Here is a 56923-nt window from a genome sequence, read left to right on the forward strand (position 1 = left end):
GCCTTCTGAACGCAGTTTGTATTGGCGGCTAGGAAGTTCTTGGTCGCTTTCTTCCTTTTCCACCCGGTAGACATAGTTGTCGTCATCGTAGGTGATCTCCAAGGCACCGGTATTGGTGCGCTCGTAGTTGACATTATCGTACTTGTCCTTCTGCAGCTCCCACCAAGCCTTGATGCCCTCGATGGCTTCTTCTTCACTCTTGTAAGAGCCGTGTTGCTTACGGACGCCGTGGCGTTTATTTTCCCAGTAAACGGTGTAGATGGTCTGTGTCATTTTTGGTCTTCCTTTCTTTGCGAGGCCCTGGCCTCAGTTTCATCTAAGTGGAGTAAAGCGAGAAGGCTGGCCTTGTCTACTTCCTGGTAGTCTCCCCGGTCCAGGTCAGGGTCTAAGCGCAAGCCGCCCATGCGGAGGCGCTTGAGATAGGTCACTTCCTTACCGACCGCTTGGAACATCCGCTTGACCTGGTGGAACTTCCCTTCGTGGAGGATGAGACGAATCTGGCTCCTCCCAGAACCCAGGTCGACCTGGTCAATAAAAAGTTCCGCAGGCAGGCAAGTTTCTCCTTGGTCAATGGCCAGGCCGGAAGCGAAAGCCGCCTGGTCTTCAGCAGTCACTATGCCTGCAATTTCCGCATAGTATTCCTTGTCCACCTTCTTGCGTGGGGACAGGAGGTCATGACTGAGCTGGCCATCATTCGTGATCAAAAGCAGGCCTTCTGTGTCCTTATCCAAGCGCCCCACAGGGAAGGGATCGTAGATTTGGACCAGGTCTTGGGGCAGAAGATCAGTAACAATGGCTGTCTGCCCGTCCTTAGTCGTAGACAAATAACCTGCTGGCTTGTGCAAGATAAAATAAATGAAGGGTTGGTAGCGGACGCTCTCCCCATCCAAGCTGACCTGGTCCTGGTCTGGATCCAAATGGTGGTCAACTTTTTTAAGCGTCTGACCGTTCACTTGGACGCGCCCTTTTTTGATGGCTTGCTTGGCCTCCTTGCGGCTTAAGAGCGTGTAATTGGCAATTAATTTATCTAAGCGCATAACTAGCCTCCTCCACTTTTTTGATCTTATTCTATTTTAACATATGTCTAAATAAAAAGCCTGACCTAGCCCAGTAAAAAAGGAGACAGGACAAAACTGTCTCCCAATTTTTTATCAAATGAGTAAAGACTTAGAAAAGCCCTTCAATGGTACCGTCTTCTTTAATATCCATCTTCATAGCAGCTGGTTCTTTTGGCAGACCGGGCATGGTCATCACGTCTCCTGTCAGAGCAACAATAAAGCCAGCCCCAATCTTAGGCACAAATTCACGGATATGGATATCGAAGTCGCTTGGACGGGCTACCTTACTTGGGTCATCAGTCAGCGAATACTGGGTTTTAGCCATACAGATTGGCAAGTGACCCCAACCATTCTTCTCGAAATCAGCAATTTGTTTTTCGGCTTTGGATTCATAAACGACGCCGCGGCCCCCATATACCTTCGTTACAATGGCATCGAGTTTTTCTTTGATGCTGGTATTTTCAGCGTCATATAAAGGTTTAAATTCAGGATTTCCGGCTTGGTCGATGAGTTCAACGACTTCCTTGGCTAGGTCAACACCACCTTCACCACCATTTTCCCAGACGGATGCTTTGACGAATGGAACATTGAGCTGGTCACAAGCTTCTTGGACAGCAGCAATTTCTGCTTCCGTATCGGTAACGAATTCATTTAAAGCGACAACAACTGGTACATTGTAGCCTTGCATGGTTTCGATGTGTTTTTCTAAGTTCACCACACCGGCTTTAACAGCTTCCACATCTTCACCGGCATCCTTCAATTCTTTCTTCGGAATGCCCCCGTGCATCTTCATCGAACGGATCGTGGTTACAATAACCACAGCATCCGGCGTCTTACCGAGGTTAGGAGTCACGATGTCCATGAATTTTTCCCCACCTAGGTCAGCACCGAAACCAGCCTCAGTTACCGCATAGTCAGCCAGTTTCAAGGCTGCCTTGGTGGCGATAATGGAGTTACAGCCATGGGCGATATTGGCAAAGGGCCCCCCGTGGACTAAAGCTGGCGTATGTTCTAAGGTTTGTACCAAGTTAGGTTCGATCGCGTCTTTCATAATTAGGGTCATGGCACCAGCGCAGCCCAATTGTTCAACCGTCACAGGTTCCTTGTCCCGGGTTTCCCCGATAACGATCCGGTTGAAGCGGTCTCTCAGGTCACTTAAGTCAGTAGCCAAGCAGAGGGCTGCCATTACTTCGGAAGCCACTGTAATATCAAAACCATCCTCGCGTGGATAACCGTTGCCTGGTCCACCCAGACCAACGACCACATGTCGCAAGTTCCGGTCGTTCATGTCAACGACACGCTTCCAAGTAATCCGGCGGTTGTCAATATTCAATTTATTGCCTTGGTGGATGTGGTTATCAATCACAGCTGATAGTAAGTTGTTGGCGGTTGTGATGGCATGCATGTCCCCCGTAAAGTGCATATTGATATCTTCCATCGGCACAACTTGGGCATAGCCCCCACCAGCAGCGCCGCCCTTCAAGCCGAAAGTCGGGCCAAATGAAGGTTCACGAAGAGCCACCATGGATTTCTTTCCAATTTTTTGCAGGGCATCCCCTAGACCGACTGTAATTGTGGTTTTCCCCTCACCAGCTGCCGTTGGGTTAATAGCGGTGACCAGGATTAACTTACCATCTTCTCGATCTTGGATTTGATCCAGAGTTCTTTGAGGGATTTTGGCCTTATAGAGTCCGTATTGGTCTAAATCGCTTTCCTTAAAGCCGAGGCCTTCAGCAATCTCAGTGATTCGCTTCGGTTCATTTTGCTGGGCAATTTGAATATCCGTTAACATATAATGACTCCTCCTTTAAAATTAACTAAATCAATTATAACATGTTTAAGCGCTTACACAAATAGTCTGCTCATCTCGATTGAAAGTTAAGAAAAAAGTTTCACTGAAAAAACCAGATTCTGCCAAATAAAAGTAAATTTCCAGTGTATAGTCTGCTTAGCTTTGCTTTATTTTAGTGATTAAAGCAGTTAAAATGAATACAATTATTGTATATTTCTTTCAACTGGACTCTCAGGCTTTTCTAGGGAGTTTTTGCTATAATAAGTTTATTAGAATTAAAGGAGGACTGATCGAACCAATGACCTTGCATTTAATTAAAGCCCTCAAGTACGGGGTCGCGACCTTCTTTGCCATCTTCCTGGCCCAGTGGCTCCATTTAGATTATGCGGTTTCCGCTGGCATTATCGCTATCCTGACCTTAGCTGACACTAACCAACAAACCGTCCATTATATCGGAAATATTAGCCTGGCCATGGTCTTAAGCTTGACTGTTGCTAGCCTGCTTTTTTATTACCTAGGATTTACCGTTTGGGTCTTTGCCCTCTATCTTTTGATCACCTATCCACTGGCCGCCTGGATGAAGTCGGGGAATGCCATTGCTCCTTGTGCGGTATCGGTCTCCCACTTGCTTTTGGACCAGACCATAGCTTTTCCCGACTTGATGAACGAGTTTCTACTTCTCATCATCGGGACCGGGATCGCCCTCTTGGTTAACTTCCTCCAACCTTCCCACCAAAAGGAAATGGCCCAGTTAAAAGAGGCGATCGAAGACCGGATGCGGACGGTCCTTTGCTCCTATGCCGATCAATTAGACCAAGGCACTTTCTTTGAGCAAGATCATTTTGTTTTGGCCCTCCACGAACTCAGCCAGCTCATCCAAGATGGGCAAGGTCTGGCTGCCAGGGAGAATGCCAACCGAATGAACCAGGATACCCTATACTATAAGCAGTATTTTGCCATGCGCCAGGCCCAAAGCAATGTTCTCTACCAGATAGCGGAGAGCTTGCAGCGGCTCGACCAGAAGACCTCCCAGCACCAGGATTTAGCCCAGTTTCTCATCCACGTGTCCGAACAGCTGAACGAGCGCAATCCAGCTTTGGGACTAAGCGCAGAATTGGACCAGCTCATTAAGACTTACAGGGAGAGCGACCTGCCTCAGACCCGCAAAGAATTTGAGCTCCGGGCTACCCTTTTCGCGATCTTGACAGATTGCAAAAAATTCTTAAAATTAAAGAAAAACTTCTACTATGAAAGCAATTTTATCTATTCACATTAAAAGGAGAATCTCACCATGAAAGAAGCCTTAATTAACATTGACTACACCAACGATTTTGTCGCAGACGATGGCAGTTTAACCTGTGGCCAACCCGGTCAGGCTATCGAAGACAAGATCTGCGACTTGACGGAGCGCTTTATCCAAGACCAAGAATTTGTGGTCTTTGCTATCGATAGCCACCAAAAAGATGACCCCTACCATCCCGAGAGCCGGCTCTTCCCAAGCCATAATATCCAAGGCAGCCAGGGTCAAGAGCTCTACGGACGTCTCGCTGACATCTACCAAGGGGCCAAGGACCAAACCCATGTCTACTATATGGAAAAGACTCGCTACTCCGCCTTTGCGGGGACCAATCTCGATATGAAACTGCGGGAGCGCCATATCCAAACCCTCCACTTAGTTGGGGTCTGCACCGATATCTGTATCCTCCATACTGCTGTGGACGCCTATAATCTGGGCTATCAATTAGTAATCCACCCCACAGCCGTGGCAAGTTTCAACCAAGCAGGCCACGACTGGGCCCTAACCCACTTCGAGACCTGCCTAGACGCCAAAATTGTCGATTAGGCAAGGCAGTTAAATCATTTACAACAAAGGAGGCTTATTATGAATTCACAGCAAAAAGTCCTCGATCATCTCTTAAAAGCGGATGGTGCTTACCTGTCTGGACAGAAGCTGGCTGAAATATTAGGGGTTTCTCGCAATGCCATCTGGAAAGCCATCCAAGCTCTCAAAGACCAGGGCTATCAAATTTCTTCGACCCCCAATAAGGGCTACCAGCTAGAAAGTCTGAGCGATGACTTGGCCCCCCAACAAATCGACCACTTTCTCAAGCAAGCAGTCGGTTCGTTTGACATAGCTTATGAGGTCCGCCCCAGCATGAGCTCGACTAATGACTTGATGAAAGAGGCCCTAGCCCATAGCCAGGCGGATTATCTCTTGTACGCCACCCAACAGCAGACCAAGGGCCGAGGACGGCGAGGCAAGGCCTATTATTGCGACCTGGCAGAAGGTCTCTATTTCACCCTAGCCCTCCGCCCCCATCAGGTGAAACTCCAGGACGTGCCTATGTACACCATCCTGGCAGCGACTGCTGTTGTCGAGACCATTGAAAGCTATGTCGACGACCAGTGCGAGATCAAATGGGTTAATGACATCTTCTACCACAAGCGCAAGATCACTGGCATCTTGAGCGAAATGATTAGCTCCATTGAAGCGGCTGATACCTCCGCTGTCATGATTGGAATTGGAATCAACCTAGCGGGTTCCTTTGAAGACTCAGACCCCGCTGTTCGAGAAGTCGCAGGCACCATTTTTGGTCAAGAAACTCCAGAAGACTTCAATATCAACCAATTCTTAGCACAAATTGTGAGCCGAATCTTGACCTACCATGCCAACTTCGATGACAAAGCCTTCTTCCCCTTATACAAGGACCGGCTCATGGGCGTAGGCAAGGAGGTTTCCTACCAGTACAATGGCGACTGGCAGTCTGGAATCATCGTTGGCGTCAATCCCGAAGGCCAGCTGATCATTGCCAAAGCCAATGGCAAAAAAGAAATCCTCTATGGCCAGGATATTCATTTCTCTAGTCAGCAATTTAGAAATTTATAAACAGGGTGTGAGCAAGAGCGTTCAGCTTTGGATGCTTGGAGTAAGTTGGGATAAGGGCAAGCCACGCTTGCACGTTCCCAACTTGCGAAAGCACTCCCAAGCTGCTCTTGCGAACCCGACTACAGGGTGTGAGCAAGAGCGGTTAGCTTGGGATGCTTGGAGTAAGTCAATCGGACAGCTGGACTAGAGCCCTCACTTCACTCCCCAATCCTTAATAAAAGCAGCTGGACGCTAATATGGTCCAGCTGCTTTTTTATGGCTTGCAATGGCCGAGCGATCCAATGATCCGGCTTAAAGGACCTTTATCCAATTGATCAAGGCCAAATCCCCCTAGTTAAGCCTGGTATTTTCGGCAAAAATCTTGCCAGGCTTGGTAAAGGGCGGCTTGGTCGTCATCAAGATAGGACAGGGCCTGGTCTGCAATAGCCTGAGGAATGGGATAGAGGTAGGCAGCCATGGCACCGGCCATGGAAGCGATGGTGTCGGAGTCCCCGCCTAGGGAAACAGCCAGGCGCAAGCAGTCTTCGAAATCCTCGCCATCCCTTACGGCCACTAGGGCTTGGGGGATAGAGTCCGCACAATTGGCATGGAAGCTGTAATGCGGGCGTAAGTTGTCAATGGTGAAGTTTAAATCATATACTTCTGTAGCAATTTGTTTGAAAATATCCTCTGGGTCTACTCCCGTCTTCGCCTGGTAAATCGCTAAAGCAAGGGTCCAGGCCCCAAGGAAGGCTTCCTCACTGTCATGACTAATCCCAGTCACTACTGATCCCCAAGCGAGAACTTCTTCTTCGCTTCGCGCTAGGTCAGCGACAGGACTAATCCGCATACCGGCTCCATTACCGATACTCTGGTAGGGCTGGGGCTTCCGGCTATAGATCCAGCGGAAGAAGTTCTTACCATAACCCGCTGTAGGATACTTCCGCCCCCAGGTCTGCATGGAGCGAACCGCTTCCTCTTCAAGTAGGCCTAAGAATTCAGCGTCTTTTGCCAAGCCCCCTGACCGTCCAACAGCCTTCATCAAGGCCTCGCCCACCGCCAGAGTCATAATTGAATCATCTGTGAGATGACAGTCAGGATGGAAGAGTTCAAAGTCCTTCCCTCGGTAATTATTTAGTTCAAAGCGTGAGCCTACAATGTCTCCAATGATTGCGCCTAGCATATCTTTCCCCTCTCTAAAACTTTTCAATTTGTAACTTACTAATTTTAAGTGCATAATAAGGTGGAGGTGATCATAATGAATAATGAACAAGCACTCCAATTGCTTCAAGATGTTTTAAAAGTAAACTCAACCAATGGCAATGAAACTGCCGTGGCCGACCTTATAGAACCTATTTTACAGGAGGCAGGCCTAGAAACCAAACGCTATTCCTATAAGGGTGACCGGACCCAGCTTATAGCAACATTAGATAGTGGCGTAGAAGGACCTACGCTCGGCTTAACCGGCCATATGGATGTCGTCCCAATCGGCGATAACCCTTGGGAGCACGAGCCCTTCGCCGCAGAAATTGAAGACGGGGTCATCTATGGTCGGGGCGCCTGCGATATGAAGGGGGGCCTAATTGCCCTCGTCGCTGCCGCACTTCGACTTAAAGCCGAAAAGCTTCCTAAAAAAGGAAAAATTATCCTAGTCTTTACGGCGGATGAAGAGATGGGTGGTAAGGGCGCCAAGGATTTAGTCGACCAAGACCTCCTCCCCTATGTCGATGCCCTGATCTGTGCCGAACCAACTAACCTCCAAGTGGCGCGGGCCCACAAAGGAGTCTTCTGGCTATCACTGGAAACTCAAGGCCGGACTGCCCACGGATCGACCCCTAAAAAAGGCGTCAATGCCGTAGAAAAAATGATCAAGTGGCTGGACCGGATCGCTCAGACCTACCATGCCGACGACCACGAAGATGACCTCCTTGGCCAATCGACCATGTCTTTTAACCAAATTTCTGGCGGCAGTGTGGTCAATGTGGTCCCAGACCGTGCCCAAGCTCAAGTAGATATCCGGACCGTGCCTGGCCAAGACCATCCCGAGCTTTACGCTAGTTTTGAACAAATCATCAAAGACTTAGAAGCTGAAGATCCTGACTTTAAGGGACAGATGGACCTCTTCACCAACCTCTATCCCTTGCGGACCGACGACCAAGACCCCCTCGTCCAAATCGCTCTCGAAAAGTCAAAAGATATCCTCGATCAAGCAGCGGGACTAGCAGCCTTCAGCGGAGGAACCGATTGCGCGGAATTTATCCGCCACCAAGCTGATATACCAACCATTATTATTGGCCCTGGCCAAAGCTTACATGAACCCGATGAACACATCACCGTCAGTGAATTCTACCAAAGCATCGCCTGGTACCAAGCCATTATCCGCCAGTGGTTTGAACAAAAAGATTAACCATATAAGTAAAGAAAGAGAGTATGACTTTTGCCTTACTCTCTTTTTTATATTAGCTTGACTTTAAGAAAGGCTTTCTTTAAACTTATAAGCTAGTCAATTTTAAAAGAAAAGAGGTTCTTATGTTAAAGAAAATCAACCAATTACCTGCTGGCATGTTCCTAGTTCCCATGGTCGTCAGCATGGTCTTAATTTCCATTTTTCCCAATATGTACGACCGTTTTGGCGGCACCAGTCAGGCTAGCTTCCAGATGGGGACGCCGGTTGTCATTGGCCTTTTGGTCTTTGCAGCAGGGACGAGTCTTGACCTCAAGCAGATTGTTCCCTTATTAAAGCGCCACCTGCCCATGATCTTATTTAAATTATTTTGGTCAAGCCTCCTGATCTATTTCTACTATCTAGCTTTTGGTAGCCAGGGGATCTTTGGAATTTCACTCTTGAGCTTTGCTTGTGTGATTTATTCCCTGAACCCAGCTGTAGCCCTAGCCATCCATTCCTCATATGGTGACCAGCGTTTTGGGGCGGTCTACGGAATCTTCGGTATCCTGGGTATGTCCTTTACCCCGCTTATCCTCCTGAGTCTGCTTACCGCTGATGGAGGGGCAGGCGGCATTGACTGGAACCCCATTATTTCGATCTTTATTCCCCTTCTTGTAGGGATGGCCCTGGGCAACTTGGATCCTGACTTCGCGGACTTCTTTACGCCAATGATCGGCCGCCTCCTGCCCTTCCTCGGTTGGAACTTGGGAGCCGGTATGCGGATCCAAGACGCCCTGGCATCTGGTGGCTCAGGCCTCTTGATGACACTTGCCTTCTTTATTCTGATGCTTCCACTCATCTTCTTTGACCGCTACGTCACCAAGCAGAATGCAGGCATTGATGGAGCAGCGATTTGGAATGTGGCTGGCATGTCTGTCGCCAACCCAGCGCTCATTGGCCTGACCTTACCCGAAACTTTCGGCGATGATGTGGTAGCCGCGACCGCCATCGTGATGATGGTCTGCATCGCCAGCTCCCTCCTCTCCCCTCTTGTCGCCCAAAAGCTCTACCAAAGAAAAGAGACTGTGACTAAAGGCGGTTAGTCCTGACTCTAGGAGCAAGTTTTAAAAAAATCATTAATAAAAAAAGACCGGACAACATTAGGCCGGTCCACTGATCAAAGGCTAGGATAAGATTCCTGGCCTTTTTTGAAGGGGAATTTTTTGGTTGAGCGCTCTTGCTCTCACCTTTCAGTCGGGTTCGCAAAGGCAGAAAGGGAGCGACTTCATCAAAGTGGAGCGACCGGCTAAAGCCGCTCTTATCCTCTTTGCCTCCAGTCATCCCTATCTAGCCGCCTTTGCTTACACCCTCCAGTTGCGTTCGGTTGCGCAGAAGTGGCTCCCTCACACCCTAGTTGGGCTCAGGCTAGCAGAAATAGCTCCTCTTCACCAAAACCCGTCGAAGGCTTTCATCCTTCTCTGGCTTTTGGCTCCAGAGGTCTATTTCTCCCGCTAGCCTTCACACCCTATCTAGTCGGGTTCGACTTGGCAGGCTTGGAGTGATTTCACAAGTAAGGAACGAACGAATGCTTCGCTCTTATCCTTAATTGCTCCAATCATCCAAGCCAAAACCTCAAGTCTCTCACCCTTATTTAGTCAGGTTCGACTTGGCAGGCTTGGAGTGATTTCACAAGTAAGGAACGAGCGAATGCTTCGCTCTTATCCTTAATTGCTCCAATCATCCAAGCCTAACCCCCAAGTCTCTCACCCTTATTCTTCAGAGTCTAAGATAATAGTTACTGGGCCATCGTTGGTTAGGCTAACTTGCATGTCAGCACCGAACTGGCCTTCTTCGACGTCAAGATCATAGGCTTCGCGTAGTTTTTGATTGAGCGCCAGGTAGATTTTTTCACCGTGGTCGGGATGGGCGGCGTCTACAAAGGAAGGTCGGTTGCCCTTGCGTGTCCGGGCATAGAGGGTGAACTGGGAGATGGAAAGGATCTTGCCGCCTACCTGGTTAATGTCCAGGTTGAGTTTGCCCTCTTCATCAGCAAAAATTCGCATTTTGGCAATTTTTCTTGCCATATAGTCCACCGTTTCCTCGTTGTCGTCATCATGGACACCTACTAGGAGCATGAAACCTTCTTGAATAGCGCCCAAAGTCTGGTCGTCAACACTTACAGATGCTTGGCTAACACGTTGAATAATTACTCGCACAGTCACTCTTCCTTTCTTTTTACTGGGTGGAGGCCCGCTCCACCACATAGACGTCAGGGATATCCTTCACCTTATCAATGATCTTATCCAACTGGTCAATGTTTTGGATAGCCAGGCGGAGGCGTATCTTGGCCATGTTGGTCTTGTGGTCAACATTCCCGTTAATGTTAGAGATCGACTTGGTCAAGGGACTGACCACCTGGATGATTTCATTCAAGAGCCCACTCCGTTCAAAGGCTTCGATCACCAGTTCCACCTCAAAGCTGATATCCGCATCATCCTGGGTATTCTCCCACTCAACTTCAATCAGGCGATCAGAAAGTTCATCATCCAAATCGACATTCTTACAATCGCGGCGGTGGACAGAAATCCCCCGTCCCTTGGTAATATAACCGACAATATCATCCCCAGGCACCGGTGTACAGCAGTGGGCCAGGCGGAAGAGCAGGTTGTCAGCCCCCTCCACGAAGACGCCATCATTATGGCGGACAGTCATGGCGGGCTTGCGGTCCTTCTCCTCTTCATCGTGGATAACTTCTTCCAGATCCTTCTTATGCAATTCCTCCCGGCGTTTAGCCCGAGCCTTTTCTGTCAGGCGGTTGGCCACGGCCGAAGCCGACAGTTCACCAAAACCAACTGCTGCAAAGAGGTCATCTAAGGAAGAGAAGTTAAAGCGTTCCAAAAGATCAGCCTGCCTGGTCTTGGTATAGAGGTCCTTGAAGGCAAAGCCGCTCTCATTGACCGCATCTTCGACTGCTTGTCGTCCCTTTTCCAGGTTCTCTTCCCGGTCTAAGAGCTTGAAGAAACGCTTAATCTTGTTCTTGGCCCGGTTGGTTGCCACTAGGTTGACCCAGTCTCGACTAGGGCCGGCGGAATTCTTCGAGGTTAGGATTTCCACAATATCGCCATTCTCTAACTTATAGTTAAGCGGGACAATTTTAGAATTGACCTTAGCTCCGATCGTTTTATTCCCTACCTCTGTGTGGATCTGGTAGGCAAAGTCCAGCGGTCCTGCCCCTGATGGTAACTCCTGGACGTCGCCTTGGGGGGTGAAGACGTAAACCTTGTCCTTGAAAATGTCTTCCTTGACGCTTTCTACAAAGTTTTCTGCGTCAACCGAATCATCTTGGAGGTCTTGGATTTGTTGGAACCAGGCGATCTGGTCATCTAAGTCATCCTTTTCTACTTCACCGGTAACGCCCTTCTTATAGGCCCAGTGCGCAGCAACCCCGTATTCGGCAACTTCATGCATCTGGTAGGTGCGGATCTGAATTTCAACCGGGACTCCCTTATCCCCTAATACCGTGGTATGGAGGGACTGGTACATGTTGGCCTTGGGCATGGCGATATAGTCCTTGAAGCGGTTAGGAAGGGGCTTCCAGTTAGTGTGGACAACTCCCAGGACGGCATAACAATCCTTGACCGTGTCGACCAGAACCCGGATAGCTAGGAGGTCGTAAATTTCCGAGAACTCCTTCTTCTGCTTCTTCATCTTCCGGTAGATGGAATAGATGTGCTTGGGCCTCCCATAGATTTCGAAGGGCTCTGCAATGACGCCCTCCATCTGAGCTTGGAGTTTTTCAATGGTTTCATTGATGTAGTTCTCCCGCTCATCCCGCTTGGCATTCATCAGATGAACAATTTGATAGTAGGCTTCGGGATTAATATAACGCAGGCAGGTATCTTCTAATTCCCACTTGATCTGGCTCATCCCCAAGCGGTCAGCCAGCGGGGCATAGATCTCCAGCGTTTCTCTAGAGATACTGACCTGCTTTTCGGGTTTATGCCACTTAAGGGTCCGCATATTGTGGAGGCGGTCAGCTAATTTTACCATAATTACGCGGAGGTCATTGGCCATGGCGAGGAGCATTTTTTGGTGGTTTTCCGCCTGCTGCTGCTCCTGGGACCGGTATTTCAGCTTCCCTAATTTGGTTACCCCGTCCACCAGAGTCGCCACTGTATCGGAGAAGAAATAAGCAATATCATCCAAGGAAATGCCCGTGTCTTCCACCACATCGTGGAGAAAACCGGTCGCCACCGTGTCAGGATCCATGTGAAGCTCCGCTAGAATCGAAGCCACCTGGATAGGATGGGTAAAGTAAGGCTCTCCCGATTTGCGAACTTGGTCACGATGGGCCCGCTCAGCAAAATCAGCCGCCTTAGAGACAAAGGCCAGCTTATCTTCTGGCATATAGGACTTGCAGAGGTCCAATACTTCTTCTTTAGTATAATTTTGTTTTTCAGACATCAAACCTACCCCTTTCTAATTACATCTCAATACCGCGGACAGTCTTAGGTAAGCTATGGCAGTTTAGATGTCTTTTGATGAATGGTTTAACTCATATTTTACCATATCTGAGAGGATAATGAGAAGTATTCCTTTAAATGGAATCCTTAGTCGCTTCCGCTCGGCCCTTAACGGCATAGATACCAAACCAGTCGCCCCGGCGGACGATCTCTTCGATACGGAAATCTGCTTGGATCAAGGCCGCCTTGATTGCTTCAAATTCCTTATAGTAGATGCCCGAGAGGATGAACTTCCCTTGAGGCTCAAGGCAGTCATAGGCTTGGGGGATGAGCGGGATCAAAATATCAGCCAAGATATTAGCCGTAATCAGGTCGACGGGGTCAGAAATCCTGCTTAGCTTATCATTAGCCCGAGCCGAGCACCGGTCAGCCACCTGGTTGACTTCAAAATTTTTCTGGGCAATGGGAATGACTTGCTCATCATAGTCAAAAGCCTGGACGGACTGGGCCCCCAGCTTAGCTGCTGCAATAGCAAGGATCCCTGAACCGGTGCCCACATCATAGACCCGGTCCTCCGGTTCGAGATAGCTTTCCAGAAGTTGGAGGGAGAGCTGGGTAGTGGCATGGTCCCCGGTCCCAAAGGCCATTTCAGGGTCCATATAGATAGGAATCAGGACCTGGGTCTCTTCTTCTTGCCAAGAAGGAATAATATGAATAAAACGACTGATCACTATGGGCTGGTAGTAACGCTTCCACTCTTCCTCCCAGTTGGTCTCCGCCAATTGACCAATCGCGATTTCTTCTTCGCTATAGACTGGGTCTAAATCCCTCAAAGCTGCTAAAAGAGCCTGAGCCAGGTCTTCCTTGGACCAAGCCGTATCAGAAAAATAGCCCACCACCTGGGGAAAGCGCGGATAAGCCTGGCGCTTGGCCTCTAACTTAACCACTGATCCTTCCTCTTCCAGCGCATCAAAATCCTTGACATCTTGGATCACAGCCCCCTGTGACCCCAATGCCAACAAGCTGTCTGACACCTGGTCGGAATCTCCGTATTTGACGTCGATTGTCACCTCATAGAATCCCATTAATATACCTCCAATGAATAGCGTTCTTTGTTTCCATAACGGTTGACTGCCTGACGCTGGGCAACATCTTGACTCACTGCCTCATGAGGCCAAGTCAAATCGAGCGTCTCCCGCTTACCCCGGTCCAGTTCGCGCAACTGTTGGTCAGCTTGGCGGAGGGTGTAGCGCATCCATTTGAGAAGAACCTGGACATAGTCGCCCGTATAAGTCCCATTGCCTAGGTTAGGTGCCAGGATAAAAATCCCAGGCTGCAAGCTAATATCTTTGCTATAATAGCCGAAACGAAAGGTTAAACTCAAATAAGCAAATTGATTGCTTTGCTTATTTAAGGCGTCTCGCATCATATGATCGGAAGCCAGCTCCTGCCGACTGGGCAGGTGAACTTGGAGAATAATCCCTGTACTCCTCTCATCATAGGTTAATTGCCAGGGAAACTGGAAGCGTAAACCCTGCCACTCCTGGTATAGGTATTCAAATAAGCTCTTTTCGGTCATCTGTCCACACTCCTTTTGGTCATTGCTTGCCCTATCTTGGGGCCTTCACTTCTCTCTATTATAGCTTATCCATCCTTGTTCTCCTAATTTATTAAAAGTTCTCTAAAGCCCTCTTTTCACTGACCTTGACCAAAGAAGATATGCTATACTATTGGAAGACAGTGTTAAAAATGGGGTGTAAGGATGTCCGAACGTAATCTGACAACAAAAGATATTTTACAAAAAGAATTTAAACCAGCCATCCGCGGCTTTAACATGCAAGAAGTGGATGAATTTCTAGATATCATCATGCGGGACTATGAGTCCTATGAAAAAGAAATTGCCTACTTACAAGCCGAACTGGAGAAAGCCAAGCGGCAGACTGGCGAAGATAAGAGTCGGCAAAGCCGATCCAAAGCTAGCGGAACTAACAAAACCGGTGCAACCACCAATTATGATATTCTCCGCCGCCTATCCAAATTAGAGAAGGCGGTCTTTGGTTCCCAAAGCTATGACGAAGAAGACCATATGGACGATACCATTATTCGCCAAAATTATTAGCATTTTACGCCGACTTGCGTTATAATGAGTTATCATATGTAAATTTCGGGTAATCGCGGGTAGTCATACCTGAGGAAAGTCCATGCTCACACTGACTGAGAGGTCAGTAGTGTTCGTGCTTAGCGAAAACATAAGCTAAGGCATAGACGGCGGGAAAAACGGCTTCAGCCCTAGGGCTATGCCCCAGTATCCCTGAAAAGTGCCACAGTGACGAAGTTAGTTGGGAAACCAGCTAAGTGGAACGAGGTAAACCCCTCGAGTGAGCAACCCAAATTCGGTAGGGGCACTTGGCAAGCAGAAATGAATGTGAGCCGAGGCAGCAATGCAGATAGATGATTACCGAACTTGCAAACAACCTGGGATGCAAGGGAACAGAACATGGCTTATAGAAATTTACATCAGGTTTGTAAAGAATCCAAGCTTGTGTGGTCTATCCCCAGGCTTGGATTTTTTATATTTTTATCGATTATTTTTTTGTGTTGGTAACTAGACATTGATTACCAGCACAGTATGTTAAAAAATTATAAGGAGGATTCCATGAAGACGTATCAGTTAATGGCCAGCTGCGCGAGCGGGATCGAGGCCCTGGTGAAGAATGAATTAAAGGCCCTGGGCTATGACTGCCAGGTCGAGAACGGCCGGGTCCGCTTTGAAGGGGCTCCCCAGGACGTTGCCCGGACCAATATCCAATTGCGGACAGCTGACCGGGTTAAAATTATCGTCGGTGAATTTGAAGCCAAAACTTTCGAGGCTCTCTTCGACCAAGTCAAGGCCCTCAATTGGTCGGATCTCCTGCCCTTCGACGCCAATTTCCCTGTCTCAGGCAAGTCCGTCAAGTCCCAGCTCCATTCGGTTCCCACCTGCCAGAAGATGGTTAAAAAAGCTATTGTGGACCACTTAAAAGAGGCTTATTTCCGGCGCGGACAGCTGCCTGAAACCGGTGCCCGCTACCCCATTGAGATCAGCATCCACAAAGACCAGGCCCTCCTAACCCTGGATACGACGGGAGATAGCTTGTTTAAGCGGGGTTACCGCCAGGTTAAAGGGGGCGCACCACTCAAGGAAAACTTTGCAGCTTCCTTGGTTAAACTAACGACCTGGTTCCCCGACCGGCCCTTGGTAGACCCTACCTGTGGCTCAGGGACCATCGCCATTGAAGCCGCCCTGATTGGGATGAATATTGCTCCCGGTATGCACCGGCACTTTGTCTGCGAGGACTGGGATATCTTCCGAGACCAGGAATTCGACAAGGAGCGGGCTGCTGCTAAGGCGGCCATTGACCATAACATCCAATTGGACATCCAGGCTTCGGATATTGACCACCGCATGGTTGAAATTGCCAAGGCCAATGCCCAAGCGGCAGGAGTTGACCATCAAATTACCTTTAAGCAGATGCAAGTAGCTGACTTTACAACGAATAAAGACTTCGGCATTATGATCAGCAACCCGCCTTATGGGGAACGTCTCAACGACGAAGACAGTGTCCACCAACTCTACCAGGAGATGGGCGAGGTTTTCCGGCCCCTAGAGACCTGGAGCAAGTATATCCTGACTTCAGACTTGGCCTTTGAGGACTATTACGGTGACAAGGCCACCAAGAAGCGCAAACTCTACAACGGCGCTTTGCGGACCGACTTCTTCCAATTCTGGGGAAAGAAGAAGAAAGCGCATTAAGCTAAAGCGAGGCCTGGCGCATGGCCTGCTTGGCGAGCTGGTCAGCCCCCCGGTTGTCAGCTTCCGGTACCCAGTTCAAATGAAATTGAGGAAATTTAGCAAGAGCAAGTAAGATAGCCTGGATGGCCTGGCTATAGGGACTGTTCTTGCTTTTTTTCTTGCGTATGGCGTCATAAACGGCCCGACTATCCGTTTGACAAATGATCAGGTCATCTGTACGTCCTTGGTCTTCGAGTAGCTCTAAAGCGATTTTAAGGGCAGAGAATTCAGCTAAGTGGTTGTCCGTTTTTTGAGGCAGAGAGAATTTGAGGGGGTATTGCTTGCCCCCTTCCAGCCAGAGAATCCCGACCCCCGCCCGGCCGTCCTTAACATTGACCGAAGCATCGATGGCGAGACGTATCACCTAGATCACCCCTTTCATGATTTTTCTAAGTAAGCGGTAAGTGTCGTCTTCTGGATCAGCTGTCGCTAGAGCAGTCAATAAGTCAGCGGGTGACTGGTCGAGCTCTTCTTCGAAGGGATAGACTAAGCCCGTCAGAAGTACCCACTCCTCCTCCAGATAGGCCTTAACCAAGGGCTCCTTAAAGAAACAAGCCTCCAAGTAGTCTTGACCAGCCTGGAAGAAAGACCGGTCCTGGGGCTGGTCTAAAGTAGCTAAATGGAGCTCATGGCACTTCCCTAACGGTCCCTCTAGAACTAAGTGGCCTTGGTCTCCAGCCTCCAACAAGCGCGCCAGGAAATCCGTCCGTACCAGACTAGGTCCAGGATGTCTAGTCAGATAGGCTCGGATGAAAGTTTGAACCTGGTCAGCTGCTAAGCTGTCTAAGACCTGGTAGCAGGCCATAGCCTGGCTCGGATCCGAGGCCAAGTCGCTATCTAAGTAAGCGGTCAGAGCCATTTGACTAGCAGCCGCTTCTTTAGCAGCTATTTGATCGGGATAGAAGATAAAATCGATCCAATCCTGATCGACAGCTGGTCCCTGACGCACAAAAAGCCCCAACTCTGAAAACTCTTTCAAAGTACTTGGGGCTGTCTGAGCCAGTAGGGACATGGCACTTTCATATAAGAGGAGGGCTCGGTCTTGGTCAAGCTCCTCTAAAACTTGCTGGGTCAAGGCCAGAGCTAGGTCAGCCTGGTCCTGGTCCAGCAATACCTGGAGTAAGTCCAGGAAAAACTTGGAAAAATTTCCAGCCAGTTGCTGAGCTTGGCGGATAGCTGCCAGGCCCTGACTGAGACCCCCTGCTGTCTTAAGAGCTAGGGCTTCCTCGATCAGGGTCCGGCATTCAGCATTTCTTTCCATAGACATGGCACATGCCTCCCTTTGTTGTCACATTCTCCTTAAAATTGACGAAAACGCGCTTCGCGAGCTAGGCGGATGGCTTCAGCTGACTTGCCATCCCAGTCCTCTAATTCCTTGATGAGCATGGTTTTGATATTGTCAGCTAAGTGTTCCTTGATGATCGCCTCTCCCCGCTGGCGGACGGGAATAATTTCATCCACTACCCCCAATTCATAGAGGTCTTTAGCGGTGAACTTCATCAGTTCCGCTGCCTCATTGGCCCGGTTAACATCTTTCCACAGAATGGTCGCAAAGCCTTCTGGGGAAAGAATGGAATACATGGCGTCTTCTAGGATCCAAACCCGGTTGGTCACTGCCAGGGCTAGGGCCCCACCGCTCCCTCCTTCACCAATTAAGACGGAGATATTAGGAGCAGATAAACGACCGAAAGCCTGCATGGACCGGGCAATCGCTTCACCAACCCCCCGGTCTTCCGCTTCCATATCGCAAAAAGCACCAGAAGTATTGATAAAGCTAATGACCGGACGCTTAAATTTATCGGCTTGTTCCACTAGGCGGATGGCCTTGCGGTAACCCTCCGCATGGGGAGAACCAAAGTTCCGTTCCACATTTTCTTTAGTGGTGTGACCCTTTTCTGTCCCGATAATGGTCACTGGCCGGCCATCTAAACGACCCACCCCACCATAAATCGCGGCATCGTCCCCATAGGCCCGGTCGCCGTGGAATTCATAGAAATCGTCACAGATGTAATTGGCCAATTCCGAAGTGGTCAAGCGTTGGGTATCCCGAGCAGCTTTAACGACCTCACTCGGATGGAGAGAAGGTCGTTTTTTTGAATGACTTTCTAGCATAATACACTCCTTAAGCTTGGCAATGGATGGACAGCAAGGCAGATAGTTCTTCTCTTAATTGCTGGCGGGGGATGATTCGGTCAACGAAACCATGGGCCAGTTGGTGCTCAGCACTCTGGAAGCTGTCAGGCACGGCCTGGTGGATAGTTTGTTCGATCACCCGTTTGCCGGCAAAGCCAATTAAAGCACCAGGTTCAGCACAGATAATATCAGCCTGCATGGCAAAACTAGCTGTTACCCCGCCCGTTGTTGGATCAGTCAAAACGGCCAGGTAGAGGAGACCGGCCTCACTGTGTCGTTCCACAGCCAGCGAAATCTTGGCCATCTGCATGAGGGAAACAATCCCTTCTTGCATCCGAGCCCCCCCACTCGCTGTAAAGACCACAACTGGTAGGCTTTCTTTAAGGGCTAACTCGAAGAGGGAGGTTAACTTCTCCCCCACCCGGGCGCCCATGGACCCCATCATGAAGAAAGGATTCATACAGGCAAAGGCAAGTTCCTGTCCATTGAGCTTACCAAGGCCCGTGGTGATGGCTTCATCCGTCTGAGCCCGGTCTTGGGCCTTGGCGCGCTTCTCCTCATAACCTGGAAAGTCCAGGGGATTGGCATGACCCCCATCTTCAAAAAGAGGCTCAAAAGAATCTGGATCCAAGATCAAACGAATCCGTTCCTGGGCTGAAATCCGGAAATGATAGTCACAGTTGCTGCAGACATAGGCCGGTTTCATATCCTGGGTCAGGATAGTTTGCTGGCACTGGGGACACTTCTGCCACATGCCGTCAGGAATATAGGGCTTGTGGTTGGGATCAACAACGTCCACTTGACTAGACTGGGGCACATGAATATAAGATTTCTTTTTCCGCTTGAAAGCCATCAGCTCAGCTCCCTTCTCAGTTTGATTGTTCGGCTAGCCAGGCAGGTAAGAGGCTGGCTTCCAGGTGGTCATTACTATAGTCACCGGAAAGGAAACCGTCATCCTCTAGAATGGCCTGGAGAAGGGCCTGGTTGGAGGCAATGCCTTCAATCCGCAACTCTCCTAGGGCCCGCTTCATCCGTTGCACGGCTTCTTCTCGATCCGCTCCGTAAGCAATCAATTTAGCAAACATATTATCATAGTATGGCGGCATTTGATAGCCATTATAAACACTTGATTCTAGTCGCAAGCCCAAATTACCTGCCGGAAAATGAATAAAGTCAAAGGATCCGGTCGAAGGATAGAAGTGGTCTTCTGGCCGCTCCGCATTCAAGCGGACCTCAATGGCATGCCCTTCAAAGTGAATATCCTCCTGGTCCAAGCTTAGGGGTTGACCAGCCGCAATTTCAATTTGCTTTTTGACCAAGTCGACGCCGGTAATCATTTCCGTGATTGGATGTTCCACCTGGATCCGGGTATTCATCTCCATAAAATAAAAGTTCTGGTCATAGTCTACCAGGAATTCAATGGTGCCCGCCCCCGTGTAATTGACTTCTTCACCAGCTTTAACAGCTGCTGCACAGATCTTTTCGCGCGTTGTTTGGCTAATAAAGGGACTTGGACTCTCTTCGAGTACTTTTTGGTGGTTGCGCTGGAGGGAGCATTCCCGCTCCCCTAGATGGACCACCTTACCATAGTTATCACCGAGGATTTGAACTTCAATGTGGTGGGCAGGATGGATGACCTTCTCCATGTAGAGCTGGTCATTCTGGAAGTTCTGCTGGGCTTCCAAGCGGGCCTCATCGAAGGCCGCCTGCAAATGACTAGCCTGGTTAACCAGGCGCATGCCCTTGCCCCCGCCCCCAGCCGTTGCCTTGAAGAGAACAGGATAACCGACTTCTTCAGCAATGGCTTGGGCTTCCTCAGCACTACGAACAAAGTCTTCACTCCCCGGAATAACCGGCACCTTAGCGGCCTTCATGGTATCCCGGGCATGTTGCTTATCCCCCATCTGGTCAATCACATCCGCTTCCGGTCCGATAAAGACAATATTCATCTCCCGGCAGAGGCGGGCAAATTTACTGTTTTCTGATAAGAAGCCAAAACCGGGATGGATGGCCTGGGCCCCAGTAACGACAGCTGCGCTGAGGATAGAGGGCATGTTTAAATAGGAGTCCGCTGCGGACGCTTTCCCAATACAGACTGCCTCATCAGCTAAGGAGACATGCATTGCATCGGCATCCGCTTCGGAGTATACAGCCACTGTTTGGATGCCCATCTCCTTACAAGTTCGAATGATTCGAACGGCGATTTCGCCACGGTTGGCAATAAGTATTTTCTTAAACATTTGACCACTTTCTTTATTACTTAAATATCGCGTTCAACATCTGATACGGCGAAAGTCATTTGGCATTCACTGCATAGAACGCCATCTTCACGGTGAATGGTAGCCTTAGCCAAGCCAATATTCCGCTTAATCTTTAAGATATCAACGGTTACGGTAAGGACATCGCCTGGCACAACCTTCTGGCGGAATTTAACCTTATCCACTCCTGCTAAATATCCGGTCCGCTTGGTGAGGCCATCCGTCATCAAGAGTGGAATCGAACCAGCCTGGGCCATGGTTTCAATTTGAAGGACGCCTGGCATGACTGGTTCACCTGGGAAGTGGCCGACAAAATAAGGCTCGTTAATGGTCACGTTCTTGCGTGCCACCACGCGTTTGCCAACCTCTAATTCCGTTACCCGGTCAATAAAACAAATTGGATAGCGGTTAGGAATGATGTCCATAATCTCTTGGGCATCTAAGATAATTTCATTATTTTCCACACGATCTCTCCTTAACTAATCTCAAATAGAGGCTGGCCGTATTCAACGACTTCACCGTCCTTGACTAAAATCTGACTGATGGTCCCTGAGCATTCAGCTGGGATTTCATTCATAATCTTCATGGCTTCAACGATACATACCGTTTCCCCCGCCTGGATGGTCTGACCCAAGCTCACATAAGGGTCACGGTCAGGACCTGGCGCTAGGTAGACCACACCCACAATAGGACTGGTCACAACTTGGCCAGAGAAGCTTTCTTCTTCCTTGGTCGCTTCTTCTGCCGCTGGGTCAGGAGCAGACGTTGCCTCAGCTTGACCTGCCTTTTCAGCAGCCAAGACGTCGACAGAACTGGCCGCTTGGTCTATGCCCTTAGCATTGAGGGCATCGGTTTCCAACTTGGACATGACAATCTCTAAGTCTTCATTCTTGAAGACAAATTGCTGTAAACTGGATGCATCTACGGCTTGGATAAGCGCCTTAATTTCTTTTGTTTCCATTAGTCTTGAGTCACCTTCTTAAAGCAAATCACCGTATTGTGGCCACCGAAACCAAGGGCATTAGAAACTAAAGCATCAATTTGGCGGTCTTCCCCTTGGCCAGTTACCAGGTGGAGGTCACAGTCTTCATCTGGCACTTGGTAGCCTACCATGCCTGGGATAAAGCTTTCTTCCATAGCTTTAATACTAGCAATCGCTTCAACGGCACCCGCAGCGCCCAAGAGATGGCCGACTGCCGCCTTGGTTGAGCTCACTGCGACGTCTTGACTATAATCGCCAAAAGCCGTTTTGATGACATGGCTTTCTACTCGGTCATTAGTTGGGGTAGAGGTTCCGTGGGCGTTGACATATTGCACATCGTCTTGGCCGAGGCCAGCTTCATTTAGAGCAAGTTCAATAGCCTTGACAGCTTCTTGGCCTTCTGCATGAGGAGCTGTCAGGTGGTAGGCGTCGGAAGTTGCTCCGTAGCCAGCCACTTCAGCGTAAATCTTAGCACCCCGGGCTTGGGCAGATTCTAAGCTTTCAAGAAGCAAGATGCCAGCTCCTTCGCCCATAATGAAGCCTGCCCGTTCCTTATCGAAGGGAATGGAGGCACGGTCAGGGTCAGAAGTGGTGTTCATCGCGGTGAGGTTTTCAAAGCCGGACATAGCAATCTCACAGATGGATGATTCCCCCCCACCAGCTAACATATAGTCGGCATAACCGTGCTTGATATAGCGGAAGGCTTCACCAATGGCATTATTAGCTGAAGCACAGGCTGTTGAGACGGTTTGGGCTGGGCCATGGATTCCAAAATGCATGGAGATATTGGCCCCACCCATGTTGGAGATGGCTATCGGAACGAATAAAGGATTCACCCGTTTTGGGCCCTTAGCAATCATCTTGCGGATCCCTGATTCCATTTCTTGAACCCCACCAATACCGGTCCCAAAATAAATACCCACCCGGTCGCGGTCCACTTGGTCAAGGTCTAAGCCTGCGTCTTTGAGAGCTTCGCTTGATGCTGCAATGGCGTATTGGGCGTATGGCTCCATCCGTTTGGCTGACTTGCGATCCATATAATTCTTAGGGTCGAAGTCTTTGACTTCAGCTACTAACTGGGTATCCAGGCCGCTAGCATCGAACTTGGTAATCGGTCCAATACCGTGCTTGCCTGCTTTTAAATTGGTCCAAAATTCATCGACTGAATTTCCTAAGGGGGTCACAGCCCCTAGACCTGTCACTACAACTCTTCTCGTCATAAGAACCTCCTAGTTCATATTGAGACCACCGTTGATTTCAAGGGTGGTACCAGTAATATACTTGTTATTTGCTAGGAATAAGATCGCTTCTGCTACTTCCTCTTGTTCGCCGAAGCGCTTGAGCGGGATTTCATCTAGCATGGCTTCTTTTGTTTTGTCTGATAATTTATCGGTCATGTCGCTGGAAATGAAGCCAGGTGCCACGGCATTGACGGTGATGTGACGACTGGCTAGCTCGCGGGCTGCCGACCGGGTCAAACCGATCAAAGCAGCCTTGGAAGCCGAGTAATTAGCCTGGCCGACATTTCCAATAATGCCGGATAAACTCGATACATTTATGATAGCACCTCTACGTTGTTTTAGCATTATTTTTGACACATGACGGATCAAATTAAAGCTTCCCTTAAGGTTCACGTCAATGACTTGGTCGAAGTCTTCTTCAGACATCCGAATCAAGAGGCTATCCTTGGTAATCCCGGCATTGTTGACTAGGACATCCACTCGACCGAAGTCCTTGTGAATGGCTTTCACCACCTGGCTGGTCAAGTCAAAGTCTGAAACATCAGCCAGGTACTCTCTTACTTCTACCCCATAGTCCCGGATGGCTTCCAAGACCGATTCATCCGCTTGGGACCGGTTGACCATGGCAATGTGGTAGCCGGCCTTGGCAAAGGCGAGCGCCGTCGCGGTGCCGATGCCGCGGTTAGCACCTGTAATAATAAGTGTTTCTTCTTTAGACATATGCTTATTCTCCTGCTAATTCATTAATGGTTTTCTGTAAGTTATCGAGGTCGCCTATCCGGTAGCAAGCTACTGACCGGTCGATCTGCTTCATAAAGGAAGACAGGGTCTTGCCTGGACCGATTTCAATAAAACAATCCACGCCTTGGTCTAAGAGATAACGGATCGAATCCTCCCAGCGAACGGGACAGTACATCTGCTTGGCCAAGTTTTCTTTTAAATGCGCCATATCATGGGGTTGAGCTGTGGTATTAGAAATGACGGGATACTGCATGTGGTCAAAATCAACCGCCTCCAAAGCCTGCTTAAAATCCTCACTAGCAGGCTCCATCAAGGCCGTATGGAAGGGCCCAGAGACCTTGAGAGGGATTAGCTTCTTGCTCCCAGCAGCCTTGAGTTTCTCACAGGCTAGGTCAACTGGCTCTTCATACCCCCCAATGACCACTTGCTTAGAGGTATTGTAGTTAGCGGGGGCCACATAGGCGTCATTTTCTTCGCGGGCTTCTTGGCAGGCCGCTTCAATGGTCTCGCGGGGAGTGTTCATCACAGCCACCATTTTCCCTAAGCCGGAAGGTACAGCTTCGGCCATAATCTTGCCTCGCTGGCGGATTAAGTCCAAGCAAGAGGCATAAGACAAGGCGCCTGCATCCATCAGAGCCGCATATTCACCAAGGCTAAGCCCCAGACTATAGTCCGCCTGAATCCCCGCTTCATGGAGGACCCGGGTCAGCATAGCCTCAATCGTAATCAAGGCAGGCTGCGTATATTCGGTCTCATGGATCTTCTCATCGTCCTCAAAGCAGATTGCTTTCATATCATAGGATGTGACTGCGCTCGCTTCCTCAAAAAACGTCTCCAAGTGAGGATAGTGGGCTAAGATATCCTGCCCCATCCCCTTAAACTGAGCACCCTGGCCACTGTACATGAAGGCAATTGACATGGAATCCCTCTTTCTTTCCTTATTGTTTATTATTTATAGTTAAAATAAAAACAGTGAAAGCAATAAAAAAGTTAGCCCTCACTGTCCGTCTTAATTCATACTGGCATGCTGCTGAATCAGCTCGCGACATTCTTGCATGTAGGACTGAATAATTTCTTCACAGGCCTCTTCTTGGTGAATGAGTCCGGCAATCTGACCGGCCATTAATGAACTATTATCCACATCCCCATCAACAACCGCTCGTTTTAAGGCCCCTTTGGCTAAAGCTTCTAGCTTGGTCCAATCAGGTTGGTCCTTGGCCGCTTCTTCATGTTCCAGCTTAAGATATTTCTTCGTCAGTTTATTACGTAAAACACGGACTGGATGGCCAGTCGATTCGCCTGTAATCACTGTATCAATATCCTTGGCATTGATAATTTTTTTCTTGAAATTAGGATGGGCATTCGATTCCTTGGCGACCACAAAACGGGTACCCACTTGAATCCCTGAAGCACCCAGCATCAATGCAGCTGCCATGCCCCGGCCGTCACCAATCCCACCGGCTGCAATGACCGGAATATCGACGGCATCAACTACTTGTGGAACCAAGGCCATGGTGGTTAATTTACCAATATGACCACCGGACTCCATACCTTCCACAATCAGAGCGTCAACCCCCTCACGGGCCATGCGCTTAGCAAGGGCAACGGAAGCAACAACGGGAATCACCTTAATACCGGCTGCCTTGAAACGTTTCATGTACTTGCCTGGTGAACCCGCACCGGTTGTGACAATCTTTACGCCAGATTGGCAAAGATAGTCAACCAAGTCATCCACATGGGCATTGAGTAACATGACATTAACCGCAAATGGCTTGTCCGTTAAGGCCTGCATCTTCTCGACTTTTTCTTGGACGAGTTCAACAGGATCATGTCCCGTCCCAATCACACCTAAAGCTCCGGCATTAGAGACAGCAGATGCAAGGTCTGCATCTGCCACCCATGCCATGGCGCCTTGGACGATTGGGTAAGTGACACCCATTTCTTTCCATAAATCAGTTTTCATTAAGCGCCTACTCTCTTAACTGTCGGCTTATTGGTTGTTGTCAACAAAGTCAACGAGGTCTTGAACAGTCGCAATGTTAGTTTCATCTTCATCGATAGTAACATCGAATTCGTCTTCGATTTCATTGATAATTTGGAAGATGTCTAAGCTATCTGCATCTAAACCGTCTTGGATATTAGTGTCAGCCTTTACTTCTTCTGCCTCAACGTCTAATTGGTCAACGATAATTTCTTGGATTTTTTCAAATGTTGTCATTATTCTGTCTCCTTTATTTTATAAGAAAATTTTTACCACTCATTGAATGGATCGATTAGAGCTATCTTAAACTAAGTCCATGGACTTGTCAATTTAAGTCAGCTAGACTTAAAGAATTTTTTAAAGCCGTCATAGCTCTTCAAATTCTCAACAAAAAGTATGATAACTTATTGTTTTTAATTTGTCAAATTATAATATACTTTATTTAGATAAATTAAAAGTGCAACAAAAGACTTCCCCCCAGCCTTCCCTGAAAAAAACAGTGGGACAGCCAGGACGGCTTAACTTTTGTCGCACAGGTCGATTATTGGTAAATATTTACAAATTCATCAATATCTTTGAAGTTAACAATAGTTCGCTCTTCGCAAATATCTAGCATCTTCTCATTGGAATAATCCCAATAAATACGGACCACGGCTGAATTGGTGAGCAATTTTTCGATGATTCCGGTCATATCGCAGTCTCTAAATTGAAATTTTATTTCATCTCCAACATCAGGACGAACCGATTTCTTTACCTGATCAATAACAGCGCAGGCTTCTTCATAGGAAAGGTCAATCAAATTCGCAATCCGAGATTTGCTTGTTCCCCTTCTTAGCTCCGTTTCAACCAACGCTTGAACTTCAGGAGTCAGCTTAATTTTCATACTTACGCCTCTTTCTTTGGAAACAAATAATAGCTACTAGTCTTATTTTAACATCATTTTAATATTTTTGCTAATATTTGCATTTTTGACTGCTTGAGGGCTTGTTTAGCAACACAAAAAAGGCCTCCACTTATTGGAGACCTGTCGGGTATTTGCGGGGGCTTTATCCCTCAAGCAATCCCTCAAGCTTTTTACTAGAGGGGTATGCTTTCAAACATTTCGTACTTTTTTCAAGAAAGCCTTCATATCAACGTTTGAGAGCTATTTTTAAAGCATTCAAACCCCTTCAATGGAGATGAGGGGAGTCGAACCCCTGTCCAGACATTCCGATTATATGACGTTTACACTCATAGTCATAAGATTCAATTTAGCGCCCCAGGGGTCTTATGACGAACCGATCTGGTTAGCGAACCTGGTCAGTCTCTTCTCTAACTTCCAGGTGGAAAGTTAGAGCGTATCCCACTTCAATAGGACCCGGAACTAATACATGGGCGATACTAGGCGGATCTTAGCATGCTGCTAGGCAGCGAATGCTAAAGTTTGATTTTCTTGTTTGTCAGTTATATTTAAACTGTTTGACGTTTTTACGAAGGCGTCGCTTCGGAATGTAGTCATACATCGGGGCATGCCTGTCGAATTCCGGAACATCCCCGAATATGATGCAAAGATAATTATAACAAATACTAAGGCTCAGTGCAAGTCTCATACCCTGTCGAGCCCAAAGCAGGCCCTCCTTTTGTAAGAGAGCCTGCTTTTATTTTTTGAAGTTTTTACTTAGACCAGTCACCAGGGCAGATCGCAGCAACTTAATCTTCAGTGAGGTCTGCAAAATGTTTGGTCTGGTTGTAAGCTTCCAGATGGTAGAAACCATCCTGGTAGCGGAGGATGCTGACACTGGCATTGTCTAACATCTGGTCGATCTCAAAATCGGGAATGAGTTCATGGATCATATTGCGGATGGTAATGCCGTGAGAAACAATGAGGATATTTTGGTCGGTCTCCCGGTGCTTGGTAATGACATCGATCAAGCCCAATTCCACCCGCAGCCAGAAGGTCATAAAGTCCTCGGCATCATGGCTAGGGTCCAATTCATGGAAGGCGTCCATTTCAACTTTAACTGCATCGGGAGAAGTCAAACCTTCATAGCCCCGGCTCAAGTCTTGGTGGACATGCCGACTCACGCCGTCCCAGATCTCCTTAGCATCCAGGCCTTCGAAGCTGCCAAAGAACTGTTCGCGGAATTCGGGGCGCTTTTGAATTTCTAGGCCCTGGCCCTGCTTATTCTGATCCAAGACTAATTCAGCTGTCTTAACCGTCCGCTGCAGGTCACTGGTATAAACAGCGGAAAATTCAATCTCCGCTAGGCCCCGGCCACTGCGCATGGCGTCCCGGATCCCCTGATCCGTTAAGGGGGCATCACACCAACCCTGCATGCGGTTGTACTTGTTCAAATAAGTTTGGCCGTGGCGCATAAAGTAAATGCTGACACCTTTGGACATCGCTTCAATCTCTCCCTTATTAATTGTTAACTTCCTTCTCTGCTATCTTACCAGAACGGAAGGCGCAAAGTAAATCTTTAAGGTCTTGGACATTGGTTTTTAATGCTTGGCCGACATCCGTCTGCCCCACTGTCTTACGTTCCAACTCCTTATCGACCACGCGCCGGGTGGAAATAATATCTGTTCCGTTCATGACCACGTCTTCGACTCCCTTGAAAGCTTGGTGGCAGACCAATTGCATACCAAAGGAGTTAAAGAGCAGGGTGTAACCCGCAAGTCCCGTTGTGGATTGGTAGGCCTTGGAGAAGCCCCCATCAATGACCAGGAGCTTTCCATTAGCCTTGATAGGATCTTCACCCTTGATTTCCTTGACGGGGGTATGCCCATTGATCACATGGCCACATTCCACGGGCAGGTTGAATTCTTCGAGGATGGTATCCACACACGCTTCCTCTTCACGCCAGCTGTAGTAGGTATTTTTATATTCTTCATGGGTGTCCTTGTCCTTGACATAGTAGCGTTCAAAAGTGCGCATCTGCTTCTTGCCAAAGAGCGAAGAGGCTTCGCCCTGCCAGAGATACCAACAATAGTCCAGGTAGGGATTCTTGCTTTCATCAGCCTGGCGGAAGCTATACATCAGGCGCAACTGCTTATCGAACTTATCCATAAGTGTGCGTCCCCCATAAGACTTGCCATCGATTTCCAGCTCCTTAAAGGAATGGTCTTCATTAAAAGGAATGCAACCGTGGAAGAGCAAGTTATCGTTGTAGCACTTGTAGATCCCCCCCTTGCGATATAGGAAGGCAATATGCTTATGGAGACGGTCGCAATTGAGAAAGGCTTCCTGGAGCCGGTCCATAATCATCTCTTCATCTTCCGTCAGCCGGTAGGGGTCTTCGGGATCGACAGTGGGGAAATGGGTATTAAGCAAGCGGTGCCAGTTCCCGTCGACGAAGACCTGCCCCTTGTCAAAATCAATCTTATCTAAGAGCAAGCGGTTGTCACAGTTAAATTCAGGATGACGCTTAATAATGGCTGCTTCCAACTTGAACTGGATAATGGCCATGGCTTGTTGCATCTTGGCAATCTGGACGATTTCAGCTGGGAAGTGGTCAATATCTGGGTCTAATTTAGGCATAAAAATCCCTAAGTCGTCATCCGAATAGGTTGCGTCCACAAAGGAAACCAATTGGCGAAGCGAAATCCCGTAAGCGTCCTCAATAATATTCAAGTTATCATAGCGGGCGCAGATGCGGATGACATTGGCAATCAGGACCCGGGACCCACTGGCGGCCCCCATCCAGATCACATCGTGGTTCCCCCACTGGATGTCTAAAGATTTTTTCTCCATCAAGAGGTCAATAATCTTGTCTGGGCTGTCGCCCCGGTCGTAGATGTCCCCAAGAATATGGAGATGGTCCACGACTAATTCACGGATTAACTCCGACAAACGTACCACTAAGAGGTCAGCCTCATTCAATTCAATGATATTCTCTACAATATTATGGTAATAGTATTCCTTATTGGTCACAACGGAATCCTTAAAAATCAGCTCTTCCATAATATAGGCCATATCCTTGGCCATAGCCTTGCGCACCTTAGACCGGGTGTACTTAGACACCACAAACTGGGCTAATTTGACCAAACGGGAAATAATCGTATAGTAGAAATCAACCACTTCCCGCTCGCTAGTGAATTGAGGGAGGAGGTGGGCCAACATCTCTTCAGGATAATAAATAATCGTCGCCAATTCATTACGCTGTTCCTGGCTGAGCAAGGAACCAAAAACTTCAGAAATCTTTTCTTTAATATTCCCTGAGCCGTTACGTAAGACATGGTTGAAGGCATTGAATTCCCCATGGAGGTCGCTCATGAAATGTTCCGTGCCCTTGGGTAGCTCCATAATGGCTTCCAAGTTGATGATTTCAGTTGTTGCAGCAGCCTGGTTAGGAAATTTTTGGGCCAGTAATTGCAAGTAACGGTCATGTGTATAGGAGGCTTTTGTATCCATACGCTTAATCCCTTCAAACATATTTGTAAGAAAACACTTACATCTTCTATTCATTATAGCATGCTTTTTGTTTTCTGCTAGAAAATATTCTTTAGCGAATTGTATTAGCCAGCATCCGCTCCACTTTTTGAATCGGTATAAAGTTTTTTATTGGTCGTCAAGCTAATATTAAGGATTAGAGGACATAAAATCGCCTTTCCAAAAAGAAAAGCCGGGCTCGGCCCAGCTTGAAAATATATTTCGAAATGGTAGTCCGGCAGATATGCCCTTTCTGGATAAAAGTCTAGCGCACCTTGAGGGCCCGTTGGATGTCACGCTTCATATCGCGTTCCTTGAGGCTCTGGCGTTTGTCGTAGCGTTTCTTCCCTTTGGCTGTGCCGATAAGGACCTTAGCAAAGCCCCGCTTGATATACATTTTGAGGGCGACTAAGGTGTAGCCGTCTCTTTCCGTCGCCTTTTCTAACTTGGCGATTTCCCGCTTCTTCAAGAGCAGTTTGCGCCGGCGCATGGGGTCGGGGTTGTAACGGTTGCCCTGCTCATAGGGGCTGATATGGCATTGGTAGAGCCAGACCTCCCCTCGTTCGATCCGGGCAAAGGCATCCTTTAGGTTAACCTTGGACTGGCGGACGGACTTAATCTCCGTCCCCGTCAGGACAATGCCGCATTCAATAGTATCTTCAATGGTGAAATCGTGGTTGGCCTTGCGATTTCGGGCCACCACATGACTGTTATCTTTTGCTTTAGCCATTTGATAGCTCCTTTACTTGTGACGTTTACGAATCTTAAAGTCTCCCTGGCCTTTGTGCTTATGCTGGGAAGACTTTTTGCCTTTCTTGCCTTTTCCATGTTTCTTCTTAGGATGGCCCTTCTTATCCTTCCTAGGGGACTTGAAGTCTTTAGGCTTGGCCTTGTGGTGCTTACCCTTACCTTTCTTCTTAGGCTTAGACTGACCAGCTTGCTGGTCTTTATCTTGCTTGGACTCAGCCTCTTCTTCCAGCAAGCGGAAGTCCAATTGCCGGGAGTCCACGTCCGCATTGATCAGTTTCACTTCAATCGGATCGCCAATCTTGAAGGTCCGTCCCGTCCGTTCACCGATCAGGACCAAGTGACTTTCAATAAAGTTATAGTAGTCATCTTTCAGACTAGAAACATGGATCATGCCCTCAATGGTATTCTCCAATTGGACAAAGAGGCCAAAGTTTGTAACCGAACTGATAATGGCTGGGAAGGTCTCGCCCACCTTGTCCAACATAAATTCGGTCTTCTTCAGGCTATCCACTTCCCGCTCAGCATCGACACTGCGCCGTTCCCGCTTGGAAGATTGCTCGGCAATATCACCCAAATTTTTCTGGGGCGACGTATTGCTTTCATGGTTAGCATACTGGCGGATAAGCCGGTGGACAATCAAGTCTGGATAGCGGCGGATAGGCGAGGTGAAGTGGGTATAGTCTTCCGCTGCTAGGCCAAAGTGACCCAGGGCTTCGGTATCATAGTGGGCCTGCTGCATAGACCGGAGCATCATCATCTTAACGACGGGCTCATAGGATTCGCCCTCGATCTTCTTGAGGATCTGCTGCAATTCCTTGGGCTTGATGTCTGAAGAAGTCCCCTTGACCTTAACCCCCATGGCTGTCACGAATTGGAGGAAGTTCTGCATCCGGTCCATATCGGGATGTTCATGGACCCGGTAGATAAAGTCTTTCTTAGCAAGGGTGTAGTGTCTAGCAACCGTCTCATTGGCGGCCAGCATGAAGGATTCAATCATCCGCTCACCCAAACCACGCTCACGGAGCTGGATATCCACTGGGAAGCCTGTCTCGTCCACAATGATCTTGGCTTCCGATGTGTCAAAATCAATGGCGCCCCGGTGCTTACGCTTGGCCTCTAAGATATGGTGAAGGTCTGCCATCCCTTCTAACATGGGCACAATATCTTGATATTGCCCACGCAAGTCTTGGTCCTGACCAGAGAGGATGGCATTGACATCGGAATAGGTCATGCGGTGGTCGGATTGAATGACACTCGGTCCAATCTGATAGTCCGTCACTTGACCCGTCTTGGACAGGGTCATCAAGCAGGACATGGCCAGGCGGTCCACCCCTTCTTGGAGGGAACAGATCCCATTCGACAAGCGTTGGGGCAGCATGGGAACCACCCGGTCAGTCAGATAGACAGAGGTCCCCCGGTCGAAGGCTTCCTGGTCGATCGCAGAGTTTTCCTTAACATAGTAGGAAACGTCCGCAATATGAACCCCCAGCTCATAGCCACCATCCGCTAAAGTCTTCAGGGAAATGGCATCGTCCAGATCCTTGGCATCGGCCCCATCGATGGTGATGGTGAGCTGGTCCCTCAAGTCCATCCGTCCCTTTAGATCTTCGGAACTGATGGTTTCGGAGACAGCCTCAGCTTGCGCCATGACCTCTTCTGGGAATTCATGGGGAATGTTAAACATAGCAAGAACCGCCAGAATATCGGTTCCCGGTGCATCCTTATGCCCCACCGTTTCCTTAACTAGAACCCGGCAGGTCATCGCCAGTTTGGCTGTTGGATAAGCGACAATTTCTGCCCGGACAATCTCCCCTTCAACAGGCTTGAGGCCTTGGTCCGTCACCAGACAGGTCATTTGCCCTAAAGAATGGTTGAGCGGCTTGATATAACCGATAGCTTGGTATTTCTTCTGGTCGTCATCGGAGAAGGGATAGAATTCCCCAACGACTTGTTGGTTGGACCGCTCCAAGACCTGGTTAATCTTACCCTCGGCCGACTTATCTTCCCATTCCTTGGCTTCCTGGGTGATCTCAACTTGGACCGTATCCCCGTTCATCCCCCCATTGAGGTCCTTGGCAGGGATAAAAATATCGCGTTCCATATTCTCCACACTCACAAAGCCGAAGCCCTTCTTGTTCACTGAGAGCCGGCCAGTCAGCTGGTCATAGTCCTGGCTGAGACCTAAAGTCCCGTCTTCAAGAATCACAATCTCGTGCTGGCGCTCCAATTCCGCTACCAGGTTGACAAAGTCTGTAAAGTCCTTTGCCGCATCATAGCCTAAAAGCTTGCTGTAAGCCGAAGCAGTCTGCCCCTGGTCACTAGCCTTTATGGCTTGTAAAAGTTCGTCTTTTACTTGTTCTTTATTCATGACTTATCTTTCCAATCTAGTCCTTCTAAGAAATCAAGGACATCGTCTTCTAAATGTTTATGGTTACTGCCAACAGTGAGGACATGCCCCGCATCTGGATAAGAAACGAAGTCAACCGTCTTACCCAGGTCTTCCATATAGGTTTTGAGCTGGCTTCCAGCCGTCCCGTCGATTAATTCATCCTGTTCGCCCTGGGCGATAAAGAAAGGCTTGTTCAAAGTCCCAAGGTCCTGGCAAATCTGAGCGTTCATCTGATCGATATCTGCTAGGCGCTGGTCTAACTTAGGCCGGAGTGCTTGGAGCCCAGCACCAATCTCTTCTTGGCTATATCCAAGCTGCTTCCATAACTTCTTCGCATAGGTCATGAAGGCTTGGGGTACTTGACTTTTGCTGATCGAATCGAGCATCAAGGGGGAGCTAAAGACGCCGCCGCCCAAAAGTTCATAGTCATCCAACAGCAAGCGGCTGGCAATACTGCTTCCTAGGGACAGGCCGAAGACAGCAATCTCTTCGTAGCCGTCTGCACGCAGTTGAGCCAATGCTTGCCGGCCATCTTCAACCCATTGACTGGCCGGTGTTTCAACGAGCGGCAATACCTCAGTGGTCGCATGCCCCGTAAAGTTAGGCCCCATCACCGTATAATTCTCCCGGTTGAGTCGGCGACCGAGCATCCGTTGGTCATTAGCCGTCCCAGTATAAGCGTGCAGTAAGAGAACCGCACGGGGACCAGCTTTAAAATAGAATGGTCCAGGTAATTTCACAATACCCCTCCTCAAGATCTTTCACTTACTTTCATTTTACCGAAGACTGCCTAGGGAAAACAACCCATAGCCTTCAGGAAAAAAGAATGCTTCTATATTTTTAATTTAATTGCAATTATCGATGAATGTTTGTAAAGCATCGAGACGAGGTCTTATCTAAATTCTAATATGGAACACACGCGAGGATTCCAATGCAAAAGAAAAACCAGGCTGAACCTGGCTCTTGTCAATCTTATGATGAAATTTTAGCAATTAATAATGCAATTACCATAAAAACAAAACCAAGTACAACGGTAAAACGGTTCATGGCCGCTTCAAAACCGCGGGCCTTTTTACGTTTACCGACAGAGGCATCAGAACTCGTTAGATTGCTCGGATTATTCTTTGATGGTTGCACAATAACGACTAATATTAATAGAATCGCAATGACAATCATTGCTGTTAGTAAAATATCGTACAATACATCCCCTCATCTCATAAATAAAATTATACAATCTATATTCTACCATAACTTGGTCTAGCAAACAATGCTTTCTAGTCAGATCTAGCGGCCTAGTCAGACAAAAAAATTAAGCAGGCTGGAGCTCCCCTAAGACTTGAGCAAAAATGGCCAAAGCCCGGTCGCAGTCTACCTGAGAAACATTCAAGGAGGGCAGGAAGCGGACCACATTGCCTTTAGCACTCACTAAGAGGAGTCCCGCTCCATAGCAGGCCTGGCAAAGATCTGTGACTGGCAAGCCGAGCTCAACGCCTAGCAGGAGTCCCTGGCCCCGGACATCAACAATCCCACCGACTTCTTGACGAATACTATTTAGGCCTTCCTGTAATTGCTTAGACCGTTCCTGGACATTAGCCAAAAGTTGGTCCTGGTCCAAAACATCGAGGACGGTGTTGGCTAAGGCGCAGGCTAAAGGATTCCCCCCAAAGGTGCTCCCATGGTCGCCTGGTTGGACACTGGCTTGGATCTTTTCTCCCGCCAGCAAGGCGCCAATCGGAAAACCGCCCGCTAGTCCCTTGGCCAAGGTCAGCATATCCGCCTGCAAGCCATAGCCTTGACTGGCTAAGAAATGACCGGTCCGTCCGACCCCTGTCTGTACTTCATCAATAATGAGCAGAAGGTCAGCTTCCGCTTGGAGGTCCTTTAGGGTCTGGGCATAAGCTTGAGTCATCGGATGGACCCCACCCTCCCCTTGGATCACTTCTACAATGATGGCACAGGTCTCCTTGGTCACCGCTTGCTTGAGGGCCTGGCAATCATTATAGGGAACATAGGAGAAACCTTCGAGCATGGGTGCAAAAGGCGCCTGCAAGCTCGCCTGACCGGTTGCTGCAAGCGAGCCCATGGTCCGGCCGTGGAAGGATTGCTGGCAGCTAATGATCTGGATAGCAGCTTCGCCCTTATGCTGACGGCCCCACTTGCGAGCTAACTTGATCGCCGCTTCATTAGCTTCGGTCCCCGAATTACAGAAGAAGGCCTGGCCCAAGCCCGTCTTTTCCGCGAGCTTTTCTGCAAGTTCGATGGCGGGCGTGTTCCAGTAATAATTCGAGAAGTGCATGCCGAGTTGACCTTGGTCAGCCATGGTCTGAACGAGAGCGGGATGGCCGTGACCTAGGGCGTTAACCGCAATGCCGGACATAAAGTCTAGATAGGCCTTACCGTCCGCATCAAAGAGATAGGACCCTTCCCCTTTCACCATAACCCGGTCCCCCCGGTTAAATAAATTCAATAAGATATCTTGACCGCGTTGGCTCCATTCGGCTTGACTCGTCATCCAACCATCCTTTCTAGCTGCGGTATTCCGCATTAATCTTAATGTAATCATGAGAGAAATCACAGGTCCAAACCCTGGCCTGAGCCTGGCCTAAACCAAGACTTAAGTGAATCTGGATCTCTTCTTCATGGAGGATCTGCCCAGCTAGGTCTTCATCCATACCTTGCGCCTGGCCAGCTTGGTAGGGAGTGATCGTGCCCCCTGCTGATTCAAAGGAAATAGTCAGGCGGTCCGGATCAATGGGCAGGCCTTCTGCATAGCCAGCTGCGGCTAAGACCCGGCCCCAATTAGCATCCTCGCCGTAGATGGCTGTCTTAACCAAGTTGGACGTGGCTACCGATTTGGCTACAGACACGGCTTGGTCCTCGGCTTGGGCACCTTCAACGGCTACCGTGACAAACTTGGTCGCCCCTTCCCCATCGCGTACAATCATCTGGGCCAAGTCGCGCATAACCACTTCTAAGTCTTGGGCGAATTGGTCGACGTCAGTCGGACCTGCCTGACCAGTAGCGGCTAAGAAAGCCGAATCATTGGTCGATGTGTCCCCGTCCACCGTAATCCGGTTGAAAGTCGTCTGGGTCACCTGGTGGAGGACCTTGCCGAGCTGGGCCTGGCTAAGATCAGCATCCGTTGCGATAAAGGCCAGCATGGTTCCCATATTGGGGTGGATCATCCCCGAGCCCTTAGCCACCCCTGCAATCCGATAATGATCGAACTGGTAGGCCACTTGCTTGGTACAGGTATCCGTCGTTAGAATAGCCTGGGCAAAATCATCGGAAGAAGCCGCCCCGAGTTGACCACATAGACTGTCGCAAGCAGAGACCAAGGGACTCACATCAAAGGCTTCCCCAATTACCCCTGTTGAAGCCATCAGAAACTCATCTTCTCCAATCTTTAAGCTCTCACACAAGCAGGTCTGGCAAGCTTTTAAGGCTTCCCAGCCAGCCGAACCATTGCAGGCATTGGCATTGCCGCTATTGACCGCGATTAGCTTGAAGCGATTCGATCCTTCCAATTGGTCCTGGCAAAAATGAACCGGATGGGCTTGGACAGGATTTTGAGTGAAGACGCCCGCTACTTCCGCCCCATCAGGGAAGTAAATCAGCCCCATATCTTTCTTCTTATATTTAAAACCGAGATGGGCCCCACAAGTTTCCAAGCCGGGAATACTGGCGAGTCCCTGGTCTAATACATCTCTCATAGCGCTCCTCCTATTCAATCATGGTGCCAATACCAGCATCAAAAAACAATTCTTCTAATAAGGCATGGGGTTCTCTCCCAGAGATCAGGTGGACTCGGTCGACCCCAGCATGGATAGCTGCAAGGGCAGCCTCAATCTTAGGCAACATACCTCCAGTGAGAATGCCTTCCTCCTTAAGCTGAAGGAACTCGTCAACGCTCAGAGTCGAAATTAAGCTCTCGGGATCTTCGGGGTCGCGGTAAACGCCCTTGACATCCGTTAAGAGCACCAGCTTAACAGCTCCTAGGGCTTGGGCTAGCTGGCTGGCCACTGTGTCTGCATTGATGTTGTAGACCTGGCCGTCCTTGCCCACCCCAACAGAGGAAATGACCGGCACATAGTCTGCTTGGATAACTTCTGAGACCAGGTCGGCATTAATCCCTTGCACCTGGCCGACATAGCCCAGGTCAAGAGCTTCCCCCTCATCATTAGTTAGGGCAAGGGGACCGGCTTGAATCAGCTTGGCATCCTTGCCCGATAAACCGAGAGCACGCCCGCCCATCTGGTTAATCCGTTTGACCACGTCGCCATTCACTTGGCCATCGAGGACCATTTCCACCACTTCCAAAGTCTCCTTGTCCGTTATCCGGATCCCCTGTTCAAAACGTGACTGGATCCCCATTCGCTCCAGAATCTTGCCAATGAAAGGCCCACCCCCGTGGACCACTACCGGCAGGATCCCCACCGCCTGCATGAGGACGATATCCTGGGCAAAGGCTAGCTTGGCCTCTTCATCGACCATGGCATGGCCACCAAATTTAATGAGAACAATTTTTTGGTGGAATTGGTGAACATAAGGCAGGGCCTCAAGTAAGACCAGCACTCTTGCATCACATTCTTTTGTCATAACTCTCCTCCTTTAGGGCCAAACCGTCAGCTGGTCCAAGCCCAAGTTGGCAGGCCAATTGAATAGTAGGTTCATATTCTGAACCGCCTGGCCACTGGCGCCCTTCATCAAATTATCGATCACTGAGAAAATAATTAAGTGACCCGTGTCCGCATCAGCCGCCAGACCAATCTGACAGCGGTTGGTCCCCCGCACTTGCTTGACTTGAGGCAAGCTCCCTAAAGGCAAGACTTGGACATAATCTGAGCCCTGGTAGGCGGCTTGGTAGTGCTGGTGGATGGCTGTCAAATCCTCAGTACCTGTCAATTTAGTATAAATAGTGGATTGGATGCCCCGGGCAATGGGGAGCAAGTGGGGCACAAATTGAACTTTGACTGCTTCTTTAGCGAAACGACCCAGTTCGGCTTCCATTTCCGGAACATGGCGGTGGGTCAAGGGCTTATAAGCCTTAAAGTTTTCCGTCATTTCCGCGTAGAGATTATCTAGGGATTCATTCCGTCCCGCCCCAGAAATGCCCGAGGCGGAAGAGATCATAATTTCTTGAGGGTCAACCAAGCCGGCTTTTAGTGCGGGATAGAGCCCCAGCAAGACAGAAGTCACAAAGCAGCCTGGATTAGCAACGAGTTGGGCTTTTTGAATCGCCTCAGGATAAATATCTGCTAAGCCATAAACAGCCTGGTCTAAGAAGTTGCCTCCTGGTGCTGTTTGCCCATAGTAGGCTTCATAAGTCGCCGGGTCTTTCAAACGAAAGTCAGCGCCCAGGTCGATAATCCGGGTCTTTTCAAGGTCAACTTCTCCCACAATAGCCTTGGCATGACCATGAGGCAGGCAGATAAAGGCGAGGTCAGAAGCTTGGAGCTTGGCCAGATCTAAGTTTTCAAAGGCTAAGCCCCCCAGCTCCACTAATTGGGGAAAGGCCTGGCCGATGACCTGCCCAGCATAGCTTCTAGACGTCACATGGAAGAGGTCAACTTGGGGGTGCTTGGCTAAGAGGCGTAAGAGCTCAAGACCCGTATAACCATTGCCTCCGATTACCGCAACCTTAATCATGGTAACCCCCTCCCTTCTCTAAGTTAGGCACAAAGAGGTGGCCGTTGGTAGCCGCCATGATGGATTTAATCGAATGCATCCGGTTCTCAGCCTGTTGGAACTGGTAGGCGGCTGGACTCTTGAAGACCTCATCCGTAACCTCTAATTCGGATACACCCTTGTCCTTAGCGAAATCGGTCTGATCATCGTGGAAGGCAGGTAAGCAGTGGAGGAAGATGCAGGTGGGCTCTGTCAGGTCCATCAAGTCTTGGTTGACCTGGTAGGCTTGAAGGTCAGCCAAGCGTTGGTCAGCCTCCGCTTCATCCCCCATTGAGATCCAAACATCAGTATAGATAACATGGGCCCCTTGGACAGCTTGCTTGATATCAGCCGTCACGTCAATCTTAGCCCCTGATACTTTGGCCCGGTCTTGGACTTCAGCTAAGATGGCAGGCTCCGGCTGGTACCCTTCTGGCGCAGCCACGGTTACATCCACCCCAAGAATAGCGCCAGCCATCAAGAGACTATTGGCCATATTATTGGCCCCATCACCACAGTAAACTAACTTAATCCCTTGGAGCGTGCCAAAGACTTCCTTGATGGTCATATAATCGGCGATCATCTGGGTAGGATGGGAGACATCGCTCAAACCATTCCAAACCGGTGCCGGTGACGCCTCAGCCAAAGCTTCCACAATTTCCTGGCTAAAGCCCCGGTACTCAATCCCATCAAAAATCCGCCCGAGAACTTGTCCCGTATCAGCAACCGATTCTTTCTTGCCGAGCTGGATATCCTTAGCTCCCAAGAATTCAACCGTCGCTCCCAAATCAGCCCCTGCTACCGTAAAAGCAGCCCGGGTCCGCGTTGAGCTTTTCTCAAACAAGAGACAAATATTCTGCCCCTCCATGTACTTATGGGGAATACCTGCTTGCTTCAGCCCCTTCAAGTGAATTGCAAAATCAATTAAATAGTTTAACTCTTCTTTTGTAAAATCTTTAATCTTTAAAAAATCTTTTCCTTGTAACATCTTGTGTCCTCCTTAAGCTTCACGCTTGCTTTCAAATAAAAAAACACCACCCCTGTCCTAGGACAGTAGAGGCGGTGTGACCACGGTACCACTCTACTGGTAGCTTTAAGTAAAACTACCCAGAAGCCCAGCCAAGCCAGTCGCTCCTTATGAAAAAAGCCCCCTATCGTCCCAGACGATAAGAGGCAGAAAAATTCCACGGTACCACTCTAATTCTTAGCTTGTCAGCTTCACTTAGTTAATGTTAACGCAATTTCTGCGGGTCCGATTACTCGCTTCACCGGCCATCTCAACAAGACGTTTCACAGTTAGCTTCTCGCAACCCTTCCACCACCAGCCGCTCGCTTAAGAGAATCCTATCTGTTACTTTTTGTTTCTAAGATTTTGATTAGTATTATTTAATCATCTTTTCATTTTATAGTCAAGGGCTTTTTTATATTTTTTTCAAAAAGAGCTATGTCAGAATGCGAATATTTAAGTCCTTATCCTTTAGAGACTAAGCTCACAAAAGAAGCCCAGCCCTTTATCTTTTATCATTTAACGATCAAATTCAATAGCGCAAGGGATGCTCAACAGCATAATGTATTTAAAAAAACAAAAAGCCAGGCCCCAATGAGCCTGGCGCTATCCCGCTAGCCAAAAGGCCAACAAGGATAGTGGATGAACAATTATTAATTGAGTGACGGGCATTTCAGACCTTATTTTTTAAGGTTGTAGAAGGCTTTAAGCCCTTGGTATTCAGCTAATTCGCCCAATTCATCTTCGATACGGAGTAATTGGTTGTATTTAGCAATACGGTCAGTACGTGATAATGAACCGGTCTTAATTTGGCCAGCGTTGAAGGCAACTGCGATGTCAGCGATTGAAGCATCTTCAGTTTCGCCTGAACGGTGGGAAACTACGTTAGTGTAGCCTGCACGTTTAGCCATTTCCATAGCGTTGAAGGTTTCGGTTAAGGTACCGATTTGGTTAACCTTAATCAAGATAGAGTTAGAGATTTCTTCTTCAATCCCACGGCTTAAGCGTTCAGTATTGGTTACGAAGAGGTCATCCCCTACTAATTGAACCTTGTCACCTAAACGTTCAGTTAAGAGTTTCCAACCTTCCCAGTCATCTTCATCCATCCCGTCTTCGATGGTAATGATTGGGTATTTGTTAACTAATTCTTCTAAGTATTCGACTTGTTCAGCAGCGCTACGAACAGCCGCACCTTCACCTTCGAAGGTTGTATAGTCATACTTGCCATCTTGGTAGAATTCAGAAGATGCACAGTCAAAACCGATGAAGACATCTTTGCCTGGTTCTAAGTGAACAGATTTGATGGCTTCGATGATTGTTTCTACAGCGTCTTCAGTACCCTTGAAGTGAGGCGCGAAACCACCTTCGTCACCAACAGAAGTTTCTAAGCCACGGCCTTTAAGAATATCTTTAAGAGCGTGGAAAACTTCAGTCCCCCAACGTAAAGCTTCCTTGAATGTAGGAGCCCCAGCAGGGATGATCATGAATTCTTGGAAAGCGATTGGAGCGTCAGAGTGAGAACCACCGTTAACGATGTTCATCATTGGGGTTGGCAGAACTTTAGCGTTGAATCCACCTAAGTAGTTGTAAAGAGGAACACCTAATTCATCAGCAGCCGCACGTGCAGCAGCTAAAGAAACAGCTAAGATAGCGTTAGCACCTAATTTAGCTTTGTTTGGTGTACCGTCTAATTGGATCATAGTGTTGTCAATCCCAATTTGGTCTTGTACATCTAAACCAAGGATGGCTTCCGCAATTGTAGTGTTTACATTTTCAACAGCTTTGGTAACGCCTTTACCGAGGTAACGGTCTTTGTCACCATCGCGAAGTTCAACAGCTTCGTATTCCCCAGTTGAAGCACCAGATGGTACCATACCGCGGCCAAAGCCACCTAATTCAGTGTAAAGTTCAACTTCGATGGTTGGGTTACCACGTGAATCTAAGATTTCGCGTGCGTAAACATCAGTAATTAATGACATGCTTTAATTGCTCCTTTTTTAAATTAAATTCATTTTACCATAAGATAATGGGCTTGCAAATTTTTAATGACAGCTAGCCAATCGTCATCTGATAGGGTCCGGTCATTGGAACACACTCCATCAAAGACGCCTTGAGCTAAAAGGTCCAAGTTCAGCCCCTCTAAAGCCTTAATGCTGTAGATAAGCTCAAGGGACTGGGCAATGGCCTCACCCGCAATCTCAAAGATCGTATCACGGATTAATTGGGCCACCCTTTCCAGGGCTTGAGCCGAGAGCTCGTCCCCTTCTGCCCCTTCGAAGAGAATTAAGACTTGACCTTGTTCTTCAGCCGTCAAATTTGAATAAATCTGCCAAATCTGCTGGGCCAACCAGACGCTCTGCATGTTCCATTCCCGACTAATCTGGGGAAGGCTTAGGCAGAGCACGGGACGAATACCGACGTCTAGGCAATTCTTAATCTTCCTAGACAAGTCGGAATCATCCTCCATGAAGGCTTGGCGGCGACTAGCGCTACCAATTAAGCAATGCGTAACGCCTGCTTGGTGAAGCTGGTAGGCTGTAGTTTCGCCTAATTCGGCATAGTCACTTTGAACCGAGCAGTTTTGGCTACCAAGCGCGCATGCCTGAAACGCGCTGGGGCAAAATTGGCTGATAACTATAGCAGGAAGGAAGTGGATATGCTGGACGCTTTCCGACTGGCCAAGGACCCGGTCGACTCCAGCGATAGCTTGGTCAAGCTGGCGGGCGGAAGTTGCGGCTTGGCAAATCCTTCCTAATATAAGCTCAGGCAAGGTTTACTTGTCGTCTAAAGCGGCAACAGCTGGAAGTTCAGCGCCTTCCAAGAATTTCATGGATGCGCCCCCACCAGTTGAGATGTGTGAGAATTTATCGCCGAAGCCAGATTTTTGGGCTGCTGAAGCAGAGTCCCCACCACCTACGATAGTTGTTGCGCCGTCAAGATGGGCAATGGCTTCGCAGACAGCGTTTGTCCCTTTAGCGAAGGCAGGCATTTCAAATACGCCCATTGGTCCATTCCATACCACTGTTTTCGCATCTTTAAGCACTTCTTTGAAGGCTTCAATGGTCTTAGGTCCACAGTCTAAGCCTTCCCAGCCTGCAGGAATTTCATCCGCAGCAACTTCCTTAGTATTGGCATCATTAGAGAAGTCATCTGCAATGGTTACGTCAACTGGTAATACCAAACGGTCGCCAGCGCGTTCCATTAAGTCTTTAGCTAGGTCAACCTTATCTTCTTCTAAGAGGGAATTCCCAACTTCATAGCCTTTTGCCTTGAGGAAGGTGTAGGCCATACCGCCACCGATCAATACCTTATCAGCTTTGTCAAGTAAGGTTTCGATGACTTGGATCTTATCAGAAACCTTAGCCCCACCGAGGATAGCTACGAATGGGCGTTTAGGATTTTCAACAGCGTCGCCTAAGAATTTTAATTCTTTTTCCATTAAGAAGCCGGCAACAGCGGTATCAATGTTAGAAGAAATCCCAACATTAGATGCGTGAGCCCGGTGAGCAGTACCGAAAGCGTCATTGACGAAAACATCGCCTAAGGAAGCCCAGTACTTGCCTAATTCAGGATCATTTCCGCTTTCCTTCTTACCATCAATGTCTTCGAAACGGGTGTTTTCAAAGAGAAGAACTTCGCCTTCTCCTAAGTTATTGATGGCGTCTTCTAAGTCTTTACCACGCGTTTCAGGAACAAAAGTCACTTTTTGACCGAGTAATTCTTCCAAGTGTTCAGCTACTGGACGTAGGGTCTTAGAAGCCTTGTCTTCTTCGGTCTTAACCTTGCCTAAGTGAGAGAAGAGGATTAATTTCCCTTGGTGGTCTAAGACATATTTAATTGTAGGAAGAGCTTGGACCATCCGGTTATCATCGGTAATGGTTGATCCATCCATTGGCACGTTGAAGTCCACGCGCATTAATACTTTTTTCCCTTTTACATCGATATCTTCAATTGTTTTTTTAGCCATGCTAAACCCCTTTTCTATCCTTGTCTACTTACTTTTAAAAAAACGGGAAGCGCGAAGCTCCCCGCTAGTTTAAAGATTTCTCTTATAGGTTAGCAAAGTGTTCTAAAGTAGAGATCATGTTGCTGGTGAAACCATATTCGTTATCATACCAAGCAACAGTCTTCACTAATTGGCCACCATCTGCATCCATGATCTTAGTTTGGGTTGCATCGAATACAGAACCGTATGGGTAACCAATGATGTCTGATGAAACAATTTCATCTTCAGTGTAGTCGAAGGCAGTGCTTGAAGCAGCTTTCATTGCAGCGTTGACTTCTTCAGCAGTAACTTCTTTTTCAAGAACTGAGTAAAGTTCAACTTCTGAACCAGTGATTACAGGAACACGTTGAGCAGTCCCGTCGATCTTACCATCTAATTCAGGGATTACTTTACCAACAGCTTTAGCTGCACCAGTTGAAGCTGGGATGATGTTGTCAGCGCCAGCACGGTTCTTACGGCCACCTGGAGCATCTTGAGTTTTTTGAGTTGCAGTGTAAGCGTGGATTGTTGACATTAATGCACGTTTCACACCGAATTCTTTGTTTAATACATTAACCATTGGAGCTAAGCAGTTAGTTGTACATGAAGCTGCTGATACAATGTTGTCGTCTGCAGTTAAGATATCGTGGTTAACACCATAAACGATAGTCTTAAGGTCGCCTTTAGCAGGAGCTGAAATTAAAACTTTCTTAGCACCAGCATCGATGTGAGCTTGTGCTTTATCAACTGATGTGTAGAAACCAGTACATTCAAGTACGAAGTCAATTCCTAAGTCACCCCAAGGTAATTTAGAAGCATCTGCTTCTTCATAGGATTTGATTTCTTTACCATCAACAATTAAGGCATCTTCTTTAGCTTCAACACTGTAAGGGAAACGTCCTTGAGCAGTATCATATTTTAGAAGATAAGCTAAGTCTTCGTTGTCAGTTAAGTCGTTGATTGCAACTACTTCTAAATCTGAACCTTTTTCTAAAATACGACGTAAAGCTAAACGACCAATACGGCCAAAACCGTTAATTGCTAATTTCTTTGCCATAATGTAAATTCCTCCTTGTAAGAACTACAACAGTTATACAACAATTTTATATCAATAGAGCTTGGCTCCATTTAATACCATATGACTTGCCCCTTCATCCGTAATTAAAACTAATTGTTGGGGGGCGATTTTGGCGAAGGCAGTAATCACATCTGCTTTGACTTCGCCACCGGCCACGAGAATGGGCCACTTAATTTGGTGGATATCTTCAATTTGAATCCCGATCCGTGGTACCCGGTAAACAATCTTACCTTCTTTATCAAAGAAGCAACCAAAAGCTTCACCGATGGCTGCCTTGGACTTAATAAAGTCACAAGCCTTGGCATCCAAGTCGCGTCGCTTAGCCATGATATCCGCATTCCCTACACTAAAGATTAAGACATTAGCTTCCTTTAAGCGTTGCAGGGTTTTGTTAATCTGTGGCTCTTTGAGCAACATTTGATAAGTTGCTGTGTTCAAACTTTCAGGAGCGTAGAGTGAAATACTCTGGCCACCCAAGAGTTGAGCCAGTCTTTCGCTGATGGTGTTGGGCTGGTTAGCCGCTTCATCTCCCATACCTCCACGCGCCGAAACGACGGTAAAGGCCCGGCCATCTGTTAAGAGACGGTTGGAGAGATGAGGCACCACAGCTTGGACGGTCGATCCACCTGTCACAGCAATCACTTGCTGGCCCTTGTCCAGATGGTCAGCCAAGTAAGTTGACAAGGCTTGGGCCATCTTAGCTTCCGTCCCATCATCCAAGCCTAGAACCCCATTAACAATCAGGGCCGACTGGATACCTAGAAGGTCAGCTAATTCTCTTTCAAGGACTTGGATATCGGTTTCGAGTCTAAATAAACGGTGGGCAAGCGTAATCGCTTCCTCCCCTTTATCTGTCAGGACCATGCCCGAGGCCGATTTCTCTAAAAGCCCCTGCCTGTCCAAGACATCCGTCTCAGCTCGCACCCGTCTCTCCGTGAGATCCAAGCGCAAGGCCATGGTCTTACGACCCATGGGCCCCTCAGCTAAGAGCAAACTCAGCATCCGAATCCGCAAGCGGTAAGTTGTGTGTAGCTCTGGAACCACATCTTCAATTAAACTTAAAGATAGATCCATAAGCTCCCTCATTTCTTTGGACAGATATCGTCCAGGTAGACAATTTCTGACCAAGTGTCTGTAAAAAAATTTGCGATCAATTTCTTTACACCGTTAGTATAGCAAGCTTCCGTCCAAAGTGCAAGTTATCAGCTTAAAAACTTTGGCAAAAATTTGTAAAAAGTATGTAAATCCACGCTAAATATGGGGCAAAAAAATAAAATAGCTTGGACATAATTAGTCCAAGCTATCAAATTTATATTTTGCTTTGGATGACTTGGGCCTTTTCCTGGGCAAGTAAGCAGAGCTCTTGAGCCTTGAAGATATGTTCTTGAGTCATGGCTTCTTCAGTCCCGTTTAGGCAGTCTAGAATCATTTGGCCAAAGAAAGGGAAACCAATCTCGCCGGTCACTTGGCGGTGTTCAACACCCTCTTCTGTCACCAGGTAAACATGGTCCAGGCTGTCTTCGCGCCCTACATCTAAGTACTTGCGCAATTCAATGGTGCCCTTGGTCCCGGTGATAAAGGTCCGGCCGTCGCCCCAAGTCGGCAAGCCATCTGGTGTGAACCAGTCCACCTTGAAGAAGAAGGTCGCGCCGTTATCCCCGACTAGGGTCGCGTCGCCATAGTCTTCTAATTCAGGCACATCTGGATTGTCGTAGTTAGCCACTTTAGAAGCGATCACTTCCGCATCCTCATTACCGGTATAATAGAGGAATTGCTCAATTTGGTGGGAGCCGATATCGGCTAAGATACCGCCGTATTCTTCTTTATTGAAGAACCAGTCCGGACGTTTTTCCTTGTCCAAACGATGAGGGCCAAAGCCCGTTACTTGGATGACCTTGCCGATCCGTCCTTCTTCAATCAGTTGGCCCGCTAGGACAGCGGCTTCGACGTGCAAACGTTCAGAGAAGTAAACAAAGTAGCGACGCCCTGTTTCCTTCTGTACGCGGCGAGTTTCTGCCAATTGGTCTAGGCTCGTAAAACCAGTCTTATCAGTGAAGTAATCCTTACCAGCCTTCATGACACGGTTACCCAAGGCACTTCTCAGATTAGGCACAGCTGCTGCAGCTACCATCTTGATCTCTGGATCCTCTAGAATTTGTTCTAAGGAATCAGCCACTTCCACATCCGGGAAGGTCTCCCGATATTCAGCGACCTTCTCAGGGTCCGGATCGTAAACGTATTTAATCGTGGCCCCTGCTTCGATTAAGCCATTGGTCATCCCATTGATATGGCCGTGGTCAAGAGCCGTCACTCCAACCTGGAATTCGCCAGCTTCAACCACATGATTAACCTTTCCTTTTGGTGCATAATTCATCCCATCATTTGCGCCCAAAGTTATTCCTCCTTCATCATTCTTTCATTGCGTCTGTTAGATCTTAGAACAAGTCTTTGAAGCCTAACTCATAAAGAGCATCCCGTGAATCGGCCAAGCAGTCGAAAGGATCGCGACCGTAAAGCATGTCTTGTTCAACTAAGAGGTAAGAAATATTTAATTCTACCGCCTTGTCGATAATCGCCTTGTAGTCCATAGAGCCTTGGCCAATTTCCGCAAATTCGACAATATTGGTGAAGTAGTTATAGAAGGTTTCTACATCTTCAGCTTCGAGAGCTTCAAAAGCTTCGTCCGGAATCTCACCGATTCGGTAGTCTTTAATATGGACAAGGTCGGTCCGGTCCGCGTATTGTTCTAAGATTGAAATCGGACTAGCCCCACCCCGTTGGACCCAGTGCAAGTCGAATTCGAAGTCGAGGTCTGGACACTCTTCGGCAATGATATCCAAGAGGAACTTGCCTTCATAGCGGCGGAATTCCACATGGTGGTTGTGGTAGAAGAGACGGATGCCTTCTTCTTTTAACTGCTTAGCATACTTATTCGCTTCCCGGCAGAATTCCAAGGCAGTTTCCTTATTCTTCATATTCTTAAAGGGCAGCATGCCTATCCGGAGCAAGTCCACATCTAAGGTCTTGCAGTCCTTAACAATCTTATCGAATTTAGTATCCAAGGCATCGTTCCCGCCTGGTACCCCTTCATCGATCACGTTACAAGATAAGGAAGCAATTTCCATCCCGAAATCTTCCTTAGCTCGTTTGATTTCTTGGACATTCTCTTCTGTCATCGGAATTTGAGAAATTTCAACCGCTGAATAGCCGAGTTCTGAAACTTTTTTCAGGGTTTCATAGGCTCCTAATTCCTCAAACTTGTCCTTTAACATCATTGCTTGAACGCCAATTTTACTCATTTAAATATCCCCCTTATAGATGGTTTGCTTGGTCTTCGATGATGCTTTCATAGCATCGATCATTTCCATAGTGGTTAAGGCATCGGACAGTTGGCAATAGTTGTCTGTGCCGTCAATAATGGCCTGGTAGAAGTTTTCGATGCAGCGCTGGTGGCTAGGTCCGTAGTAGATCTTAGTCCCTGGCAAGCTTTCGTTTTCAGCCAGGCAATTCATTTGGTCATCGAAGAGCTTGTCGTCTTTAATGGTATAGCGGGTCTTTTGGGTCACAACTTGTAATTCAATCGAATCGTTGCCGTAATAGGCATTGGTCGCCGCAAAGAAGCCGTGGCTACCATCGCTTAGTTTGTAATTAGCCATTGCTGAATCTTCCACTTCGATATCATATTCCATTAGATTACCCAGCATGCCTCGACAAGCTAGCCAGTCCGTATCGGTCACATAATGCATGAGGTCCAGGGTATGGATGGACTGGTTGATAATGGTCCCAGCCCCTGCTTCAGCTTCCCGTCCCCGCCAAGGCTTCATGATGTAATAGTCTTCTGGCCGGTACCAGGCGACAATCCCTTTAACCGCAATCACTGGCGAGGTATCATCTTCTGTTAGAATACGCTTGAGTTCTTGAACTGTCGCATTTAAGCGATTTTGAAAGCAGATAGCTAACTTCGCATTATTGTCTAAGCTCTCCTGGGCTGCCAGTAGTTCGCGTGTCCGCTCGGCGTCAATTGTTACCGGTTTCTCAAGGAAGACATGAACCCCTGCCTTTAAACATTTGAGCGCTGCCTCATCGTGGAGGTAGTGGGGCAAGCAGATGTGGACCACATCCAAATCTTCCTGGTCAAGCATCTTATCTAGGTCGGTATAGAAACGAGCCCCTTCCGCTTGAGTTTTTAGGCTTTCGTCGAGGTCACAGACAGCTGTTAACTCAGCTGCCTGGGCATTCTCGATCGCTCTCAAGTGGACCACGGACACCGTTCCTAATCCGACAACTCCAACCTTAAGCATGTCTAGCTTCCTTTCTTATTGGCGTTGTTCGAATTTACCTTCTTCAGCGATATGTTCGTTCAACATGCCAAGGAATTTTTCATCATCGAAGTTCTTAATCGACACTTCTTCGCCTGTCCAGCCTGACATTTGGATAGCATTGGCCAGACGCACGCCATTGATTCCTTCTGCCCCTGGTGCAATTAAGTCCTTACCGTGTAAGATATGTTGGGCAAAGTTTTCCATAACGCCTGAGTGTTGGGCACCCCAGACATTGTCTTCTTCAATGGTATCAACGGCTTCAAAGAGGTCGCCGAAGACATCTTCCCCAGCCATCATGCTCTTCACCTTAGCGGCGTCGAATTCCTTGTTAATTTCTTGTTCAGTTTCCTTCAAGCGGTAAACCGTTGCTTTTTGGGAGTCATCAACGACAATTTTACCCTTGTCGAAGTAAAGTTCTAAGCGATCTGAGCCCGCGATTTCATTGGTAGAAGTCACAAAGACCCCTGTTGCCCCATTAGCATAGCGGAGCATGGCATGGACTTGGTCTTCAACGACAATTTCGCGTTGGTAACCTTCTTGAACCATGGCATAAACTGATTCAGGGACACCAGCAATCCATTGAATCAAGTCTAATTGGTGAGGGGCTTGGTTCACTAAGACGCCGCCGCCTTCACCGCCCCAAGTTGCCCGCCAGTCGCTTTGGTTATAGTAAGCTTGTGGCCGCCACCAAGTGGTAATGATCCAGTTCGAACGACGAAGGTTTCCTAAATCACCAGAGTCAACAATCGCTTTAATCTTTTGGTAGAGCGGATTATTCCGTTGGTTGAACATAATCGCATAAGTCGCATCTGCGGTCTTAGCGTATTCATTTAATTCCTTCACTTGTTTGGTGTAAACCCCAGCAGGCTTTTCGTTCAAGACGTGAACGCCCTTGCTCAAGGCATAAATAGCCATTTCAGGGTGGAGGTAGTGAGGCACTGTGGTCACAATTGCTTCCACCTTGCCGGAATCGATTAATTCTTTGTAGTCAGAATAAGTTTCTACTTGTGGGTAGAGTTCTTTAGCTAATTTAGTACGTTCCTCATCAATATCACAAACAGCGACTAAATCAATGCTAGGCACCATGCCTTCATCAATAAAGCGTCCGTATGCTGAACCCTGTGTCCCAAAACCAATAATAGCGAATTTTAATTTGTCTGCCATAATAACATCTCCTTCATTTATCTTCTATAATATATTTTTCGACTTAGCGGTTAGCCTTGCGGAATTGGCTGGGGGTCATGCCCACACTCTGCTTAAAATAACGCGAAAAATGGGCATTGCTCTCAAAACCATTCGCCAAGGCAATCTCCTGGATGGATAAATCATCGCTCATCATCAGATGATAGCGAGCCTGTAAGAGGCGGTACTTCATGAGGAAATTGATCACCGTCATCCCGGTCACCTCACGGAACAAGTGAGAGACATAGGACTTACTCAGGTTGACACCGCTTGCAATTTTATCCAAGTCTAACTTCTCTTGGTAGTGCTGGGTCAAATAGTAGGCAATCTCCTGGACCCTGAGCAAGGGCTCTTCTTGGCGGGCACTCACTTCCACAATCGACTGGTGGTCCATCCGGTCCAAGGTCATCAAGAGGTCCACAATCTGTAGCTTGACCTGCTGCTCATGGAAGGCATAGGAGGAATCCAGCTGGGTGAGTTCCGCCAGAGCTCGCATCTTCTCAGCCACAATTTCCTTGTCCGAAGACTTGGTCATCCGGTAGAGACTCCCCTGGCCCTCCTTGAAGAGCTCCAGGAGCTGGCTAGCGTCTAAGCTGGCCAAGAGGGGCTGGATCGACTCCCGGGTGAAATGCACCACATGGCGTCGGTAGACCTCCCCCTCATCTTTGACAAAAGCCTTGTGGAGGCGCATGCCATCAATCAGTAAAATATCCCCTGGCTCCAGCTCATAAAACTGGCTGCCAATCTGAAAATAGCAGCAACCAGCAATAAACTGGTAGATCTCCAGCTGGCGGTGGGTGTGGAATTCTAACCACTCATCGCCGCCCTGCAGGTCATAGCCCGCATAAATTTCTTCATCCATTCTGCCACCTGCCTCGTACATTCTTATTATACTAGAGAAAGCGCTTTTAATCATTAGATAAGTCTGTTTAAAAGCGCTTGTTTTTTGACTGAGAGTGCTATTTGTGATGATTTGAGCATGATTATTTGTAAAAAAAAGACTGGAAAAACTCCAGTCTATAGCTAGTCTCACTTGTTAAGTTGTGCAAGAAAATCTCAGTTCGCACAGCTTGACTCAAGCGACTATTTTTGTAATTCTGAATTGGAGGTCATAATATGGTCGATGATCCCATATTCCTTGGCTTCTTCAGCAGACATCCAATTATCACGGTCGGTATCCTTTTCAACCACTTCAATGTCTTGACCAGTTGCTTCGGAAATAATCCGGTTCAAGTTCTTCTTGGTCTTCAAGATATGACGGGCAGTGATTTCAATCTCAGTGGCTTGTCCTTGGACCCCGCCTAAAGGTTGGTGGATCAAGATTTCAGAGTTAGGTAAGGCATAACGCTTGCCCTTCTCACCAGCCATGGCAATCACAGAACCCATAGAAGCCGCAAGACCAGTCACAATAGTTACCACATCTGCATTCACAAAGTTCATGGTATCATAGATGGCAAGGCCAGCTGTGACAGAACCACCTGGTGAGTTGACATAGATGTAGATATCCTTTTCAGGATCTTGGGCATCCAGGAAGAGCAATTGGGCGATAATTGAGTTCGCCATATTGTCATCTACTCCCCCAGACATCATAATAATACGGTCCTTTAATAGGCGAGAATAAATATCATAAGCACGTTCACCACGCGAAGATTGTTCGATTACTGTAGGAATTAAATTCATAAATTAAAACTACCTCCCTATACATTGTTTAATTCTATCATACACGGTTGGTCAACAATGGTCAAGCAAAAAGTCCTAAAAAAGATTTGCATTTTCCAAGGAAAAATTGTATAATAATTTTGTTGTTAATTTTTGCGCCCATAGTGTAATGGATATCACGTAAGATTCCGGTTCTTGAGATGGGGGTTCGATTCCCTCTGGGCGTATAAATGAGCTTTAAACCTTCGAATTAAAGCCTAAAATTGTTGAATCTATCTATCCCCACTGCTAAATGAGTAAGTTGGCACCTAGTAAATTAGGTGCTTTTTATTTTGCCTTCTAGATGACAACGGTCATAATGGTCCCTCTCATCATGATCTAAAGCTACATAAATATTGAAATCATCTTTCTCAAGGGGCATGTCAGTTAGTAGCTTCCAAGCTTCGTTAGACCGTTCGCCAAGCAATTCATCCAACTGCCACTTTTCTAATAGAAATAAGCCATCATTGCTTTCTGTTAGCTTTCTAATAAGCTTATGAACATCACTTTCAATAGCTAGTAGATCTAAGTCCTCAACCTGTTCAAATGAATCTAAAATATTAGTTATTGAAGTAATCAGAATTGGGCAGCTTCCTATGTAGATAATGCTCAGCTATTTCATCTTCGTCAAGTCTGGGAACTCATCATCAAATAGCTGTTTCTCCTTTGCCGTTAACTTGTGGGGATAATCAGACCAGAAATTATAAATTTTCTTTCGGTCAAAACTGAATAGAATTGGACCTAACATCATTGGAATTATCATTCACTATAGAAACTTTATCATTCATAATCTATTTCCCTATGTCTTTAAACATGTCTCCGACTTAAAAAATAATTGCGAGCAAAATTATCTTTTACCCCTTGGGGACGAGGCGCGCGAACAACCTGGGCCCCGCTAGCATAGGCAATCACCTGGTGGCCGAGACAAATCCCTAAGATAGGCAGTTTGCCCTGGGCTAGCTGGAAGAGGTCAGGTGAAACTGTCGCATCTTCAGGACGTTTGGGACCAGGGGAAATGATAAGGCCCTCATAAGCCGTCAGATCAAGCTCAGCTCTCCTCTCTTCCAAGTCAGCGGCAGATAAGATCTCCAAGTCAGCGTCCAATTCCCTAAAGTAGGCGGCTAAATTGTAAACAAAGGAATCGTAATTGTCAATCATCAAAAACATGATGTCTCTCATTTCTATTGATTGGCGATGGATGGCTGCGACTAGGAAATAATTGTAAGAAACTACCCCTAATCAAACTATAAAAAGACGCTCAGCCTTGGTCAGAGATAACAGGTCATCCTATCTGTGATTAAGCTGAGCGTCCTTTTCCCATCGCTTTTAATTTTTAATTATTATAGCATGCTAGGCGTATGGTAACCATTTCCTTTATATTTATCTATTATTGGTCCCATTATGAAATTCTCTAGTCTTTTTCCTTCATCATTTCCACGAAAAGTGTTAAAATAAACATGTGAAATAATTAACATATGTCAAGGAGGAGTTCATATGAATCGAGTATTTGCGAGCCCATCACGTTATGTTCAAGGGAAAGGTGCCTTGAAAACAGGAATTGACTACATCAAAGCCTTAACTAAACGCCCTCTCCTGCTCTGTGATGACACCGTTTGGGAAATTGTCGGGGAATCGTTCCATAACTTCCTCAATAACCAAGGCTTAGAAGTGGAGCATGTGCCCTTCAACGGTGAAGCCTCAGTCAACGAAATTGACCGTGTCTCAGAAATCGCCACAGAAAAAGCCTGCGACGCCGTGATTGGCTTAGGTGGAGGGAAAACCATCGATTCAGCCAAGGCAATCGGCGATAATGCTAAAATTGCTGTTATCGTTGTGCCTACCCTAGCTTCTAGCGATGCGCCAACTTCTGCTCTTTCAGTTATCTACAGTGATGAGGGGGTCTTTGAAGGCTACCGCTTCTATGACAAAAACCCTGACCTCGTCTTAGTAGACAGCAGCGTTGTCGTCCAAGCTCCCGCTCGCCTCTTTGCGGCCGGAATCGGCGATGCTATGGCGACCTGTGTGGAAGGTTTATCTGTTATCAAAGCCCAAGGTAAAACCATGGCAGGCGGAAAAGCTAGCTTAGCGGGCCAGGCCATCGCCGAAAAATGCCAGGAAACCCTCTTTGAATACGGCGAGCTTGCCCTATCTGCTGTTAAAGAACAGCGCGTTACCCTAGCTGTGGAAGCCGTCATTGAAGCTAATACTTTACTCAGTGGCTTAGGCTTTGAAAGTTGCGGATTAGCAGCTGCTCACGCTATCCATAATGGCTTTACCGCCCTCAGCGGGGACATCCACCACATGCAACACGGTGAAAAAGTCGTCTATGGCACCCTCACCCAACTCTTCCTTGAACAAGCTGACAAGGCCATCATCGACCGCTTCATCCACTTCTACCAAGCAGTCGGTCTTCCGACCACACTTGCCGAACTCAAACTTGACCAAACATCCTATGAAGACCTAGTTAAAGTCGGTGAACTCGCCCTCCAAGACGGCGAAACCATCCACGAAATGGTCGGGGATTTCACACCAGAAGATATCGCGGATGCCCTCATCGCAGTCGACGCCTATGTTAAAAGCTTAGAATAAATGCTAAAAATATCAGCCTCTTACTTGCCGGTAAGAGGCTTTTTGATTTGAAAATAATTCTTTAGCACAAAAAAGACTGGTCCCAAAAAGACCAGTCTTCAACTTCTCTAATATCAATCAGGATCAATATGCGCCATAATGGTATCCAGGACATCCTGGTGCAAGTCCTCCACCAAATGATCGACCACGCGTCCATTGCGGTTGTCATAATCGAGGCAGCGGATTTGAACCGTATCGATAATTCCCTGGACCGCATTTTTCTCGGTTTTTAGCTTCAGGTCCATGGGATACTTAGCATCCCGCTCGGTGATCGGCATGGCCCAGACGAAGCCGGCACTCTCCGTCATCATTTCATTGCTGACAATTAGAACCGGACGTGTCTTGCCTTTTTCATGGCCTCTGGCGGGATCGAGGTCAATTACCGCAATATCGAATTGTTTTACCATTCTTCACCTGCAGTTTCTCCGTAATCGATCAGGCCTTCCTCATAAGTCCCCCCAGCCTGGTAAAAGGCGCGAATTTTTTCTTTGAGGGGGCTTTTTTTCTTGGTCACTAAAATCGATTCCTTCTCAATGGTTAGATTAACCTGGTCGCCCACTTCTAAATCTGACAGGTCTAAGGCCCGCTGACTCAAAGGAATCGCTTGACGGTCCCCCTTCCGAATCACTTGCGAAGAAAATTGCTTCACCATGATCAGCCTCCTCCTTCATTCTTTCAGGCAATGCTATCATAACACAGGCTAGACTGCGTGTCATATGCGCCCTGGGTCACTTAACGAGTCTTGCCGTGGTAGAGGAAGTATTGGAAGGCGTCCTTGTCATCGAAGCTAAAAGGCTCATCAGCCACTAAGCCCTTGTAGTCATAGAAGCTAACATCGCAATCGCTATCCGTGTGGAGGATAAAGTCATCCACCCCGTAATCGCGGAAGGCCTCCAAACCTGCCCGCCAGAGCTTGCCACCAATCCCTTTGCCCCGGGACCGAGCGCTCAAGATAAACAATTGGAGAACGCCTTGGTAGGCCTCTTGGTGGCCGCGGTCCAGGCAAGCATTAGCTTCACGCTCACGGTCAAGCACCTGGAGAACGGTCTTATCCTGAATCTCTAATTCTTCTAGATAGGCCTCCCAATCAAGCGGAGCTTGAAGCTTGTCCGCCCCTTGGACATCCCCGATAAAGATCCCCAGGCTCTCACCATCAAAGTCCGCCACCAAGGCAAAAGTTCCCATCTCCAAACGCATCTTAGCATCAATATCAGCCAAGCGAGCGGCTAAAGCAGGGTCTTCTGTCGTCACATCAGGATACCAGGTTTCTTGGATCATGGCCTTAACCGCATCAAAATCTGACGCTTGGTAAGGTCTTATTTCTAATGGCATCACTTTTCCTCCTTTATTTATTATGGCTTAAAGATAAACCCTAGTCTAACAGAGGCTATGCTGAAAAACAATTCCTTTGCTTTCTTTAATTGGGGTATCTATCAAATAAGCAAGCTGTTCAATTTGCATCACTACTGGTCCTAGATGTTTGAAGCAGATAAATCAATCTGCTTCTTCCCATAAAAAGAATTTTTTCTATATGTTCCCTAGCTTGAATTTAAATGTGACAAGCTTGTCGCGTTTAGGGAGAGAAAAGCTAGAACATGGAAAGCTTCTCTCTTACTTTCCATGTTCTAGAAAAGCTAGTAGATGGAAATCGCCTACTACTAAGTACTAACTAACAAAATACTAATTACTAAGTTTACAAATAACGAATTGACAAAATGAATTAAAATAAATTAAAGGCGCGCGTGCGCGTAAGGGAATTACCTTACAAACTAAATTTAAATCTACAAGCAGAAACTCCGCTATTTTTCTAAAAGCTTGTTAGGTCAAGCTTCAGGATGCTTTTCAAAACTTATCAGCCCCTCCCATGCTCACTTTCGACGCAAATTTGCTCAATAATAACGAATGCAAAAAGAGCTGGGACAGGTTATAGTGGACCTAAGACTTGTTCATCACTGCTAGCTCCCTCGTCGACAAAAAATCCAAAAAAATTCCGATTTTGTGTAAGAATTGCCCCTTAGCTGGTGTATTCATAGTGAAAGGAGGACAGGCCATGTTAAATGATTTTTGGACTATC

57 protein-coding genes, 1 tRNA gene and 2 other RNA genes (2 of these 60 cut by a window edge) are annotated in these 56923 nt (G+C 47.7%); 11 read left to right on the forward strand and 49 right to left on the reverse strand.

The genetic code is table 11. The annotated features are described in order from the left end of the window. From QP860_RS00290 to QP860_RS00300, 3 genes are all read right to left on the reverse strand, one after another. Positions 1 to 273, reverse strand: the 5' portion of a protein-coding gene (locus tag QP860_RS00290; RefSeq protein ID WP_067976321.1) for a hypothetical protein. It extends 186 nt beyond the left edge of the window; only the first 273 of its 459 coding nucleotides appear in the window; the start codon lies at positions 271 to 273; its stop codon lies off the left edge, out of view. Next, the gene (locus tag QP860_RS00295) at positions 270 to 1037 is read right to left on the reverse strand and encodes a pseudouridine synthase (RefSeq protein WP_070619620.1); all 768 of its coding nucleotides are present in this window, start codon (positions 1035 to 1037) and stop codon (positions 270 to 272) included. The genes QP860_RS00290 and QP860_RS00295 overlap by 4 nt, the downstream gene beginning before the upstream one ends. Positions 1038 to 1167: 130 nt before the next feature. Then, the gene (locus QP860_RS00300) at positions 1168 to 2850 is read right to left on the reverse strand and encodes a formate--tetrahydrofolate ligase (protein ID WP_070619622.1); all 1683 of its coding nucleotides are present in this window, start codon (positions 2848 to 2850) and stop codon (positions 1168 to 1170) included. Between the two features lie 298 nt (positions 2851 to 3148). Between QP860_RS00300 and QP860_RS00305 the strand changes: the two genes are divergently transcribed. Genes QP860_RS00305 through QP860_RS00315 form a run of 3 tightly spaced genes read left to right on the forward strand, consistent with a single transcriptional unit; the run spans position 3149 to position 5737 of the window. Beyond that, on the forward strand, positions 3149 to 4126 hold the full coding sequence (locus QP860_RS00305; RefSeq protein ID WP_070619626.1) for an aromatic acid exporter family protein: 978 nt from the start codon (positions 3149 to 3151) through the stop codon (positions 4124 to 4126). 15 nt (positions 4127 to 4141) lie between these two features. Further along, entirely contained in the window at positions 4142 to 4693 is a 552-nt protein-coding gene (locus QP860_RS00310) for a cysteine hydrolase family protein (protein ID WP_070619629.1), read from the forward strand. 39 nt (positions 4694 to 4732) lie between these two features. Beyond that, complete coding sequence (locus QP860_RS00315) at positions 4733 to 5737, forward strand: biotin--[acetyl-CoA-carboxylase] ligase (RefSeq protein WP_070619631.1); 1005 nt, start codon at positions 4733 to 4735, stop codon at positions 5735 to 5737. Positions 5738 to 6071: 334 nt separating this feature from the next. Here the strand turns inward: QP860_RS00315 and QP860_RS00320 are convergent, their stop codons facing one another. Then, on the reverse strand, positions 6072 to 6899 hold the full coding sequence (locus QP860_RS00320; RefSeq protein WP_070619634.1) for an ADP-ribosylglycohydrolase family protein: 828 nt from the start codon (positions 6897 to 6899) through the stop codon (positions 6072 to 6074). A 75-nt stretch (positions 6900 to 6974) separates the two neighbouring features. Here QP860_RS00320 and QP860_RS00325 point away from each other — a divergent pair, with 75 nt between their 5' ends. Together QP860_RS00325 and QP860_RS00330 are read left to right on the forward strand one after the other, a co-directional pair. Beyond that, positions 6975 to 8123, forward strand: a complete 1149-nt coding sequence (locus QP860_RS00325; protein WP_070619637.1) for a M20 family metallopeptidase — start codon at positions 6975 to 6977, stop codon at positions 8121 to 8123. Between the two features lie 122 nt (positions 8124 to 8245). Continuing rightward, entirely contained in the window at positions 8246 to 9205 is a 960-nt protein-coding gene (locus tag QP860_RS00330) for a 2-keto-3-deoxygluconate permease (protein WP_070619640.1), read from the forward strand. Positions 9206 to 9871: 666 nt separating this feature from the next. On the opposite strand, the gene dtd is transcribed toward QP860_RS00330, so the two are convergent. From dtd to QP860_RS00350, 4 genes are all read right to left on the reverse strand, one after another. Then, entirely contained in the window at positions 9872 to 10318 is a 447-nt protein-coding gene (gene dtd / locus QP860_RS00335; protein ID WP_070619642.1) for a D-aminoacyl-tRNA deacylase, read from the reverse strand. Positions 10319 to 10337: 19 nt separating this feature from the next. Further along, positions 10338 to 12566 carry a RelA/SpoT family protein gene (locus QP860_RS00340; protein WP_284909959.1) on the reverse strand — a complete coding sequence of 743 codons (2229 nt, stop codon included), beginning with the start codon at positions 12564 to 12566 and terminating at the stop codon, positions 10338 to 10340. Positions 12567 to 12699: 133 nt separating this feature from the next. Continuing rightward, on the reverse strand, positions 12700 to 13650 hold the full coding sequence (gene prmA / locus QP860_RS00345; RefSeq protein WP_070619648.1) for a 50S ribosomal protein L11 methyltransferase: 951 nt from the start codon (positions 13648 to 13650) through the stop codon (positions 12700 to 12702). Then, positions 13650 to 14144 carry a hypothetical protein gene (locus QP860_RS00350; protein WP_070619651.1) on the reverse strand — a complete coding sequence of 165 codons (495 nt, stop codon included), beginning with the start codon at positions 14142 to 14144 and terminating at the stop codon, positions 13650 to 13652. The genes prmA and QP860_RS00350 overlap by 1 nt, the downstream gene beginning before the upstream one ends. 183 nt (positions 14145 to 14327) lie before the next feature. On the opposite strand from QP860_RS00350, the gene gpsB reads away from it, so the two are divergent. From gpsB to QP860_RS00365, 3 genes are all read left to right on the forward strand, one after another. Beyond that, a complete protein-coding gene (gene gpsB / locus QP860_RS00355; RefSeq protein ID WP_070619653.1) occupies positions 14328 to 14684 on the forward strand; it encodes a cell division regulator GpsB in 357 nt (118 codons plus the stop codon). A 41-nt stretch (positions 14685 to 14725) separates the two neighbouring features. Further along, an RNA gene (gene rnpB / locus QP860_RS00360) (RNase P RNA component class B) lies at positions 14726 to 15075 on the forward strand. A gap of 146 nt (positions 15076 to 15221) precedes the next feature. Beyond that, complete coding sequence (locus tag QP860_RS00365; RefSeq protein WP_070619655.1) at positions 15222 to 16358, forward strand: THUMP domain-containing class I SAM-dependent RNA methyltransferase; 1137 nt, start codon at positions 15222 to 15224, stop codon at positions 16356 to 16358. Position 16359: 1 nt separating this feature from the next. On the opposite strand, the gene QP860_RS00370 is transcribed toward QP860_RS00365, so the two are convergent. The 36 genes from QP860_RS00370 to clpP all read right to left on the reverse strand — a co-directional run bounded on the left by QP860_RS00370 (position 16360) and on the right by clpP (position 52203). Continuing rightward, positions 16360 to 16761 carry a ribonuclease HI family protein gene (locus tag QP860_RS00370; protein ID WP_284912016.1) on the reverse strand — a complete coding sequence of 134 codons (402 nt, stop codon included), beginning with the start codon at positions 16759 to 16761 and terminating at the stop codon, positions 16360 to 16362. After that, complete coding sequence (locus QP860_RS00375) at positions 16762 to 17664, reverse strand: hypothetical protein (protein WP_070619661.1); 903 nt, start codon at positions 17662 to 17664, stop codon at positions 16762 to 16764. It lies immediately after the preceding gene. A gap of 32 nt (positions 17665 to 17696) precedes the next feature. Beyond that, positions 17697 to 18509 (reverse strand): carboxyltransferase subunit alpha, encoded by an 813-nt coding sequence (gene accA, locus QP860_RS00380; protein ID WP_070619664.1) that lies wholly within the window; start codon positions 18507 to 18509, stop codon positions 17697 to 17699. 10 nt (positions 18510 to 18519) lie between these two features. Next, the gene (gene accD, locus QP860_RS00385) at positions 18520 to 19383 is read right to left on the reverse strand and encodes an acetyl-CoA carboxylase, carboxyltransferase subunit beta (RefSeq protein WP_070619667.1); all 864 of its coding nucleotides are present in this window, start codon (positions 19381 to 19383) and stop codon (positions 18520 to 18522) included. Between the two features lie 16 nt (positions 19384 to 19399). Beyond that, the gene (accC, locus tag QP860_RS00390; RefSeq protein WP_070619670.1) at positions 19400 to 20770 is read right to left on the reverse strand and encodes an acetyl-CoA carboxylase biotin carboxylase subunit; all 1371 of its coding nucleotides are present in this window, start codon (positions 20768 to 20770) and stop codon (positions 19400 to 19402) included. A gap of 20 nt (positions 20771 to 20790) precedes the next feature. Continuing rightward, complete coding sequence (gene fabZ / locus QP860_RS00395) at positions 20791 to 21252, reverse strand: 3-hydroxyacyl-ACP dehydratase FabZ (RefSeq protein ID WP_083272359.1); 462 nt, start codon at positions 21250 to 21252, stop codon at positions 20791 to 20793. Positions 21253 to 21263: 11 nt separating this feature from the next. Beyond that, the gene (gene accB / locus QP860_RS00400) at positions 21264 to 21749 is read right to left on the reverse strand and encodes an acetyl-CoA carboxylase biotin carboxyl carrier protein (protein ID WP_284912017.1); all 486 of its coding nucleotides are present in this window, start codon (positions 21747 to 21749) and stop codon (positions 21264 to 21266) included. Next, a complete protein-coding gene (gene fabF, locus QP860_RS00405) occupies positions 21749 to 22990 on the reverse strand; it encodes a beta-ketoacyl-ACP synthase II (RefSeq protein ID WP_070619677.1) in 1242 nt (413 codons plus the stop codon). The genes accB and fabF overlap by 1 nt, the downstream gene beginning before the upstream one ends. 9 nt (positions 22991 to 22999) lie before the next feature. After that, entirely contained in the window at positions 23000 to 23731 is a 732-nt protein-coding gene (gene fabG / locus QP860_RS00410) for a 3-oxoacyl-[acyl-carrier-protein] reductase (protein WP_070619680.1), read from the reverse strand. Positions 23732 to 23735: 4 nt separating this feature from the next. Next, the gene (gene fabD, locus QP860_RS00415; RefSeq protein WP_070619684.1) at positions 23736 to 24671 is read right to left on the reverse strand and encodes an ACP S-malonyltransferase; all 936 of its coding nucleotides are present in this window, start codon (positions 24669 to 24671) and stop codon (positions 23736 to 23738) included. 90 nt (positions 24672 to 24761) lie between these two features. Then, the gene (fabK, locus tag QP860_RS00420) at positions 24762 to 25715 is read right to left on the reverse strand and encodes an enoyl-[acyl-carrier-protein] reductase FabK (protein WP_070619687.1); all 954 of its coding nucleotides are present in this window, start codon (positions 25713 to 25715) and stop codon (positions 24762 to 24764) included. A gap of 27 nt (positions 25716 to 25742) precedes the next feature. Next, positions 25743 to 25970, reverse strand: a complete 228-nt coding sequence (locus tag QP860_RS00425; RefSeq protein WP_067976378.1) for an acyl carrier protein — start codon at positions 25968 to 25970, stop codon at positions 25743 to 25745. A 304-nt stretch (positions 25971 to 26274) separates the two neighbouring features. Then, positions 26275 to 26616 (reverse strand): DUF2187 family protein, encoded by a 342-nt coding sequence (locus QP860_RS00430; RefSeq protein ID WP_284878741.1) that lies wholly within the window; start codon positions 26614 to 26616, stop codon positions 26275 to 26277. Between the two features lie 287 nt (positions 26617 to 26903). Beyond that, positions 26904 to 27268, reverse strand: a transfer-messenger RNA (tmRNA) gene (gene ssrA / locus QP860_RS00435). A gap of 154 nt (positions 27269 to 27422) precedes the next feature. Beyond that, entirely contained in the window at positions 27423 to 28115 is a 693-nt protein-coding gene (locus tag QP860_RS00440; RefSeq protein WP_070619692.1) for a histidine phosphatase family protein, read from the reverse strand. A 19-nt stretch (positions 28116 to 28134) separates the two neighbouring features. Next, the gene (locus QP860_RS00445) at positions 28135 to 30126 is read right to left on the reverse strand and encodes a fructose-bisphosphatase class III (RefSeq protein WP_070619795.1); all 1992 of its coding nucleotides are present in this window, start codon (positions 30124 to 30126) and stop codon (positions 28135 to 28137) included. A gap of 283 nt (positions 30127 to 30409) precedes the next feature. Further along, positions 30410 to 30874, reverse strand: a complete 465-nt coding sequence (smpB, locus tag QP860_RS00450; RefSeq protein WP_070619695.1) for an SsrA-binding protein SmpB — start codon at positions 30872 to 30874, stop codon at positions 30410 to 30412. A gap of 12 nt (positions 30875 to 30886) precedes the next feature. Next, on the reverse strand, positions 30887 to 33262 hold the full coding sequence (rnr, locus tag QP860_RS00455; RefSeq protein WP_284912018.1) for a ribonuclease R: 2376 nt from the start codon (positions 33260 to 33262) through the stop codon (positions 30887 to 30889). Then, positions 33259 to 34023: an alpha/beta hydrolase gene (locus tag QP860_RS00460; protein ID WP_143236740.1), complete on the reverse strand. Its 765-nt coding sequence runs from the start codon at positions 34021 to 34023 to the stop codon at positions 33259 to 33261. Before QP860_RS00460 ends, rnr begins: the two co-directional genes overlap by 4 nt. 232 nt (positions 34024 to 34255) lie before the next feature. Further along, positions 34256 to 34483 (reverse strand): preprotein translocase subunit SecG, encoded by a 228-nt coding sequence (gene secG, locus QP860_RS00465; RefSeq protein WP_067976391.1) that lies wholly within the window; start codon positions 34481 to 34483, stop codon positions 34256 to 34258. A 109-nt stretch (positions 34484 to 34592) separates the two neighbouring features. Continuing rightward, positions 34593 to 35795 (reverse strand): aspartate aminotransferase family protein, encoded by a 1203-nt coding sequence (locus QP860_RS00470; RefSeq protein ID WP_070619700.1) that lies wholly within the window; start codon positions 35793 to 35795, stop codon positions 34593 to 34595. Between the two features lie 13 nt (positions 35796 to 35808). Next, positions 35809 to 36996 carry a bifunctional glutamate N-acetyltransferase/amino-acid acetyltransferase ArgJ gene (argJ, locus tag QP860_RS00475; protein WP_070619703.1) on the reverse strand — a complete coding sequence of 396 codons (1188 nt, stop codon included), beginning with the start codon at positions 36994 to 36996 and terminating at the stop codon, positions 35809 to 35811. Between the two features lie 10 nt (positions 36997 to 37006). Continuing rightward, on the reverse strand, positions 37007 to 37882 hold the full coding sequence (gene argB, locus QP860_RS00480) for an acetylglutamate kinase (protein WP_070619707.1): 876 nt from the start codon (positions 37880 to 37882) through the stop codon (positions 37007 to 37009). A gap of 12 nt (positions 37883 to 37894) precedes the next feature. Beyond that, on the reverse strand, positions 37895 to 38932 hold the full coding sequence (argC, locus tag QP860_RS00485) for an N-acetyl-gamma-glutamyl-phosphate reductase (protein ID WP_284912019.1): 1038 nt from the start codon (positions 38930 to 38932) through the stop codon (positions 37895 to 37897). Beyond that, a complete protein-coding gene (argF, locus tag QP860_RS00490; RefSeq protein WP_070619713.1) occupies positions 38925 to 39938 on the reverse strand; it encodes an ornithine carbamoyltransferase in 1014 nt (337 codons plus the stop codon). The genes argC and argF overlap by 8 nt, the downstream gene beginning before the upstream one ends. A 698-nt stretch (positions 39939 to 40636) precedes the next feature. Further along, the gene (gene eno, locus QP860_RS00495; protein WP_070619716.1) at positions 40637 to 41935 is read right to left on the reverse strand and encodes a phosphopyruvate hydratase; all 1299 of its coding nucleotides are present in this window, start codon (positions 41933 to 41935) and stop codon (positions 40637 to 40639) included. Positions 41936 to 41964: 29 nt separating this feature from the next. Beyond that, positions 41965 to 42726 (reverse strand): triose-phosphate isomerase, encoded by a 762-nt coding sequence (locus tag QP860_RS00500; RefSeq protein WP_070619719.1) that lies wholly within the window; start codon positions 42724 to 42726, stop codon positions 41965 to 41967. Positions 42727 to 42729: 3 nt separating this feature from the next. Further along, positions 42730 to 43923 carry a phosphoglycerate kinase gene (locus QP860_RS00505; RefSeq protein WP_070619722.1) on the reverse strand — a complete coding sequence of 398 codons (1194 nt, stop codon included), beginning with the start codon at positions 43921 to 43923 and terminating at the stop codon, positions 42730 to 42732. 82 nt (positions 43924 to 44005) lie between these two features. Continuing rightward, positions 44006 to 44998, reverse strand: a complete 993-nt coding sequence (gap, locus tag QP860_RS00510; RefSeq protein WP_067976407.1) for a type I glyceraldehyde-3-phosphate dehydrogenase — start codon at positions 44996 to 44998, stop codon at positions 44006 to 44008. 51 nt (positions 44999 to 45049) lie between these two features. Then, complete coding sequence (locus QP860_RS00515; protein WP_070619725.1) at positions 45050 to 46093, reverse strand: sugar-binding transcriptional regulator; 1044 nt, start codon at positions 46091 to 46093, stop codon at positions 45050 to 45052. 235 nt (positions 46094 to 46328) lie between these two features. Continuing rightward, positions 46329 to 47411: a Gfo/Idh/MocA family protein gene (locus QP860_RS00520; RefSeq protein WP_210382810.1), complete on the reverse strand. Its 1083-nt coding sequence runs from the start codon at positions 47409 to 47411 to the stop codon at positions 46329 to 46331. Positions 47412 to 47454: 43 nt separating this feature from the next. After that, positions 47455 to 48318, reverse strand: coding sequence for a sugar phosphate isomerase/epimerase family protein (locus QP860_RS00525; RefSeq protein WP_070619728.1), 864 nt, complete (start codon positions 48316 to 48318; stop codon positions 47455 to 47457). Beyond that, entirely contained in the window at positions 48319 to 49320 is a 1002-nt protein-coding gene (locus QP860_RS00530) for a Gfo/Idh/MocA family protein (protein WP_070619731.1), read from the reverse strand. A gap of 15 nt (positions 49321 to 49335) precedes the next feature. Beyond that, on the reverse strand, positions 49336 to 50505 hold the full coding sequence (locus tag QP860_RS00535) for a Gfo/Idh/MocA family protein (protein ID WP_070619734.1): 1170 nt from the start codon (positions 50503 to 50505) through the stop codon (positions 49336 to 49338). Between the two features lie 43 nt (positions 50506 to 50548). Further along, a complete protein-coding gene (locus QP860_RS00540) occupies positions 50549 to 51385 on the reverse strand; it encodes a helix-turn-helix transcriptional regulator (RefSeq protein ID WP_070619736.1) in 837 nt (278 codons plus the stop codon). 221 nt (positions 51386 to 51606) lie between these two features. Then, on the reverse strand, positions 51607 to 52203 hold the full coding sequence (gene clpP / locus QP860_RS00545; protein WP_067976413.1) for an ATP-dependent Clp endopeptidase proteolytic subunit ClpP: 597 nt from the start codon (positions 52201 to 52203) through the stop codon (positions 51607 to 51609). 134 nt (positions 52204 to 52337) lie between these two features. Between clpP and QP860_RS00550 the strand changes: the two genes are divergently transcribed. Further along, positions 52338 to 52409, forward strand: a tRNA-Arg gene (locus tag QP860_RS00550). Positions 52410 to 52834: 425 nt separating this feature from the next. Here the strand turns inward: QP860_RS00550 and QP860_RS10595 are convergent. Both QP860_RS10595 and QP860_RS00555 read right to left on the reverse strand, forming a co-directional pair. Then, positions 52835 to 52984 carry a DUF7675 family protein gene (locus QP860_RS10595; RefSeq protein WP_502869639.1) on the reverse strand — a complete coding sequence of 50 codons (150 nt, stop codon included), beginning with the start codon at positions 52982 to 52984 and terminating at the stop codon, positions 52835 to 52837. Positions 52985 to 53028: 44 nt separating this feature from the next. After that, a complete protein-coding gene (locus QP860_RS00555; RefSeq protein ID WP_070619739.1) occupies positions 53029 to 53388 on the reverse strand; it encodes a glutamine amidotransferase-related protein in 360 nt (119 codons plus the stop codon). Positions 53389 to 53715: 327 nt separating this feature from the next. Here QP860_RS00555 and QP860_RS00560 point away from each other — a divergent pair, with 327 nt between their 5' ends. Beyond that, on the forward strand, positions 53716 to 54810 hold the full coding sequence (locus tag QP860_RS00560; protein WP_070619742.1) for a glycerol dehydrogenase: 1095 nt from the start codon (positions 53716 to 53718) through the stop codon (positions 54808 to 54810). 113 nt (positions 54811 to 54923) lie between these two features. Here the strand turns inward: QP860_RS00560 and QP860_RS00565 are convergent, their stop codons facing one another. The 3 genes from QP860_RS00565 to QP860_RS00575 all read right to left on the reverse strand — a co-directional run bounded on the left by QP860_RS00565 (position 54924) and on the right by QP860_RS00575 (position 56181). Next, positions 54924 to 55256, reverse strand: coding sequence for a type II toxin-antitoxin system PemK/MazF family toxin (locus QP860_RS00565; protein ID WP_070619745.1), 333 nt, complete (start codon positions 55254 to 55256; stop codon positions 54924 to 54926). After that, complete coding sequence (locus tag QP860_RS00570; RefSeq protein ID WP_070619748.1) at positions 55250 to 55501, reverse strand: hypothetical protein; 252 nt, start codon at positions 55499 to 55501, stop codon at positions 55250 to 55252. Before QP860_RS00570 ends, QP860_RS00565 begins: the two co-directional genes overlap by 7 nt. 80 nt (positions 55502 to 55581) lie before the next feature. After that, complete coding sequence (locus QP860_RS00575) at positions 55582 to 56181, reverse strand: GNAT family N-acetyltransferase (RefSeq protein ID WP_070619751.1); 600 nt, start codon at positions 56179 to 56181, stop codon at positions 55582 to 55584. Between the two features lie 718 nt (positions 56182 to 56899). Between QP860_RS00575 and QP860_RS00580 the strand changes: the two genes are divergently transcribed. Then, positions 56900 to 56923, forward strand: the 5' portion of a protein-coding gene (locus QP860_RS00580) for a sigma-70 family RNA polymerase sigma factor (RefSeq protein WP_070619754.1). Its footprint extends 513 nt past the window's final position; 24 of the gene's 537 nt are visible here — the first part of the coding sequence; it begins with the start codon at positions 56900 to 56902; its stop codon lies off the right edge, out of view.

Source organism: Aerococcus sp. UMB1112A (genome assembly GCF_030230715.1).
Classification (GTDB): Bacteria; Bacillota; Bacilli; order Lactobacillales; family Aerococcaceae; genus Aerococcus.

Coding starts and splice junctions, on each gene's coding strand:
- QP860_RS00295 (WP_070619620.1), bottom strand. CDS start 1,037: ATGCGCTTAGATAAATTAATTGCCAATTACACGCTCTTAAGCCGCAAG.
- QP860_RS00300 (WP_070619622.1), bottom strand. CDS start 2,850: ATGTTAACGGATATTCAAATTGCCCAGCAAAATGAACCGAAGCGAATC.
- QP860_RS00305 (WP_070619626.1), top strand. CDS start 3,149: ATGACCTTGCATTTAATTAAAGCCCTCAAGTACGGGGTCGCGACCTTC.
- QP860_RS00310 (WP_070619629.1), top strand. CDS start 4,142: ATGAAAGAAGCCTTAATTAACATTGACTACACCAACGATTTTGTCGCA.
- QP860_RS00315 (WP_070619631.1), top strand. CDS start 4,733: ATGAATTCACAGCAAAAAGTCCTCGATCATCTCTTAAAAGCGGATGGT.
- QP860_RS00320 (WP_070619634.1), bottom strand. CDS start 6,899: ATGCTAGGCGCAATCATTGGAGACATTGTAGGCTCACGCTTTGAACTA.
- QP860_RS00325 (WP_070619637.1), top strand. CDS start 6,975: ATGAATAATGAACAAGCACTCCAATTGCTTCAAGATGTTTTAAAAGTA.
- QP860_RS00330 (WP_070619640.1), top strand. CDS start 8,246: ATGTTAAAGAAAATCAACCAATTACCTGCTGGCATGTTCCTAGTTCCC.
- QP860_RS00340 (WP_284909959.1), bottom strand. CDS start 12,566: ATGTCTGAAAAACAAAATTATACTAAAGAAGAAGTATTGGACCTCTGC.
- prmA (WP_070619648.1), bottom strand. CDS start 13,650: ATGGGATTCTATGAGGTGACAATCGACGTCAAATACGGAGATTCCGAC.
- QP860_RS00350 (WP_070619651.1), bottom strand. CDS start 14,144: ATGACCGAAAAGAGCTTATTTGAATACCTATACCAGGAGTGGCAGGGT.
- gpsB (WP_070619653.1), top strand. CDS start 14,328: ATGTCCGAACGTAATCTGACAACAAAAGATATTTTACAAAAAGAATTT.
- QP860_RS00365 (WP_070619655.1), top strand. CDS start 15,222: ATGAAGACGTATCAGTTAATGGCCAGCTGCGCGAGCGGGATCGAGGCC.
- QP860_RS00375 (WP_070619661.1), bottom strand. CDS start 17,664: ATGTCTATGGAAAGAAATGCTGAATGCCGGACCCTGATCGAGGAAGCC.
- accA (WP_070619664.1), bottom strand. CDS start 18,509: ATGCTAGAAAGTCATTCAAAAAAACGACCTTCTCTCCATCCGAGTGAG.
- accD (WP_070619667.1), bottom strand. CDS start 19,383: ATGGCTTTCAAGCGGAAAAAGAAATCTTATATTCATGTGCCCCAGTCT.
- accC (WP_070619670.1), bottom strand. CDS start 20,770: ATGTTTAAGAAAATACTTATTGCCAACCGTGGCGAAATCGCCGTTCGA.
- accB (WP_284912017.1), bottom strand. CDS start 21,749: ATGGAAACAAAAGAAATTAAGGCGCTTATCCAAGCCGTAGATGCATCC.
- fabF (WP_070619677.1), bottom strand. CDS start 22,990: ATGACGAGAAGAGTTGTAGTGACAGGTCTAGGGGCTGTGACCCCCTTA.
- fabG (WP_070619680.1), bottom strand. CDS start 23,731: ATGTCTAAAGAAGAAACACTTATTATTACAGGTGCTAACCGCGGCATC.
- fabD (WP_070619684.1), bottom strand. CDS start 24,671: ATGTCAATTGCCTTCATGTACAGTGGCCAGGGTGCTCAGTTTAAGGGG.
- fabK (WP_070619687.1), bottom strand. CDS start 25,715: ATGAAAACTGATTTATGGAAAGAAATGGGTGTCACTTACCCAATCGTC.
- QP860_RS00425 (WP_067976378.1), bottom strand. CDS start 25,970: ATGACAACATTTGAAAAAATCCAAGAAATTATCGTTGACCAATTAGAC.
- QP860_RS00430 (WP_284878741.1), bottom strand. CDS start 26,616: ATGAAAATTAAGCTGACTCCTGAAGTTCAAGCGTTGGTTGAAACGGAG.
- QP860_RS00440 (WP_070619692.1), bottom strand. CDS start 28,115: ATGTCCAAAGGTGTCAGCATTTACTTTATGCGCCACGGCCAAACTTAT.
- QP860_RS00445 (WP_070619795.1), bottom strand. CDS start 30,126: ATGGATACAAAAGCCTCCTATACACATGACCGTTACTTGCAATTACTG.
- smpB (WP_070619695.1), bottom strand. CDS start 30,874: ATGGCTAAAGCAAAAGATAACAGTCATGTGGTGGCCCGAAATCGCAAG.
- rnr (WP_284912018.1), bottom strand. CDS start 33,262: ATGAATAAAGAACAAGTAAAAGACGAACTTTTACAAGCCATAAAGGCT.
- QP860_RS00470 (WP_070619700.1), bottom strand. CDS start 35,795: ATGACGAGTCAAGCCGAATGGAGCCAACGCGGTCAAGATATCTTATTG.
- argJ (WP_070619703.1), bottom strand. CDS start 36,996: ATGAGAGATGTATTAGACCAGGGACTCGCCAGTATTCCCGGCTTGGAA.
- argB (WP_070619707.1), bottom strand. CDS start 37,882: ATGACAAAAGAATGTGATGCAAGAGTGCTGGTCTTACTTGAGGCCCTG.
- argC (WP_284912019.1), bottom strand. CDS start 38,932: ATGATTAAGGTTGCGGTAATCGGAGGCAATGGTTATACGGGTCTTGAG.
- argF (WP_070619713.1), bottom strand. CDS start 39,938: ATGTTACAAGGAAAAGATTTTTTAAAGATTAAAGATTTTACAAAAGAA.
- eno (WP_070619716.1), bottom strand. CDS start 41,935: ATGTCATTAATTACTGATGTTTACGCACGCGAAATCTTAGATTCACGT.
- QP860_RS00505 (WP_070619722.1), bottom strand. CDS start 43,923: ATGGCTAAAAAAACAATTGAAGATATCGATGTAAAAGGGAAAAAAGTA.
- gap (WP_067976407.1), bottom strand. CDS start 44,998: ATGGCAAAGAAATTAGCAATTAACGGTTTTGGCCGTATTGGTCGTTTA.
- QP860_RS00515 (WP_070619725.1), bottom strand. CDS start 46,093: ATGGATCTATCTTTAAGTTTAATTGAAGATGTGGTTCCAGAGCTACAC.
- QP860_RS00525 (WP_070619728.1), bottom strand. CDS start 48,318: ATGAGTAAAATTGGCGTTCAAGCAATGATGTTAAAGGACAAGTTTGAG.
- QP860_RS00530 (WP_070619731.1), bottom strand. CDS start 49,320: ATGCTTAAGGTTGGAGTTGTCGGATTAGGAACGGTGTCCGTGGTCCAC.
- QP860_RS00535 (WP_070619734.1), bottom strand. CDS start 50,505: ATGGCAGACAAATTAAAATTCGCTATTATTGGTTTTGGGACACAGGGT.
- QP860_RS00540 (WP_070619736.1), bottom strand. CDS start 51,385: ATGGATGAAGAAATTTATGCGGGCTATGACCTGCAGGGCGGCGATGAG.
- clpP (WP_067976413.1), bottom strand. CDS start 52,203: ATGAATTTAATTCCTACAGTAATCGAACAATCTTCGCGTGGTGAACGT.
- QP860_RS10595 (WP_502869639.1), bottom strand. CDS start 52,984: ATGATAATTCCAATGATGTTAGGTCCAATTCTATTCAGTTTTGACCGA.
- QP860_RS00555 (WP_070619739.1), bottom strand. CDS start 53,388: ATGTTTTTGATGATTGACAATTACGATTCCTTTGTTTACAATTTAGCC.
- QP860_RS00560 (WP_070619742.1), top strand. CDS start 53,716: ATGAATCGAGTATTTGCGAGCCCATCACGTTATGTTCAAGGGAAAGGT.
- QP860_RS00565 (WP_070619745.1), bottom strand. CDS start 55,256: ATGGTAAAACAATTCGATATTGCGGTAATTGACCTCGATCCCGCCAGA.
- QP860_RS00570 (WP_070619748.1), bottom strand. CDS start 55,501: ATGGTGAAGCAATTTTCTTCGCAAGTGATTCGGAAGGGGGACCGTCAA.
- QP860_RS00575 (WP_070619751.1), bottom strand. CDS start 56,181: ATGCCATTAGAAATAAGACCTTACCAAGCGTCAGATTTTGATGCGGTT.